52 protein-coding genes, 1 other RNA gene and 1 pseudogene (1 of these 54 running past the window's edge) are annotated in these 57,671 nt (G+C 45.9%); 22 read left to right on the top strand and 32 right to left on the bottom strand.

The features are described from left to right. Positions 1–1,369 carry the 5' portion of a coniferyl aldehyde dehydrogenase gene (locus tag L1D44_RS15455; RefSeq protein WP_239892034.1) on the bottom strand. It extends 59 nt beyond the left edge of the window, so the window shows 1,369 of its 1,428 coding nt (coding positions 1–1,369); its start codon is at positions 1,367–1,369; the stop codon falls past the left edge of the window. Positions 1,370–1,538: 169 nt separating this feature from the next. On the opposite strand from L1D44_RS15455, the gene L1D44_RS15450 reads away from it, so the two are divergent. The 3 genes from L1D44_RS15450 (at position 1,539) to L1D44_RS15440 (ending at position 2,960) form a co-directional block, all read left to right on the top strand. Continuing rightward, a complete protein-coding gene (locus L1D44_RS15450; RefSeq protein WP_220767416.1) occupies positions 1,539–1,919 on the top strand; it encodes an STAS/SEC14 domain-containing protein in 381 nt (126 codons plus the stop codon). 102 nt (positions 1,920–2,021) lie between these two features. Next, entirely contained in the window at positions 2,022–2,453 is a 432-nt protein-coding gene (locus L1D44_RS15445) for a universal stress protein (RefSeq protein ID WP_220767417.1), read from the top strand. 63 nt (positions 2,454–2,516) lie between these two features. Further along, the gene (locus tag L1D44_RS15440) at positions 2,517–2,960 is read left to right on the top strand and encodes a universal stress protein (RefSeq protein WP_239892032.1); all 444 of its coding nucleotides are present in this window, start codon (positions 2,517–2,519) and stop codon (positions 2,958–2,960) included. A 95-nt stretch (positions 2,961–3,055) separates the two neighbouring features. Here L1D44_RS15440 and L1D44_RS15435 read toward each other — a convergent pair whose 3' ends face one another. From L1D44_RS15435 to L1D44_RS15425, 3 genes are read right to left on the bottom strand one after another with little or no spacing between them, the layout of a single operon-like run. Beyond that, complete coding sequence (locus L1D44_RS15435) at positions 3,056–3,634, bottom strand: DUF924 family protein (protein WP_239892030.1); 579 nt, start codon at positions 3,632–3,634, stop codon at positions 3,056–3,058. Positions 3,635–3,636: 2 nt separating this feature from the next. Continuing rightward, complete coding sequence (locus L1D44_RS15430; RefSeq protein WP_239892028.1) at positions 3,637–5,133, bottom strand: PH domain-containing protein; 1,497 nt, start codon at positions 5,131–5,133, stop codon at positions 3,637–3,639. Beyond that, positions 5,123–5,725: a PH domain-containing protein gene (locus tag L1D44_RS15425; protein WP_239892026.1), complete on the bottom strand. Its 603-nt coding sequence runs from the start codon at positions 5,723–5,725 to the stop codon at positions 5,123–5,125. Before L1D44_RS15425 ends, L1D44_RS15430 begins: the two co-directional genes overlap by 11 nt. A gap of 175 nt (positions 5,726–5,900) precedes the next feature. Between L1D44_RS15425 and L1D44_RS15420 the strand changes: the two genes are divergently transcribed. From L1D44_RS15420 to torR, 3 genes are all read left to right on the top strand, one after another. Next, on the top strand, positions 5,901–6,197 hold the full coding sequence (locus tag L1D44_RS15420; RefSeq protein ID WP_239892024.1) for a helix-turn-helix domain-containing protein: 297 nt from the start codon (positions 5,901–5,903) through the stop codon (positions 6,195–6,197). Positions 6,198–6,445: 248 nt separating this feature from the next. Continuing rightward, entirely contained in the window at positions 6,446–7,192 is a 747-nt protein-coding gene (locus tag L1D44_RS15415; RefSeq protein WP_239892022.1) for a TorF family putative porin, read from the top strand. A 180-nt stretch (positions 7,193–7,372) separates the two neighbouring features. Beyond that, positions 7,373–8,083 carry a two-component system response regulator TorR gene (torR, locus tag L1D44_RS15410; protein WP_239892020.1) on the top strand — a complete coding sequence of 237 codons (711 nt, stop codon included), beginning with the start codon at positions 7,373–7,375 and terminating at the stop codon, positions 8,081–8,083. A gap of 33 nt (positions 8,084–8,116) precedes the next feature. Here the strand turns inward: torR and L1D44_RS15405 are convergent, their stop codons facing one another. From L1D44_RS15405 to torT, 3 genes are all read right to left on the bottom strand, one after another. Next, a complete protein-coding gene (locus L1D44_RS15405; protein ID WP_239892018.1) occupies positions 8,117–8,626 on the bottom strand; it encodes a YdcF family protein in 510 nt (169 codons plus the stop codon). 51 nt (positions 8,627–8,677) lie between these two features. Continuing rightward, positions 8,678–9,211, bottom strand: coding sequence for a dihydrofolate reductase family protein (locus L1D44_RS15400; protein WP_239892016.1), 534 nt, complete (start codon positions 9,209–9,211; stop codon positions 8,678–8,680). Positions 9,212–9,337: 126 nt separating this feature from the next. After that, complete coding sequence (gene torT / locus L1D44_RS15395; protein WP_239892014.1) at positions 9,338–10,402, bottom strand: TMAO reductase system periplasmic protein TorT; 1,065 nt, start codon at positions 10,400–10,402, stop codon at positions 9,338–9,340. Positions 10,403–10,484: 82 nt separating this feature from the next. On the opposite strand from torT, the gene torS reads away from it, so the two are divergent. Beyond that, complete coding sequence (gene torS, locus L1D44_RS15390; protein WP_275660503.1) at positions 10,485–13,631, top strand: TMAO reductase system sensor histidine kinase/response regulator TorS; 3,147 nt, start codon at positions 10,485–10,487, stop codon at positions 13,629–13,631. A 60-nt stretch (positions 13,632–13,691) separates the two neighbouring features. Here the strand turns inward: torS and torD are convergent, their stop codons facing one another. The 5 genes from torD to L1D44_RS15365 all read right to left on the bottom strand — a co-directional run bounded on the left by torD (position 13,692) and on the right by L1D44_RS15365 (position 18,902). Further along, on the bottom strand, positions 13,692–14,357 hold the full coding sequence (torD, locus tag L1D44_RS15385; protein WP_239892010.1) for a molecular chaperone TorD: 666 nt from the start codon (positions 14,355–14,357) through the stop codon (positions 13,692–13,694). After that, a complete protein-coding gene (torA, locus tag L1D44_RS15380; RefSeq protein ID WP_239892008.1) occupies positions 14,354–16,846 on the bottom strand; it encodes a trimethylamine-N-oxide reductase TorA in 2,493 nt (830 codons plus the stop codon). The genes torD and torA overlap by 4 nt, the downstream gene beginning before the upstream one ends. 14 nt (positions 16,847–16,860) lie before the next feature. Then, a complete protein-coding gene (torC, locus tag L1D44_RS15375) occupies positions 16,861–18,039 on the bottom strand; it encodes a pentaheme c-type cytochrome TorC (protein WP_239892006.1) in 1,179 nt (392 codons plus the stop codon). A gap of 39 nt (positions 18,040–18,078) precedes the next feature. After that, a complete protein-coding gene (locus L1D44_RS15370) occupies positions 18,079–18,249 on the bottom strand; it encodes a periplasmic nitrate reductase, NapE protein (protein WP_239892004.1) in 171 nt (56 codons plus the stop codon). A gap of 272 nt (positions 18,250–18,521) precedes the next feature. After that, entirely contained in the window at positions 18,522–18,902 is a 381-nt protein-coding gene (locus tag L1D44_RS15365; RefSeq protein WP_239892002.1) for a DUF2956 domain-containing protein, read from the bottom strand. Between the two features lie 232 nt (positions 18,903–19,134). On the opposite strand from L1D44_RS15365, the gene L1D44_RS15360 reads away from it, so the two are divergent. Together L1D44_RS15360 and L1D44_RS15355 are read left to right on the top strand one after the other, a co-directional pair. After that, the gene (locus tag L1D44_RS15360) at positions 19,135–21,075 is read left to right on the top strand and encodes an ABC transporter transmembrane domain-containing protein (RefSeq protein ID WP_239892000.1); all 1,941 of its coding nucleotides are present in this window, start codon (positions 19,135–19,137) and stop codon (positions 21,073–21,075) included. A 127-nt stretch (positions 21,076–21,202) separates the two neighbouring features. Further along, a complete protein-coding gene (locus tag L1D44_RS15355; RefSeq protein WP_239891999.1) occupies positions 21,203–21,715 on the top strand; it encodes a lipocalin family protein in 513 nt (170 codons plus the stop codon). A gap of 69 nt (positions 21,716–21,784) precedes the next feature. Here L1D44_RS15355 and L1D44_RS15350 read toward each other — a convergent pair whose 3' ends face one another. The 4 genes from L1D44_RS15350 to L1D44_RS15335 all read right to left on the bottom strand — a co-directional run bounded on the left by L1D44_RS15350 (position 21,785) and on the right by L1D44_RS15335 (position 27,890). Beyond that, complete coding sequence (locus L1D44_RS15350) at positions 21,785–23,383, bottom strand: AMP-binding protein (RefSeq protein WP_239891997.1); 1,599 nt, start codon at positions 23,381–23,383, stop codon at positions 21,785–21,787. A gap of 709 nt (positions 23,384–24,092) precedes the next feature. Continuing rightward, positions 24,093–25,550, bottom strand: coding sequence for a cytochrome c oxidase accessory protein CcoG (ccoG, locus tag L1D44_RS15345; protein WP_239891995.1), 1,458 nt, complete (start codon positions 25,548–25,550; stop codon positions 24,093–24,095). A 204-nt stretch (positions 25,551–25,754) separates the two neighbouring features. Further along, positions 25,755–27,215, bottom strand: coding sequence for a sigma 54-interacting transcriptional regulator (locus tag L1D44_RS15340; protein ID WP_239891993.1), 1,461 nt, complete (start codon positions 27,213–27,215; stop codon positions 25,755–25,757). A gap of 132 nt (positions 27,216–27,347) precedes the next feature. Then, positions 27,348–27,890: a thioredoxin family protein gene (locus L1D44_RS15335; protein WP_239891991.1), complete on the bottom strand. Its 543-nt coding sequence runs from the start codon at positions 27,888–27,890 to the stop codon at positions 27,348–27,350. Positions 27,891–28,149: 259 nt separating this feature from the next. Here L1D44_RS15335 and L1D44_RS15330 point away from each other — a divergent pair, with 259 nt between their 5' ends. After that, the gene (locus tag L1D44_RS15330; RefSeq protein WP_239891989.1) at positions 28,150–28,764 is read left to right on the top strand and encodes a LysE family translocator; all 615 of its coding nucleotides are present in this window, start codon (positions 28,150–28,152) and stop codon (positions 28,762–28,764) included. An 80-nt stretch (positions 28,765–28,844) separates the two neighbouring features. Here the strand turns inward: L1D44_RS15330 and L1D44_RS15325 are convergent, their stop codons facing one another. The 3 genes from L1D44_RS15325 to L1D44_RS15315 all read right to left on the bottom strand — a co-directional run bounded on the left by L1D44_RS15325 (position 28,845) and on the right by L1D44_RS15315 (position 30,395). Beyond that, a complete protein-coding gene (locus tag L1D44_RS15325; RefSeq protein ID WP_202722645.1) occupies positions 28,845–29,171 on the bottom strand; it encodes a DUF3144 domain-containing protein in 327 nt (108 codons plus the stop codon). 74 nt (positions 29,172–29,245) lie between these two features. Next, entirely contained in the window at positions 29,246–29,779 is a 534-nt protein-coding gene (locus L1D44_RS15320; protein WP_239891988.1) for a type II secretion system protein, read from the bottom strand. A gap of 58 nt (positions 29,780–29,837) precedes the next feature. Beyond that, the gene (locus tag L1D44_RS15315; protein WP_239891986.1) at positions 29,838–30,395 is read right to left on the bottom strand and encodes a prepilin-type N-terminal cleavage/methylation domain-containing protein; all 558 of its coding nucleotides are present in this window, start codon (positions 30,393–30,395) and stop codon (positions 29,838–29,840) included. Positions 30,396–30,648: 253 nt separating this feature from the next. Here L1D44_RS15315 and ung point away from each other — a divergent pair, with 253 nt between their 5' ends. Continuing rightward, positions 30,649–31,317 (top strand): uracil-DNA glycosylase, encoded by a 669-nt coding sequence (gene ung, locus L1D44_RS15310; protein WP_239891984.1) that lies wholly within the window; start codon positions 30,649–30,651, stop codon positions 31,315–31,317. A 101-nt stretch (positions 31,318–31,418) separates the two neighbouring features. Here the strand turns inward: ung and L1D44_RS15305 are convergent, their stop codons facing one another. The 4 genes from L1D44_RS15305 to L1D44_RS15290 all read right to left on the bottom strand — a co-directional run bounded on the left by L1D44_RS15305 (position 31,419) and on the right by L1D44_RS15290 (position 35,717). Further along, on the bottom strand, positions 31,419–33,347 hold the full coding sequence (locus L1D44_RS15305; protein WP_239891982.1) for an alpha/beta fold hydrolase: 1,929 nt from the start codon (positions 33,345–33,347) through the stop codon (positions 31,419–31,421). Between the two features lie 131 nt (positions 33,348–33,478). Beyond that, positions 33,479–34,216, bottom strand: coding sequence for a DUF2182 domain-containing protein (locus tag L1D44_RS15300; RefSeq protein WP_239891980.1), 738 nt, complete (start codon positions 34,214–34,216; stop codon positions 33,479–33,481). Between the two features lie 47 nt (positions 34,217–34,263). Beyond that, positions 34,264–34,887, bottom strand: a complete 624-nt coding sequence (locus L1D44_RS15295; RefSeq protein WP_239891978.1) for a DUF1326 domain-containing protein — start codon at positions 34,885–34,887, stop codon at positions 34,264–34,266. 203 nt (positions 34,888–35,090) lie between these two features. Further along, positions 35,091–35,717, bottom strand: coding sequence for a 5-formyltetrahydrofolate cyclo-ligase (locus L1D44_RS15290; RefSeq protein WP_239891976.1), 627 nt, complete (start codon positions 35,715–35,717; stop codon positions 35,091–35,093). A gap of 237 nt (positions 35,718–35,954) precedes the next feature. On the opposite strand from L1D44_RS15290, the gene L1D44_RS15285 reads away from it, so the two are divergent. The 4 genes from L1D44_RS15285 (at position 35,955) to L1D44_RS15270 (ending at position 37,490) form a co-directional block, all read left to right on the top strand. Continuing rightward, positions 35,955–36,341, top strand: coding sequence for a hypothetical protein (locus L1D44_RS15285; protein WP_239891974.1), 387 nt, complete (start codon positions 35,955–35,957; stop codon positions 36,339–36,341). Between the two features lie 31 nt (positions 36,342–36,372). Then, complete coding sequence (locus L1D44_RS15280) at positions 36,373–37,059, top strand: hypothetical protein (protein WP_239891972.1); 687 nt, start codon at positions 36,373–36,375, stop codon at positions 37,057–37,059. Next, on the top strand, positions 36,995–37,213 hold the full coding sequence (locus tag L1D44_RS15275) for a hypothetical protein (protein ID WP_239891971.1): 219 nt from the start codon (positions 36,995–36,997) through the stop codon (positions 37,211–37,213). Before L1D44_RS15280 ends, L1D44_RS15275 begins: the two co-directional genes overlap by 65 nt. A 106-nt stretch (positions 37,214–37,319) precedes the next feature. After that, positions 37,320–37,490, top strand: a complete 171-nt coding sequence (locus L1D44_RS15270) for a hypothetical protein (RefSeq protein ID WP_239891969.1) — start codon at positions 37,320–37,322, stop codon at positions 37,488–37,490. A gap of 100 nt (positions 37,491–37,590) precedes the next feature. Here L1D44_RS15270 and L1D44_RS15265 read toward each other — a convergent pair whose 3' ends face one another. The 5 genes from L1D44_RS15265 to zapA form a co-directional block, all read right to left on the bottom strand. Beyond that, on the bottom strand, positions 37,591–39,483 hold the full coding sequence (locus L1D44_RS15265) for a hypothetical protein (protein WP_239891967.1): 1,893 nt from the start codon (positions 39,481–39,483) through the stop codon (positions 37,591–37,593). Positions 39,484–39,508: 25 nt separating this feature from the next. Next, positions 39,509–41,971: a PEGA domain-containing protein gene (locus L1D44_RS15260; RefSeq protein WP_239891966.1), complete on the bottom strand. Its 2,463-nt coding sequence runs from the start codon at positions 41,969–41,971 to the stop codon at positions 39,509–39,511. After that, positions 41,964–43,424 carry a glycerophosphodiester phosphodiesterase family protein gene (locus L1D44_RS15255; protein WP_239891963.1) on the bottom strand — a complete coding sequence of 487 codons (1,461 nt, stop codon included), beginning with the start codon at positions 43,422–43,424 and terminating at the stop codon, positions 41,964–41,966. The genes L1D44_RS15260 and L1D44_RS15255 overlap by 8 nt, the downstream gene beginning before the upstream one ends. A gap of 565 nt (positions 43,425–43,989) precedes the next feature. Further along, a non-coding RNA gene (gene ssrS, locus L1D44_RS15250) (6S RNA) lies at positions 43,990–44,171 on the bottom strand. Between the two features lie 82 nt (positions 44,172–44,253). Continuing rightward, positions 44,254–44,574 carry a cell division protein ZapA gene (zapA, locus tag L1D44_RS15245; RefSeq protein ID WP_239891962.1) on the bottom strand — a complete coding sequence of 107 codons (321 nt, stop codon included), beginning with the start codon at positions 44,572–44,574 and terminating at the stop codon, positions 44,254–44,256. A 327-nt stretch (positions 44,575–44,901) separates the two neighbouring features. Here zapA and L1D44_RS15240 point away from each other — a divergent pair, with 327 nt between their 5' ends. From L1D44_RS15240 to L1D44_RS15210, 7 genes are all read left to right on the top strand, one after another. After that, complete coding sequence (locus L1D44_RS15240; RefSeq protein ID WP_239891959.1) at positions 44,902–45,477, top strand: UPF0149 family protein; 576 nt, start codon at positions 44,902–44,904, stop codon at positions 45,475–45,477. 95 nt (positions 45,478–45,572) lie between these two features. Next, the gene (gene ubiH / locus L1D44_RS15235) at positions 45,573–46,904 is read left to right on the top strand and encodes a 2-octaprenyl-6-methoxyphenyl hydroxylase (RefSeq protein WP_239891957.1); all 1,332 of its coding nucleotides are present in this window, start codon (positions 45,573–45,575) and stop codon (positions 46,902–46,904) included. A 68-nt stretch (positions 46,905–46,972) separates the two neighbouring features. Next, entirely contained in the window at positions 46,973–48,193 is a 1,221-nt protein-coding gene (locus L1D44_RS15230; protein ID WP_239891954.1) for an FAD-dependent oxidoreductase, read from the top strand. Between the two features lie 304 nt (positions 48,194–48,497). Then, positions 48,498–49,592: a glycine cleavage system aminomethyltransferase GcvT gene (gcvT, locus tag L1D44_RS15225; RefSeq protein ID WP_239891952.1), complete on the top strand. Its 1,095-nt coding sequence runs from the start codon at positions 48,498–48,500 to the stop codon at positions 49,590–49,592. Between the two features lie 453 nt (positions 49,593–50,045). Continuing rightward, the gene (gene gcvH, locus L1D44_RS15220; RefSeq protein ID WP_239891950.1) at positions 50,046–50,435 is read left to right on the top strand and encodes a glycine cleavage system protein GcvH; all 390 of its coding nucleotides are present in this window, start codon (positions 50,046–50,048) and stop codon (positions 50,433–50,435) included. Between the two features lie 240 nt (positions 50,436–50,675). Beyond that, positions 50,676–53,564: an aminomethyl-transferring glycine dehydrogenase gene (gene gcvP / locus L1D44_RS15215; protein WP_239891949.1), complete on the top strand. Its 2,889-nt coding sequence runs from the start codon at positions 50,676–50,678 to the stop codon at positions 53,562–53,564. A 597-nt stretch (positions 53,565–54,161) separates the two neighbouring features. Further along, positions 54,162–54,656 carry a hypothetical protein gene (locus L1D44_RS15210; RefSeq protein ID WP_239891947.1) on the top strand — a complete coding sequence of 165 codons (495 nt, stop codon included), beginning with the start codon at positions 54,162–54,164 and terminating at the stop codon, positions 54,654–54,656. A gap of 216 nt (positions 54,657–54,872) precedes the next feature. Here L1D44_RS15210 and L1D44_RS15205 read toward each other — a convergent pair whose 3' ends face one another. The 4 genes and pseudogenes from L1D44_RS15205 to L1D44_RS15190 form a co-directional block, all read right to left on the bottom strand. Then, a complete protein-coding gene (locus L1D44_RS15205) occupies positions 54,873–55,487 on the bottom strand; it encodes a HEPN domain-containing protein (RefSeq protein WP_239891945.1) in 615 nt (204 codons plus the stop codon). Next, the gene (locus L1D44_RS15200; RefSeq protein WP_239891943.1) at positions 55,480–56,511 is read right to left on the bottom strand and encodes a ParA family protein; all 1,032 of its coding nucleotides are present in this window, start codon (positions 56,509–56,511) and stop codon (positions 55,480–55,482) included. Before L1D44_RS15200 ends, L1D44_RS15205 begins: the two co-directional genes overlap by 8 nt. Before the next feature lie 468 nt (positions 56,512–56,979). Then, the gene (locus L1D44_RS15195; RefSeq protein ID WP_239891941.1) at positions 56,980–57,285 is read right to left on the bottom strand and encodes a transposase; all 306 of its coding nucleotides are present in this window, start codon (positions 57,283–57,285) and stop codon (positions 56,980–56,982) included. A 161-nt stretch (positions 57,286–57,446) separates the two neighbouring features. Further along, positions 57,447–57,671: pseudogene (locus L1D44_RS15190) on the bottom strand (transposase); the annotation flags it as partial.

The following is a 57,671-nucleotide window of genomic DNA, read 5'->3' as shown; positions in this document are numbered from 1 at the left end:
CCAGTTTGCCTGTATTGAGATACTTACCGCGGCTAAGCACGGTTTTTGCGTGACTGAAGGTTAGGAAGCCCTCTTTACCATGATAGTGTCCCATGCCCGACGGGCCGATACCACCAAAAGGCGCATCGTCAGCTGCAACGTGAAATACAGCCTCGTTAATACAGACGCCGCCAGAGTGAGTGTGGTTAAGCACATGCTGTTGAGTCTCTTTGTCGAAGCTCATTAGGTACAAGGCAAGTGGACGAGGGCGCTGGTTAACATAATTTATCGCCTCGTCGATATTGTCATAGGGGATGACAGGTAATAACGGGCCAAAAATCTCATCCTGCAACACTAACATGTCATCGTTGGCATTGCAGATAAGCTGGGTTGGCATCTTGCGCTTGTCGGCATTAATGGCTTCATCGTTGGCGCTAATAATGCCGGCTCCTTTACTCTTAGCGTCATCGAGTACTTGCATGATCCTATCGAACTGACGTTGGTTAATCACACTGCCATAGTCTTTGTTGTCACTGACTTGCCCATACATGCTGGTGAATTTTTTCTTATAGGCCTGAATAAAGCTGTCGAGCTTGGCGCGAGGAACTAGCACATAATCTGGGGCAACACAGATCTGTCCGGCATTTAAGCATTTACCGTAGATCATACGTTCGACTGCGATAGTCATGTCGATATCATCGGCCACAATAACGGGCGACTTACCGCCAAGTTCGAGCGTGACTGGGGTGAGGTTGTCGGCGGCGGCGCGCATCACATGGCGGCCAACCGTGGTTGAGCCAGTAAAGAGCAGGTGGTCGAACGGTAGTGATGAAAACTCGGCGGCAACTTCAGCCTCTCCCTCAACACAAACCACATGTTTGCTATCAAAGATGCTGCTTAACATCGCCTTGATCACTTGGTTGGTTTCCGGCGTGAACTCCGATAGCTTTATCATGGCGCGGTTACCCGCGGCTAGGGCGGTGATAAGTGGCCCAACTGACAGCATAACAGGGAAGTTCCACGGTACGATAATGCCAACCACGCCAAGTGGCTGGTAGTGGACCTTGATTTTGGCTGGTGACAGCAGCAGACCTGCGTGGCGGGAGCTTGGCTTCATCCACTTCTTAAGGTGTTTTAGGCTGTAATTGATGTTGTTAATACAGGGCATGATGTCGGAGATCATGCTGTCATCAATTGAACGGTTACCATAGTCGCGGCTCAGTGCGGCGACTAGCTGCTCTTGATGGCTGAGTATGGCGGCTTTCAAGCTCTTTAGGTGCTCAACTCTGGCGTCATAGCTAGGTGCTGGCTCATTTAAATAGCAGCTTCGCAGTTCGATTAAGATTTGCGAGAGGGGTTGTGATACCTGATTGTCTATGTGCATGTTCATTTACTTAGCTCCAGAGTTGGCTCTTAAATAACCGACTGATTAGTCGGTCAGATAATAATGAAGTTTTTATTAAAGATCAAATAACAGGCTTAAATGTGACCAAGATCAAATTCAATAATCGCCAGAGCTCTAAAATTAGAGTAGGTACTTAGTTAACTAAGGAATAAAAATGAGCAGCAATGTGCATGGAATATCTGTGGGAATAGAGCGCAGTGGTAGCAAGTTTTATATGACATTCGTTGCTGTCGGCAAGCTCACCCATGAGGACTATGAATATATGGTTCCTATGTTGGAGTCGGCGATTGCTGGGGTCGAGGAGCCTCAAATCAACGTATTGGCCGATATTAGCAAACTCGATGGCTGGGAGCTGCGTGCAGCATGGGACGATCTAAAGTTAGGGGTCGCCCATGGCAAGGCGTTTGAAAAGATTGCCATTGTTGGTGAAGGCAAGCTGCAAGAGTGGGTGACGAAAATGACCGACTGGTTTACCCCTTACGATGCGAAGTTTTTTGAGAGTAAAAAAGAGGCACGTGAGTGGCTTAATGACTAACCTTATTAGTAAGGAATAGTATTGAGTATAGTTTAAGTCATTGCCATAAAAGCGGTATTCACAATGGCGATAGCAAGTGAATAATGTTTGGAGGAAATCGTTATGCGTAGTCGTCAAATTTTATGTCCAACGGACTTTTCGGAGACTGCTTCTCATGCATTAAAGTATGCCATTGAAATGGCTAACTTATATCATGTGGGCCTACGTATTGTGCATGTTATTGAGCAGCCGATGGGCGTTGATAATTACCAAATTCTCACCATCACACCCGAAGAGCTAGCACAGAGTATGGAAGACTCTGCCGCAGAGAATATGAAGCAGTTATTAACCGAGCTTAAGAGTGAGCTCTCCGTAGAGTCTGTGATCCGCCACGGTAGCGCCGCAGAGCAGATCCTTAAAGAGGCTGAGGGGGCTGAGGCGGGAATGATAGTGATTGCCAGTCATGGCCGTACTGGAATATCGCATTTCTTGCATACGAACGTGGCTGAGGCCGTGGCTAACCGAGCAAAATGTCCGGTATTGGTCGTTAAGTAGTTGCTGTATTGATTACAGTATTAATGGCAGTCAAGCATAGATAGGCTTGATTGAGGAGAGGGTATGCGTACTCGACAAATTTTATGTCCAACAGATTTTTCATTAACGGCATCCCATGCCTTGAGCTACGCCATCGAGATGGCCAATCTATATGGTGTGAGCCTACGTTTAGTGCATGTGATGAGCGAGCCTTTTAGTGAGCATCATTACGGTATCGCGGTGGACTCGGTGGAGCAACTCGATAGGCAGATAGAGGCCGCGGCAACTGAAAACCTAGAGAAACTGGAGTTGAAGATCCAGCAAGGGTTAAATCATGGCTTGACGGTGAAAACCGTACTTCGTAAAGGAGACGTGTTAGATAAGATCCTTGAGGAGTCCGAGGTCGGACAGGTCGGCATGATAGTGATAGCAAGTCATGGACATAGAGGAATTTCGCACCTGTTAAACCCTAATATTGCCGAAAGCTTAGCCAATAAAGCAAAGTGCCCAGTGCTGGTGGTGAAGTAGGCATAGAATAGTGGTTTTAACTGCGTTATGAGTTTGGGTGAAAAACAGCAGCCACACATTTATTTGTGTGGCTGTTTTTATTTGCGCTCTAGCGGCTAAAAACTTGAGCCGGGTTGCTGCAAGAAGTCCATCTCTTCTGCGGTTGACTCACGACCTAGGATAGCGTTTCTGTGGGGATAGCGACCAAATTGATCGATAATCTTCTTATGTCTTAGCTCAAAGTCTAAATTGGCTTTGGCCGCATCGCGATTGAATAACCTCACCGCAATCTCATGTATTAATGACGACTCACTGTGCATGTAGGGCATAAACAGAAACGGCACCTGTTTCGCCTTTAATTCTGAGTCGCAATTGAGTGCAACTGCCTCTTGGGCAAGCACTAAGGCGAGGGGATCGGCTGCAAACGCTTGCGCCGTATCACGATAAATATTGCGGGAGAACTGATCGAGAACGATGATCTCAGCCAATCGTCCCTGTGGCGTTGCTCGCCAATGATAGAGTTCACCTTGCACTGCTTGGGTTAATAATCCTGCGTAACGTTGTTTAATGAGCTCATCAAACTCACTGTCTTTTATCCACCACTGCTTAGGTTCAATCTCTTCAAACCAGAAGTGAATAATCATATCTGGGGTAAATGCCTGCTGTAATTTGTGCTCTTTTGCTAGTGTGTTCATAGCTATATCCAGTTTCGGTGGTCGTTATGAATAAGCACGAGTGCTCGCTCAGCAATCGTTCGTGCCGCAATGATAGAGATATAAGGCAGTTTTACTGTACCACTGGCGAGACCAATTTCAAGATTAGCCAAGCCACTGCGCTTCTGATTAGGAGACTGAGTTATTGCCACATGCTGAACCTTGCTCAGTGCAATGAGCTGCCAGCTTCGCCCAAGCAACCCAGAATGAAACCAAAGATTATTGCCTTCGAGTCGATAGCCATATTGGCGATATTTTAAGTAAATGGCTATGCAAAATAGGCTTGCACCTATCCAAAGCAGATCGGTAAACAGGTTTAAGCCAATAGAGTAGGTATTAATTGCAGGCACTAAAAACGGCAGAAACCCACGACGCCAAAACCAACCCATATGAATGCGCTGATATTGATTTGGTAGCCGAGTTGAGCTGGCTTCGACCCCTTTAAGCCTAGGCAAAAGCTCGGCGATATCGGCTCGGCTCATGCTGGGAACCAGCATATTGGTGCTACCGCGCTGCTCGACTTCGTGACCCTGAACCTGTTTAAAGTACACAGTCCAAAGCTTGAGTAAACGACCTGCCAAAGGTTGATAGAACTTAATAACTTGAATCCGTCTTATAGCCAGCGCGTCATTTTGTTTGGCAATGATGCCACCGGTGCGATGTAGCGTGTTTCCGCTACGGCTTAATTTATAGGGAAAATATTTAAGCACTGCCGATGCGATGGAAATGACAGAAAAGAGTAAGTAAAACCCAGCTAAGGCCACAACCCCAAAAACAAGCTGCAGTGCAATACTGACGGCGATATGAGTATTGTACCAAGCCCAAAACGACTGTAATAATTGCAGATTTTCCATTGACTCCCAATCTAATTGACCAAAAATCGGGCCAGCTATGACTGCCAACCAAATGGCGTTATTTTGGTAGAGGCCAAACAGAATAAGTTGCTTTAGGCTCTTTTTAGAAAGGGGCTCAACTTGCTTGCTGTGAGTCTGTTCTGCAGTTGGGGTTAGACTTGCCTGTTCATGCTCAGCCATCAGTTGCTTCTTTAAACTGAGTGCATCTTTATAGGGGAGCGCCGACAGCTCCGCCTCATTACGCTTAGAGCCGGCGGTTTCAACGACGATGCGATAAAGCCCCATAGGCCGAAAATAAAGGGGCTGCTCTAGGCGAACATTTTGGATCTTACTAAAGGGGAGTTCATCGGCTTTCTTAAAGATGATCCCGTGTTTAATGTTGAGCTTATTTGGTTCAAGTTGAAAACGAAATTTTAGCCATTGCAGCACACTAAAAACAAAGATCAGGCCTATAACAGCGGCAATGGCTACAATCACCCATGGGCTGCTAAAGCCTTGCTGCCAACCAGTGTATACCACAGGAATAAGGGCATAACCACTACTTAATAACTGCTTAGTGGTAAGTAGGGTAAAGCTAATGATTGACCACGGAGAAAGTGAGCTCCATTGAGCGAATTTATGACTCATCGCTAAGCTCTTCTGATTGTATCTTGCTTTGTGGGTTTACTTGAGCTGCTTGGGCTAATAGGTGTTGGCGTAGGTGTTCTGCCGTTTGTTGTTCGATACCTGGAAGCTCTATCTCGGCTGAGCCGCTACCCGCGCTGAAACACTTGAGTGTCGATAGATTAAAATGACGCTCTAAGGGCCCATGGGAAAGACTGACATGTTGTAGCCGAGAATAGGGAAGCGAGGTGCGTTTTACCCACCAAAAGCCTTGCTGCATAATGAGTTCATGGCTGCAGGTGGCATAGAAGATTGACTTGGCATGGCGATACCTTAACAAACCAACCAGCGCTATCAGCAGCACAACTCCGGTGAGTATGGCTAGCAACAATGGTAGTTCAAGTTCTCTCGGCAGAATGACAATCAGTGAAACTGCAATAAATGAGAGGCTACCAAATATCAGGTTTTCACATAACACTTGGGTGTAATGGCGTTTATCAATAGGCTGCAGCGCCACTTGATCAAAGCCCTGCCACTGACTTGGCACAACGACATCTCGGCAAGCTTGTTCGTCAATAGAGTCCGCTTCGTTGCTGATATTTTCACTGCTATCCATTTCAACTCTCGTTTGCGGTTATCAACGGCTTTTGACTATATCAGTATGTACGGCGTTATCGCCATAGGGAGACATATTTGGCAACATTTTGTTCTGTAATAAGCGAACAGTTATTACTTGTTATTTATTGTAAATAAAGTAGTTTATTGAAAACACCCTCAATAATGATAATGCCATGAGTCTCAATTTTACCGAATCGAAACAGCAGAAGGCTTTTCTAAGAAAGCTCTATATTGCTTACCTTATCGACAGTGAACGCCATAACCTATTGTCACTTCATAAAACAACTGAGATGCCTCGCCGAACCCTACAAGATGCCATTGCCGCCTTAGCTGACTTAGCGATAGAGTGTGAGTTTGTGCAAGATGGTGAGCGTAATAACGCCGGGTTTTACCGGATTAATCATTGGGGCGCAGTAAATAGAGACTGGGTTGAGCAACACCTTGCTGAGATCCAAGTTCAACTTAGCTAATTCCCATATCTAAGGTTAGGGCTAGAGCCCTAACTTTTCGATTTAACCTTAAACTAAGCCTCGCCTCGAACCGCTATTTTAGCGCCAAACAGGCTTTCTGTTGCAGAAAGCCAGCTCAATACTTTTATTCATATTCATTCATAATGTTGGGTTTTTAGTTCATATCTACTCGCAAGGTCATTAATAACTTGCTTGTAATATTTGCTCTAGACTTAGGTTGATACATATAAATCGAAACAAATATTGGGATGATGATTATGAAATTTACACATGCGATTATGCTTGGCAGTTTAGCGATGGCGAGCATGGGCTCAGCAGTTGCTGCAGACGACAATGAGCTTTTCGGTGGCGAGATCAGCGGTAACGTTAAGTTTGCTACTGACTATGTATTCCGTGGTGAGTCAGAGACTATGGATGGCGACGTACCTGTTGTACAAGGCACCTTAGGCTGGGCAAATGACGACGGCTGGTACACAGGTGTATTTGCTTCAAACATCAAGTTTGCCGATCCTAATCTTGAGATCGTCACCGCGCCTTATATCGGTAAAGCTGGCGCCTTTGGTGACAGCGGTTTTACCTATGATGTGATGGTATTTTCATATCTTTATCCTGGCGCTTCATATTCAAACTACACCGAACTTTGGCTTCGTGTTGCTAAGCAGTTCGGTCAGGCTAATGTACAGTTAGAAGTGACGCCTACACTAGATGATTGGTTCGGTGTTGATGGTTGGCAGGGTGTTAACTATGCGATTCATCCAAGCTATGACTTCAACAATGGCGTTAAGCTATCGGGTTCATTCGGCTATCAAGATCTTGATGGTGAAGGCGCCGAGGGCTGGACTCACTGGAACCTAGGTGTTGAAGCAAACTACGTGGGCCTGACGTTTGATCTTCGTTACCACGGTAGCTCAGTCGATGACACTCACTTAGTTTATGGTACGCAAACCGAAATCTTCGATGATCGTGTCGTATTTGGGGTTAGCAAGAGCTTCTAAGTTAATAATCTCAAAGTTATTTTTTAAAGCCAGCTCAATTTGAGCTGGCTTTTTCAGTTCTGACAAACTTTTCAAATAGTCACCGCACTCCTCAACTGCTCGCTTTACGTGCTAACTTGTGTATATTATGTGGCGCGTTTTAGTCGAGGCTTTTAAAAGTAAAAGCGGTTGAGGTGGTATATGGGTTACCGAGTACTGGTTGTTGATGATGAAGCTGTCATCCGAGCTAGGTTAAAAGGTTATTTTGAGAAAGAGGGCTATGAAGTGCTCGAAGCTCAAGATGGTGATCAGATGTGGCAAGAGTTTGAGCGCCAGCATATTGATCTGGTTATGCTCGATATCAATCTACCCGGTGTCGATGGCTTAAGCCTGGCGCGCGAGCTACGAAGCAAGAGTCACGTGGGAATTATTCTCGTCACCGGCCGTGACGAAACCATAGACAAAATTGTTGGCCTAGAGATGGGCGCAGATGATTACGTCACTAAACCTTTTGAACTGCGCGAGTTATTGGTAAGAGTCAAGAATCTACTCTGGCGGATGTCACTGGTGAAAAAAGCGGTTGCCGATAGCGCCGAGCAGGTCGATGCCGACGATAACATTATTGCCTTCAATGATTATATTTTAGAGCTAAATAGCCGCCAACTAACCCATAATGGCGAGTCGATAAAGCTCACCAAAGCCGAATTTGAACTGCTTACTGCCTTTTCGTTACACCCTCAACAGGTGCTATCTCGCGAGCGTTTGATGATGCAAACCAGCCACAGAGATCAAGACGTCAACGATAGAACCATCGATGTAATTATCCGCCGTCTGCGTAATAAGTTATCTGCAGATCTGTTTGTTACCGTTCACGGTGAAGGCTACTTGTTTGCCGCAAAGGTGAAAGACTAATAGTAGAATGAACTGTGATTCGTTTGTTGGTTTTTACTGATTCATTGACAGCAACTTGGCCAAGTTTGTTCGCTCTCTACCCATTACTGACAACTCGTGCCGGATCAGTTGCTGCAGCTTAGCTTCACTAATAGCTGTCTTTGCTTCTATATAATGAAAGCTAAGTTCAGGAAGTAGCTGACTAAAGATTAGTTTCGCGCGAGGCATGTGAAATTCTGACGTAACCAGCCAAATTTCACTAAATCTATGTTGCTCTATGATTGGTACAGATAATGTACCATCTTCAAATGTGAAGCGGCTAAGCACTATATCTGTGAAAGCGCTTTCGGGGACACCTTGTTGCATCAAATAGCATTGGCAATGTCGCGCATGAGGGGTATCGCTCCGATTAAAGTGTTCACCAAACCCACCCGTGAGTAGCAGCCTGCTATGGGGATTTTTCTTGAACACGCTAAGAGCGGCTTGGCAGCGAGACAAGGCAATGTCCGATAGATTGCCTTGGTCATCGTTTGGCGAACCTAGCACGATTATCACGCTACTCATTGATAGCTCTACTCACTAGCATTCCTTGTTAGGCTTCAGCGTTAACAGCACTTATCTTTGTCTAATAAAGTGATTTTGTATTAGGTAGTCGACCAACCTCTCGGCTTTTACATGCTTAAATTTTAGTGGGGAGGCTAGCTCGCCAAATAGCGGTATACCACCGCCGAGTAGCACTGGGATGGTGGTAATGATTAGCTCATCAATTAAGTCTTCCTTTAAGAAGCCTTGAATCGTCTTGCCACCATCGATATAGAGCTCATGATAACCTTGATTATTTATCTGTGTTAGTACCTCTTTCAGCGGGCCTTTAACCAGAAATACCTTTCCCTCTAGCCCTTCAGGTACTTGTGTTAATGTATTACTCAAGACAAAAACAGGCTTGCTGTAGGGCCAGTCAATACCGAAACTCAGCACAATTTTCAGGGTATTACGCCCCATCACTAAAGCGTCGATGCGCGCCATAAAATCGGCAAAACCAAGGTCTGAGCCCTCAGGGTTGGGGATATCATGTAACCAATCAACTTTGTTATCTTTGTCTGCGATGAAACCATCGAGGCTGGTGGCAATATAAACAATATTCGTCATGGGACTTTCTCAATTAAAAACGAGGGTTTGATGGCAGTGCCACTTCACCCGCTTCTGTGGGTAGTGTAATTATATCTTCAATACTCATAAATGAATTTGATTATTGTCACTTGCTTCTACTGACTGTCAATATCCAGTATTGACCCGATAAATCGGATAATACTCTGCTGGTGGCAGGCTGGTTTTAAGCACATCTTTACTGATGTGCTGCGGGTATAGGGTTTGGATCTTGGGGCCGATATCGCCAAACGCCTTTGCGCCTTCAAGCTCTCTTACCGTAATGTCGATGGCGAGCTTGCCTTGCAATACCACCTGATCATCGTTACTAAACTCAATTTTTCCACGATAGATCCCTCGCAATACGGCAGGGGAGAGGTAGCTGCTAATCAACTTAACTTTATCTGTGAGTTGGTTTTGACGCAGTATGCTGACACCCGCCTCGATGGCAACGGCGCTACCGAGAATATAATCGGGCGTCTGCTCACTCAATAGTGCCTCGAGTTCGTCACGGTAGAGGTTGCGGTTATTGTCGGCGTGATGCACGGCGCTGATGGTGACTAAACTGTCTTTCAGTGCCGCAGAAAGGCCTTGCTCTACATAATCACTGCCACCTAGCTTATCGGGGCCGGTTAACAGCGCAAGGGTGACGGGCTCTTTGGCTTGACGCTTAATGTAGTCTCCCGCCATAAAACCCATCTGATACCAGTTAACTCCCACTCGGGTATTCACTTTGGGGTGCTTGAGTCGATTGACTAATGCTATTACCGGTTTAGTGATGGGCGCTTGATAGAAATCTAAGATGTCAGGACGTACGCCGCCAAGTAATATCGCATCAAAGTCGTGCTTCATGCAGTTATCGAGTTGGCTCAGCTGTTTTTCCTGACCGTAATAGCCACCCGCCTCGAAGAGTTCCAGCTTAAGGTTTAGCGCTTTGGCTTGCTGCACCAATCCGTAGTTAATGCCGGTCCAGTAAGTGTCTTTCAGATGCGGTACTAAGGCGCAAATTCGCCAAGACTTCTTTGCCGTTGAGAGTGGGGTTAGCTGCAGTGGTGTCGTGTGTTGCAGCACTTTTTCATAGGGGGTTCTCTGCTCTAATGACCAAGGCGATAGGGGATTGGCCGCGCTTGTCTGTATGGCTAATAAACTCAAGCCGACAAGGAGTAATAAACGCAGCTGTATAACTTTTACCATGATTAACGTCCCTATGAATTGATTAAATATTTAATGCAATTGGTATAATATTGTACCAGCTTAATAGATAACAGTGAGTGTATTGTTTTTGCCAAAACCTCCTTCGCCTAAATTATCTCTATCGAGAAAAAGCCTGATTGGCCGTCTTATGTTGGCTTTTGGTTTACTCGCCTTGCTGCTGCTTCTACTGGTTAGTCTGGGCAGCGTGAGCCTGCGCTGGGTTCAGCAGGCTGATAAATACCTGTATAACCGTGCATTACCCGCTTCTGAGGCCGCGAGTCAGTTGGCGCTTTCCAGTAGTGCCTTGGCCGAAAATGCCGGGCAATTAGGTCAGACACAAGATGAAGCTCAGCGGCAGTTTGTGGGGCGCAAACTGTCCATTGAAAGTGCAACTATGCTCAGTGCAATTAAAGTCTTAAAGGCTCTAGAGGTGAATTTCGATTTAAGCCTTGAGCAGAGTGCCTCGGAGATTATTGGCGATACCTCTGAGCTTGGAGAGCTGGTTGGTCAGCGTATTCAAGTGGCTTATAGCTTGAAGAAACAGGGGCAGGAGTTAGTTAACGCAGCCAATAAGAGTACCGAACTGCTACTTGCCGAGTTGGCGATTGTCGATTCTGGGATCTTATCTAAGCTGAGCCTGGCGTACCCTGATGCTGTCGGTGCAGAAAAGACCTCTCAACTGCTGGACACCCTGATAGAGCAAGACTTAGACACTCAGGAGCGCCTCAACCGAGCCCTCAAAATTGTTCACAATATCGCCTTGATGGGGCAGATGTTCCAGTCTCCTGAGTTAGAGGCGGGAGGTTATCCGTTGCTGGGCGATATCGGTAGCCAGGTCACTCAAGTCGGCGAGCCAACTATAGCCGCGCGGCCAAAGCCTGAATCGGCTGAGGTGGAGAATGGCATAACCCATTTAGATAAGAGCATAGGTAATACCCAGACCCGCTATCTGGCGTCTCTTACTAGCTTGACCCATATTATCCGCGATCCAGACCGCGCCAATACGTTAGCTGAGCAGTTTGCCATATTACAAACCTTGCCGAGCAGTCTCACCTTACAAAAAGAGTATGCCCAGTACCATAGGGCTCAGGAGCTACAGTTACAAACCATCACAGACAAGCTGGATGTGCTCAATAAGGTGGTCGCCAACGCGATGCAGTTGCAACGTATCGAGGCGGACAATGCCCGCAGCAATTACCTCAAACAGCTCAGTTGGGCGAAAGTCGGTTTATGGACGACGGGCTTATTGATGTTTCTGCTGATCTTCATCGTGGTCTACAAAGTGATTTATCGCGGTATTGCGCTTAAACTCGATGCGGCCACTAAGGCGCTTGCCCAACTGAGTCTAGGTAATACCGCGGTGACGATCGATACCCAAGGCGATGATGAGCTTGCAGCCATGGCCAGTGCCATAAAGGCCTTTAGGCAAAAAACCGACCATAACCAGAAGCTACAGGCAGAGCTGCGTGAGACCGCCGCTGAACTGTTTGAACATAAGCAGGCATTGGAAGCTAAGGTCGAAGAGCGAACCTTAGAGCTTGCCGAGGCGAATATTCAGCTAGATAGAGAGGCTAAAGGTCATGCGCTAGCAAGAGATATGGCCGAGCAGGCCAATCAGGCCAAGTCGCTCTTTCTCGCCACCATGAGTCATGAGATCCGTACGCCACTCAACGGCCTATTGGGCACCTTGACGCTACTTGGGCACGCTAAGCTACCTCCGGCGCAGCAGCAACTATTGGCTCTGTCGCAATATAGCGGCACGCTGCTGCAAACGGTATTGAATGATATTTTAGATTTCTCCCGCCTTGAGCAGAGAAAGCTTGCCAATGAGCCTCGCGCCATCGATATCAATGAGCTGTTGGAGCAGGTGGTGGCGATCATGTTAGCGGGGGCTGGGCTTGCTGGATTAACCCTGCGTGCTCACCATCGCGACCTGCCTAAGTGGATCTATATCGATGGGCCGAAACTGCGTCAGGTATTGTTAAACTTACTGGGCAACGCGATCAAGTTTACCCCTCAGGGGCGAGTCGATTTAATCGCCGAAGTGAAAGACGGCTTACTGCAATTTAAGGTGCAAGATACCGGCGTGGGGATCGATTCAAAGGCGATGAAAAAGCTCTTTAAGGCCTACAGTAATGATCCGAGTAAGGGACGAGACAGAGGTACCGGGCTCGGACTGGCGATCAGCAAGCAGTTAGTGCAGCTGATGAATAGCGATAGTGATATCGATAACCCGGGTGTATGGGTAACGAGTGAAGTGGGCAAGGGCAGCTGCTTTGGTTTTTCATTGCCGTTGGTCGTTTGTGACCGACCTGATTTTGAGCTGCAACAGCAAGTTGTTCATACCCAAAGCAAAAACCTGTTAGTTATCGAAGATAACAAGATTAATGCCATGGTGGCTCAAGGATTCCTCGCTCACCTTGGACACACCTCTGTGTTAGCCAAGAGTTGCGAAGCTGCGAGAAAAGCCTATACGGCTCAAAGTGCGAAGCGGTTCGATGCCATCATGCTCGATATTCAACTTGGCGATGGTTCAGGGATTGAGTTGCTGGCAGAGCTGCAAGAGGTGAATAGGCAAGCGGAACATCAAATCGAGATCGCCGCTTTTACCGCTCAGTTGCAAGCCGATGATATGGAGAACTATCAAGCCAAAGGCTTTGACTTAGTCTTGATGAAGCCGTTAGATATGCAGGCGTTATCCAGCTGGCTAGGCAGCGCCGCTCCGCTTTCTGATAATGACACTCATGCTGAAACAGCCTTGAGCGAGCAGGCAGTCTTGAACAACACAAAAGCCTTGAACAACACAAAAGCCTCAGGCCAGAAAGTAGCTGAAGATAACCTTCTCCTAGAGAAGCGCGATGCGTTAGCTAGCAATGACGCAGATGCCGAATTACTCGATGAAGCTCAGCTAACCCAAGACTTAACTTACCTCGGGTTAGAAACCGTGATAGAGCTAGCTAAGATCTATCAGCAAACCAGTCAGGTACATTTCGAAGGCCTGCTAAAGCCCGATGCCGATGTGAAACATATCCTCCATGCACTAAAAGGCAGTAGCGCCAATATGGGGTTGGGGACCTTGTCGGCTCGCTGTAAAGCGCTAGAAAAGTCAGCACTTACTCAGAGTGAGTATCAAGCTTGTGAGCATGAATCATTAGAGGCGCTGTGGCAGAGATCATTAGTCGTCTTACAGAAGTGGATTGCACAGAAGCAAGCATCAGAAAGTGATTGATAGGTATAAAAAAGGGTGATGAACGTAAGTTCATCACCCTTTTCATTAATCGATAAATACTTAGCTTAACTCTGACGCTAACCATTCGGCATCAGACTTCACCCAAGAGTGGGTTAATCTCGCCAAAGCCTGATAGAAGTTACCATTATCGACCTCGGTTACCTTAGCCACAAAGTTATGTAACCAGTTGGCTAGATTAGCTTGGATAAAGCCTAATTGCTCGGCTTCATCGCTATGGGTACAAAGGTGAGCCACATAGGCCAAGATCACCGCTAGGTGGTCGGCAGGCTCTGGAAACTCACTCTGTACCTGCAGCTGACTCTGCTTTAAAAACTGCGTCATCTGTTGATGCTGTTCACCAAAGAGTAGCGGCTCATCACCTTTCTCTGCAGACTTGTTATCAAGATACAAGCTGGCATAGGGTGAGGCACTGTATTTAGTGCCGACCAAGAACAGGCCGCAGTAATCGGCGGCAAGCTCCAATAATGCCTTATCGGTATTAAGCGTAGCTAGCTCAGCTACCAAGGTATCGACATCGGCTTTAAACTCACTTTCACTACCCAGCTGCGCCCAAAACTGCTGGGCTTGTTTGCTGGTTAAATCGTGCAGTATTTTATTATCAATTTCTTTGGCAAATAGTGACGAAAGTAATTGATAAATAGTGCTTCTAACCTGATTAACAGGGTTAACCTCTACAGACTCTGTGTCTACAGCATCTCTACTCATAGTGCTATCTCAACCGGGCCGCTAAATGAACTGACTGCAGGTACTTTACCCTGATACTTTTCATAGTCAACAAGGCAGGTATAGGCTGAACAAGCTTGTGCCAGCTTAGAAGTACCGATATCTAGCGTTAAGGTATTTGGATCACCATAACTACAGATAGCACCAATTTCTGCGCCGCCCTCTTTGCTGCCGTCTTTACCCACTGGGCCATACCAGGCACCCTCTTGGATACGGATAACCCCTCTAGGGAATTTATCCGAAACCACTGCGCCTGCAAGTAACTGGCCACGGTCGTTAAACACACGTACCACATCACCCGATTTAATACCGCGTTGCTTAGCATCTTCAGGGTTTAGGTACACTGGTTCACGGCCATTAACGGTATAAGTTTCACGGAACTCTTCTGACTCACACATTTGTGAATGCAAGCGCTTGTCTGGATGACAAGACTGCATCCAAATAGGGTGCTTCTTAGAGCCTGGTCCACCATGGCTACGCTCAGCTTTTTCCATCCAAGTTGGGTGGCCAGGGCAATCGTCATAGCCGTAGTGAGCAATCTTACGGCTGAAGATCTCAATCAAGCCAGATGGTGTACCTAGTGGGTTAATCTCAGGGTCATCTCTAAATGCCTGATGACGAACCCAAGGCTTACCTTCACCAAAGTAAACATAACCCTCTTTCCAGAACTCCTCGAACGATGGCATCTCGAACTTACCGGCGTTAGCCGCCTTACAATCGTTGTAAAGCTTCTCTAGCCATTCACGTTCGTTCATACCACGAGTGTACTCTTTTTCTTTGCCAAGCAGTGCAGCGAAGCGAGTAAAGATCTCGAAGTCAGATAAACTTTCATATAGTGGCTCAACCATCTTCTGCATCGCTAACAAACCACGGTTAGCATAAGCACCATAGATGTCGATATCATTACGCTCAAACGTAGTACACGCAGGCAACACGATATCAGAGAAGCGACAAGTCGCTGTCCAGTTCATATCAATCGACACGATGCACTCAAGCTTGTGGAACGCTTTCTTCATGCGGTTACGGTCTTGGTGATGGTTCCAAGGGTTATTGCCTGAGAACACCATCATCTTAATGTCTGGATAGGTGACCTTAGAACCGTTAGCATCGATGGTCTTACCTGGCTCTAGGATTGAGTCAATCCAACGGGCGACAGGAATCGTGCTGCTGGCACCATTGAAATCAGTGCTATCAAAAATAGGTTTCTGACCATCATCAAGGTTACGTGGGAACGCACCAGGGGCCGCGGCACCTGAAGATGGCACACCAATACTTGAGTAGTGGTGACCATAGCTAATACCACCGCCAGGTAGACCAATTTGACCAATCATGGTTGCTAGAACCGCCGCCATCCAGTATGGCTGCTCACCATGTTGTTGACGCTGAACACACCAGCCCATCAACATCTGGGTACGGCCTTTGGTCATGACCTTAGCAAGGTCGCGGATAATTTCTGGTGAAACACCGCAGATTTCAGATGCCCATTCCGGTGTTTTCTCAACACCGTCAGTTTGACCTTGTATATAAGGTAAGAACTTATCGAAGCCTAAGCTGTAACCTTCGATAAAGGCATTATCATGAAGGTTCTTGTCTACCATTTCATGGGCAATACCTAGCATTAACGCAACGTCGGTTTGCGGATTAATGTAAAGTTGCTCACAACCTAGGTATTGCTGAGTCTTGGTGACCACAGGGTCGATACTGATTACACGGATCTCGCCTTTAGCCACTTTCTCTTTCAATTGAGCAAGGTAGGCATAAGACTCGTGCGTTTCAGCATTCCAGCCGACCTGTAGGTTCTTATAGGGATCATTCGACCATAAGATGATGGTCTTAGAATGTTCCAGAATTAACGACCAAGAGGTACCTTGAGCGTAAACTTCGGTAGAACCTAGGATGTAAGGCAAAATTGTTTGCCCTGCACCAGTTGAGTAATCGCCAACTTTCTTAACGAAGTTACCGTGCATGCCTACAGCGCGCTGCATATGGCTGGTGCTTGAATGCAACTGACCCGTTGCACGCCAACCTGTTTGCCCTGCGTGTAATCCAGATGGGCCGTATTTGGTTTGAATAAGATCGAGTGAGTCTTTAAACAAACCAAGTGCCTTATCCCAAGTGACACGTACAAAGCGGAAGTCACCGCGTTGTGTGGTGTCACTCTGGTGACCTTTCAATAGAAAGTCCAAGCGTACCATTGGGTAACGTACACGTGATGGGTTGTAAACTAAGCCCTTAATACCGTTAATCATATCGGTTGGATACATATCGGTATCGAAAGGTTTAACTTCAGAGATAACCCCGTTTTTACGCTTCATCTTGAACGCACCGAAGTGCGAACCTGTGGTCAGCCAGCCGTCACTTGCGTCTGCACCTGATGCCGCTAGAGCATTAAGTGGCGCAAGTACTGATGATCCGCTAAGTACGACATAAGATGTTCCTACTAAGCCTTTTAGAAAGTCTCTTCTGTTCATTACGCTATGTCCTATTAGTGAGCTGACTTATCGAAAGTTGATGAATGCTCTTGTAAATACTTCTGTACCAATGCTTGGGTATCTTGGTCCATGTTGACGAATGCGAGCATGCCTTGGAACATACCTGGCCAGGTGTTGGCATCGAAATGCGCTTCGGCTGGCTGGGTGTGACAGACACTACAGCTAGTGTTGTAGGTACTGCGTGCGTAGTCCCATAGTGGCTGTAGATCTGTTAGTAAGTAATCTGTATCAGTCCAGATATCAGCTTCAACGCGTTGCCACTTAAGGCCTGTCATTGGATCTTCTTTCTCTTCGAATGTCTTGATTACACCCTCTTCAAGGGCTGCATCTTTAGTTAGCTGAGCTGATAGGATGTTTAAGCCAAAGTCGTAGTAGATCACGCGGCCTGCACCGATTTTCTTTCTCCAGCCGTCGATACCAATCTTGGCGCGCTTACCTTTCACTTCTAAGATTTTAACCTTAGTTGCAATGTTTAGCGTACCCGCTTCAACGTCAGTTTTATCGTTGAAGAATAATGGCTTAGTTAGTGCGGTAAAGTAAGTTTGACCCACTTGTAGCCCGCTTACACCGCTACCGACTTCAGCAATCAACTCAGGCGCGCGAGCGGTGCCCATATCTGGTAGTTTGTGAGCAATACCTTTGTGGCAATCGATACAGCTTTGGTCTGTTTCTGCTGCACGCTTCATCTGCTTTTGTGCAAGCTTAGACATGCTGTCCCACTTCATTGACTTGTAGTCATGACAGTTTTTACAAGCCAAAGATTTGTTTTGGTCGAAACGTTTCCACTCACGGCTTGCCATTTCAAGACGTTTGGCTTCGTACTTCTCAGGAGTGTTGATGGTATTAAATAACCAGCCATACACATCGTGAGATGCTTCTAGCTTACGTGCCATTTTAGGACCAAATGCGTGTGGAACGTGACAGTCTGGGCATGTCGCACGTACACCTGAGTGGTTAGAAAAATGCACTGTTTGTTGTAGCTCTTGATATGGCATGCTTTCCATACCATGACAGCTAATACAGAACTCTTCGGTATTGGTTGCTTCAAGGGCTGTATGGAAGCCTCCCCAGAAGATAATGCCCATTAAGAAAGCGGAAAGGCTAATTGCACCTAGAGTTAGGTATTTAGCGGGTTTAGTTAGTGTACGCCAGATGTTAAGTAACCATCTCATAACGGCATCCTCTTAATAAATTTGAATAAGTTGTTGATATTAGTGAGATGGAACGCCAGTAAGCGTTAGCGAGATCCAAGTAAACAATCCGTATGCGCTAAGGAAGGTGGCACTCAGCACTGGGAATAGAATGAAGATGATAAAGCACAGTGCTTTTACCTCATCTTTCTTATTAGTAACGTGTTTTTTTGGGGTAGATTGCTCAGTCATGACCGTGTGCTCCAGCTAATCCATATTTTTTGATAGGCTAAGTATAGATAGAGAATGTGAATAGTGATGGAGGGATCAATGAATAAGATAAGACAAGTTATGACAAATTATGAATAGATTTCCCAACGGGTTTATCTAGTAATACAGTTGAGTTTAGGAATAGCGAAACAATGACTTGTAAGGAGATGCTAAACAATCTTACTTAGAAAGGATTTGCACTAATAGTGAGCCATTAGTGCAGTTATTAGAGGCCGTGCAGAGTGGGAAAGCTATTAGCTCAATACTAGGTAGGTGATAAATCCGATCCAACTGAGGGTGAGTAGCCCCCAAGGTAAGTATGGGCTTGAGGCACGATCCTCTATATTGCTATGGTCCTGTTCACTGGTTTCACGAGCCTTAGCTTTAACTTCTTGTTTACGGGCTTTATCTCGCTCTCTTGCCTTACCTTTTTGAAGCTTCTTATATTCTGCAATGCCTTTTTCAATCCCTTGGGCAATCAGTTTTGTTTGCTCTTTGGTTTGTCCCGGCTTTTGGGTGGCCTTCGCCACTTTCATGGCTTCAGCTTTGGTTTCGTTAGAAATAGACTGTTTTGCTGCCGATGTTTTTGAGACTGATGCTTTTGATTGAGCCTGTTTTGAGCTTGGTGCTGCCATAGAAGAGTGAATGCTTAGCTAACGAATAGACGCACTATATCAGCTCTATAGCGAGATGTGCAGTGCACTAGCTGAGGTGAAGTTGGCACTTTTGCACAAGAGTGAGCAACTGGACGGGCTTTGAGGTTATTTGATGGTATAAAGTTTTGCTAAACACTATCAGCCTGAGGGTGGGGTTTGTTATTCTGCAGCTGTTTTCATATAAACCTGATTGAAGGCTAGGGATATTGCATTGAATCAAAACGCTGCTTCAGTTTCCAATGGCACAACGGCTAAGCCAACGGTGGCAAGTGCCAGTAAGGGCTCAGTACTGCCCTGGATTGGTGCTTTCTTAAAGCCCTATCGCGCAAAAGTGGTTGCAGCGATAATCTTCCTGTTTATTGGCTCACTGGCTTGGTTGTCCTTGGGGCAAGGTGTGCGCCTGATGGTTGATGAGGGCTTTTTAAAAGATAACGGCTCACGCTTAAATGAAATTATCTTGCTGGTGATAGCTATTACCGCACTCAGTAGCTCGGCGATCTTTTGTCGCTTTTACTTGATGACTTGGCTCGGTGAACGAGTGAGCGCCGATATCCGCTTAAAGGTGTATGACCACCTGCTTAAGCTTTCACCAGGCTTCTACGCCAAGCTTAGAACCGGCGAAGTGATCTCCCGTTTTACAGCTGACTCGACCTTGCTGCAGTCAGTGGTTGGTTCAAGCCTGTCGATGATGCTAAGAGCCAGTGTGACTGTGATTGGTGGCATCGTGATGATGACCATCACCAGTATTAAAATGACCGGCTTAGTCTTGCTGGCAGTGCCTATGGTGCTAGGTCCTATTTTCTTCTTTGGCCGTAAGGTGCGTGATCTATCGCGAAAAAGCCAAGATAAAGTGGGGGACCTAGGAGCCTATGTCGATGAGACTCTGCACGAGATCCACACAGTACAAGCCTACTCCCATGAAGATAAAGACAGAGAGCTGTTTAGTCATCGTGTCGAAGCGGTGATGGACGCCGCCAAAGGGCGAATTAAATATCGCTCGATATTGATCTCTTTGGTGATGTTTTTAAGCATTTTGGCTATTGCGTTAGTGACTTGGGTTGGCGCACACGATGTGATGAGCGGCGCAATATCTGCCGGTGAGCTATCAGCCTTTATGTTTTATGCGGTGATGGTAGCAGGCTCGGTGGCAACCATCAGTGAAGTGATTGGTGAGATCCAACGTGCTGCTGGGGCTAGTGAGCGTTTAATCGAGCTGATTGAAACACCCATCGACATTCCGGTAGTGGTTAACCCAGATACCTTACGGGCCCCAGTACGGGGTGAGCTTGAATTAAAACAAGTGCGTTTTAGCTATAGCAACATGAGTGATCATCGCACCGAGCCTGATGGCGCAGGTGCGAACAGCCTTGAGCTTGAAAACAGCTTTGAGCAAATAAACAGCCCTGAGCCCATAGATGACAGCCTTGAGCGTGTAGAGAGCCGCGATGAAGGTGAAGTCATTCGCGGCCTCAATATTCATATCACCCCAGGCGAACGTGTAGCCTTAGTGGGCGCCAGCGGTGCGGGCAAGAGCACCCTGTTCGAACTGTTGCAACGCTTCTACGTGCTCAATAGTGGCTCAATCGAACTCGATGGTGTCGATATTGCTAAACTCAGTCCGCAGACCTTACGTCAGCAATACGCGCTAGTACCGCAAGAGTCGGTGATATTTGCCACTAGCGTGCTTGAAAATGTGCGCTATGGCCGTATCGATGCTAGCGAAGAAGCGGTAAAGCAGGCTTGTATTGCCGCAAAAGCTGATGAGTTTATTCGTGAATTTCCCGATGGTTATCAGACCTACTTAGGCGAGCGCGGCGTGCGTCTATCGGGTGGACAGAAGCAACGAATTGCCATAGCACGGGCAATACTTGCCGACAGGCCGATTCTGCTGCTCGATGAGGCAACCAGCGCACTCGATGCGGTGAGTGAGCACAAGGTTAAGCAGGCATTGGATAGTTTAATGACAGGCAAAACCACGTTAATTATTGCCCACAGACTAGCAACGGTCATCAATGCTGACCGCATCTTAGTGCTAGATAAAGGCCAAATCGTTGGCAGTGGTACTCATGGTGAGTTAATGCAAAGCAGCGAGCTGTATCGTGAGTTTGCTAGCTTGCAGTTGTTAACGGATGAAGGGCAGCTTCAAGAGTGAACTAAAGCGCTTGTCTAAACGTATAGTTTCAATGAGTTGTTTTAAAGAAGGTTGCCAGTGTTTTTGTTATACGTTCTGCACTAGCATTATAGGTGGCCTAGATTGATAACGATAAAGAGGGACCCCTATGCGTTTTTTACTTGTGATGAGTCTACTGTTTTTATCGGCCTGCACCAGTTTGCCCACGGGCATTGAGCCAGTAAAACAATTTGAGCTGCCACGTTACCTTGGGACTTGGTATGAGATTGCTCGCCTCGATCATAGTTTTGAGCGCGGATTAAACCAAGTCACTGCCACTTATTCGATGCGAGATGATGGCGGCGTGAAGGTCATCAATCGTGGTTTCTCCGAAAGTGAACAAGCATGGGATGAAGCAGAAGGTAAGGCGTACTTTGTAGATAGCCCTGATATAGGTCATTTGAAAGTGTCATTCTTTGGGCCTTTTTATGGTGCCTATGTGGTGTATGAGCTTGATAAAGAGGGTTATCAATACGCCTTTATCACCAGCTATAACCGTGACTACTTGTGGTTCTTATCGCGCAGTCCAGAGGTTGACGATGCGCTTAAGCAGCAATTTATTGAGCAAGCTAAAAGCCTAGGTTTTGCCACTGAACAAATTATTTGGGTAAAGCAAAGCTAACATAAACAAATAAGGAGCCTTAGGCTCCTTATTTGTTTCGAGTTACGGGTGTAACTGTTATTTATTGAGTTACTTACGTAGCTCGCGCCTTAAAATCTTGCCTACGGTCGACTTAGGCAAGGCGTCAACAAACTCGATAAACTTTGGTACTTTATAAGCGGTCAGTTGTTTACGGCAGTAGTCTTTTATCTGGGTGTTAGCTTGTTCTTTGTCGGCATGGGGAGCATTGAGTACGATTACGGCTTTCACCGCTTCACCACTGTGGTCATCACTGATGCCAATCACGGCACACTCCAATATCGCTTCATGGTTAGACAGAATATCTTCCACTTCATTAGGGTAGACATTAAAGCCTGAGACGATAATCATATCTTTCTTACGATCGACAATCTTATGGAAACCATCTGCCGTCGCCACTGCAATATCGCCGGTTTTAAAGTAGCCCTCGCGGGTCATCACCTTGTCGGTTTCAGCTTGATTGTTCCAATACCCTAGCATCACCTGTGGACCAAATACCGCAAGCTCACCGGTTTCACCGATAGGCACTTCATTATCGTCCATATCTAAGATTTTTACTTGGGTCGCGATAACTGGCTTGCCTATGGTGCCAAGTTGTTCAAGTCCCGGAGAGTTAAGCGATACCACAGGTGAGGTTTCTGATAAACCATAGCCTTCAGAGATAGTACAACCTGTGGTTTGTTGCCATATCGATGCTGCAGCTTGTGTAAGTGCAGTGCCGCCAGAAATAGTCACTTTAAGGTGGCTAAAATCCAGCGCTTTAAATTCAGGTTGATGGCATAGGCCAACAAATAAGGTATTGAGCCCCGCAAAGCCAGTAAATGGATACTTTGATAGGGTCGAAATAAGTCCTGAAATATCTCTGGGATTCGGGATTAAAACCGAACAGCCGCCACGCTCATAGTAAAGTACCAAGTTCACCATAAAGGCATAGATATGGTAGACGGGTAAGGGCGCAACGAAAATCTCTTCCCCCTCGATAATGCGGCTACCTAAACGGGACTTAATCTGCATAGCATTGGCGATTAAATTACCGTGGGTGAGCATGGCGCCTTTTGAAAGACCCGTTGTGCCGCCTGTGTACTGTAATGCTGCAATTTGTCCAAGTACACTGATCACTGGCGCGTAGGTAAGCTGTTCACCCTTTGCCAGTACGTCACAAAAAGGTACGGTTGCGAACGGCACTTCAGGTTGTGGCTGCGGGGCAATTAAGTCCATCGCATGGGTGGATATCACGGTTTCAATTCCCGTACTCGCTACCACCTCAGTTAATGTTGGTAGCAGATCAGATAGCACCACCAAGGCTTTTGCACCAGAGTCGTTAAATTGATGAATAAGCTCACGTTGGGTATAGAGTGGATTGGTGTTGACCAACACCATTCCCGCTTTTATTGCACCGTAAGCAGCAATAACAAATTGAGTAATATTGGGTAGCTGAATGGCAATTCTATCGCCTTGCACCAGATTTGTTTCTTGTTGTAGGTAAGCTGCAAACTGACGCGAATAGCGATTGATTTCGTTGAAGCTGGTTTCTTTACCTAGGCACGAATATGCCGCTTTATCGCCATAGCGGGCGCTGGCAAGTTCGATCAGATCGATAAGAGAAGCGTAACGGGATAGGTCGAGCCTAGTGTCTGAGTCGTATGCCATTGAAATACCTTTTAGCTGATTTAGTTATTATTTGGATTGTCATGCTTACTTAATAATCAAACGGCTGTTTAGATTAGTGTGATCTATACCCCTAGGTCAATGGGGCAAGTTCAAATAAGGTGTTAGCTTTTATAGAAGGTACTAGGTTCTAGGAAGAGCTAGGGCTGTAAAAGCGAAGACGGTTTTAAAAGAGCCGAACGGCCTGTGGCCTAGCAAACGTGACTGCGTCACTACAGAACGCTGCGCTCACGGAAAGGCAAAGAAAGGTGCTAGGTGCTAGGAAGATCTAAGACGATAAAGCTCAGACGGAAAAGCGGTCTTGTTTCGTAGGTCGGGCTTTAGTCCGTCATGCTTTTGATTTTCCTAGCAGGGCGAAGCCCGTTCTCGAAGCGCAGCGCCCTAGAACCTTAAAGCTAAGACGGTACAAGCAAAGTCGAACGGCTTGTGGCCTAGCAAACGTGACTGCGTCACTACAGAACGCTGCGCTCACGGAAAGGCAAAGAAAGGTGCTAGGAAAGGCAAAGAAAGGTGCTAGGTGCTAGGAAGATCTAAGACGATAAAGCTCAGACGGTAAAGCTCAGAAGTAACAGCGGCTTCAATCTTACTTTGTAGGTCGGGCTTTAGTCCGTCATGCTTTTGATTTTCCTAGCAGGGCGAAGCCCGTTCTCGAAGCGCAGCGCCCTAGAACCTAGTACCTTCTTTTAACCCATTAAATCGGTGCAAAGAAGCTCGACTGCTGTGAGACTTGGCCGTAGTTATGTTGCTCAGCGATCGTAAAGGTGATCTCATTGTGGCTGTTAGCGAAAGACTCTGGCTCGGCAACGACGGTAACGGGGTAGTCGAGCTGCTCTCCAGGCTTAATTTTTAGGTTAACTCCACCCGCTAATCGGTAGCCGTTATTACCCGAAACATAGATACGGTAAAGCCGCGTTTGTTGGGTTTTATTACGGATCTTTAAGGTATAACTGTTCTCAATTTTGTTGTCATTGGTTTCTCTATATAAGCTTTGTCTATCTCTAAGTACATTAAGCTCAATATTACTGCGGGTGTGTATGTCAGCCACGATAACCGTCAACATAATTAAGGCTGCAATACCATAGCCAATAAATTTGTATGACTCATAAAAAGGTTCAGCCTTACCCGACAACGCATTTTCGCTGGTATAACTGATAAGGTTACGCTGATAGCCAAATTTGTCCATGGTCTGGTTACACGCATCCACACAGGCACCACAGTCGATACATTCATACTGTAGCCCGTTACGAATATCGATGCCTGTAGGGCAAACTTCTACGCACAAATTACAGTCAACACAATCACCCAATTTTAAAGCTGAATCGCCGCCGGAGTTGGTGACTTGATTACGTTTACGAGGGCCTCGGTTTTCACCGCGGACTGCATTATAAGTGACAGTTTTTGTATTGGCGTCGAACATGACTGATTGAAAGCGTGAATATGGACAGCAGTGCAGACACATCTGCTCACGCATCCAACCTGCATTTAAATAGGTACAGATGGCAAAGAACCACACCCAAGTCGTGACCCAAAAGCTGGCATTAAAGGTGAAAATATCGATATAGAGTTCTCGAGCAGGAATAAAATAAGCGATAAAGCCACAACCTGTGAGTAAGGCTATTACTCCCCAAGCACTGTGTTTCAAGAGACGTTTTTTGAGCTTTTCTCCACTCCAAGGCGCCTTATCTAAGGCTACTCGCTTATTACTGTTCCCCTCAATTTGGGTTTCAATCCATACATAGATAAAGGTCCATGCAGTCTGTGGACATAGATAACCGCACCAAATGCGCCCTAAAAATACCGTAACGAAAAATAACATAAAGGCCGCCGCAATAAAGACCCAGGCTAAAATGGTAAAATCTTGGGGCCAAAGCGTGGTGCCAAAAAAGATAAATTGCTGCTCGCTAAGGTCAAACAAAATGGCTTGCCGGCCTTGGTAGGAGATAAAGGGCAGTAAGAAAAATAGCGCGACCAGCAGGGTATTCATTCCGGTACGTATTTTTTGCAAGTCGCCCTTTTGCTGCCGAATATGGATCTTATTGTTTTGATGATGAGTACGATTCTGAACTGGCTGAACTTGAATTGGGATCCGTTGAGTTGTCGCAACGTTATTTGCGCAATTCAATTTTTGTTCGGTGTTGTTTTTAGACATTAGACTTCTCTACTTGACGCGTTCGTTATTCATTGCGCATTCTTGTGTCACAGCGCGTTGAGGTAGAGTTAGCAAAGCTTAGGCCAACATCTGTCCAGCATTAACCTTTGATTTTAAAGGTTTATTCTTGGTTATTAGCAAGAGTGGGGCACGATATATCGTGTCTTGGCGATATATCGTGAAAAAGTTCAGTTATAAGACCAGTCAAATTGGGCGAGAGATGGCCAGCTTGTTCATACGTGATCTTAAAGTGCTTGGTGGCAAGCCAAGTAATGCAGCAGCGCCGTTAGCTCCAGATATACGCCACTGGGTCTGTTTCAGTATGTGCAGAATATGCTGCCGCTCAACCTCTTGTAGGGTTTGATTTCCCGTAGTGTCTGATTCTGGCGCACTTTGCTCCATAAATTGTAATTGGTTAAATTCCAGTACAGGCCCTTGAGACAAGATTATTTCGCGCTCCAATACATTTTGCAGCTCCCGTACGTTACCCGGCCAACTATGCTGCATCAGTTTTGTCATGCCTCTTTGACTAACTTTGCTGATTTTCTTACCTAATTTACGGTTAAGATCTTCAATGAGATGGCTGACAATCTCTGGGATATCGCTCAGGCGTTGTTTTAATGGCGGCACAATAATTGGGAATACATTTAAGCGGTAGTAGAGATCCATTCTAAATAGTCCCTGTTCTACTCGCTTTTGCAGATCATGGTGAGTCGCGGTGATTAGGCGAATATCGACCTTGATGGTTTGGCTACTACCTACGCGCTCAAACTCCTTTTCTTGTAACACTCGCAATAACTTAGACTGGGCTTCGAGGCTAAGTTCTGCCACCTCATCTAAAAATAACGTGCCTTGGTGAGCCAGCTCAAAACGGCCTTTACGTCGGCTCGTAGCCCCAGTATAAGCGCCTTTCTCATGACCAAACAGTTCACTTTCTAGCAAGGCGCTTGAAAAGGCGGCGCAGTTAACGCTAATGAGGGGTTTATCGGCTCGATTACTTAACCTGTGTAGATTACGGGCAACTAGCTCTTTGCCTGTGCCATTTTCGCCACTGATTAATACCGTACTTTCGGTATTGGATACGAGTTTAATCTGTTGAATTAATTGGCTAATTGGTTTGCTTGAACCGGATATCTCGACATCGCCTGTACGATCTGCCAGTTCCAGCTGCAGGTACTGGTTTTCAAACGATAGCTTCTCTGATAGTGCTTGCACTTGCTCAAGCGCCTGACGCAGTGATTGCTCGGTTTGCTTTTGAATACTGATATCACGAAATATCGCGACTACACCAATTAACACGCCATCCTTGTACACTGGGGTTGAGGTGTAGTGTACCGGAAAGCTGCTACCGTCTTTACGCCAAAAGACCTCATGGGAGATCTCACGAGCGATGCCATCAATTAAGGTGTTATAAATCGGGCAATCATCTTTATGATAATGGCTGCCATCACTGTGGCTATGGTGGTGACAATCATGAATATTCTTGCCAAGTAACTCATGGGCTTGCCAACCTGTCATTCGCTCAGCTGCAGGGTTGATAAACACCGCATTACCGGCTAAATCGAAGCCGTAAATGCCTTCGCTGACCGCGTTCAGGATCAGTTGATTCTCGGGGAGAAAGCCGTCGTGATTGGTTTTATCTTCAAGGTTAATGGCAGACATCATCAGCCCAGTACAGAGGAGTTTATCTGCTGAGTATACGCAAAAATAGCGGCGAACAAAATGAGGTCACGCTATTTCGTGACCCCCTGTTTGACGTTGAGAACTAGGTCTAGTCAACGCATCAGTAAAGTGGGCTTAGCCTTTGGCCTTTTGTAGGGCATGGATAACCGAATCCATCGTCAGTTGGCTAGGTAACACAATGCCATTTGGTGCACCCGGGCCGTAGATTTTATTATAGGGCGTCCCACCTCTGCCCTGAGTTTGCATATAACTTTCTACCACGACATTGGGCTGACTCCAGTCACCCTGCATCAATATGATATTGCTCTGGGTTAGGGCGTTGACGATTTTCTCTCTGTGAGTCACTGAGGCTTTATTGGCGAGGCAGATATTGCACCAGTCTGCGGTAATATCAACAAATACCGTATAACCCTCGTCCACAAGTGGCTGGATTTGACTTGGAGTGAGCGTTTGCCAATGAAGCCGTTTATAGGCGTCATAATCTTCACCATAGTTGAGGAAGCCAAACACGGCGCCTACGCTCATCGCCATAAAGCCTAAAACTACAATCACGCCGTTAGGAATATATTTCCCCTTCACTTTAAGCCCGACTAGTGCGGCAATAAGGGTACAAATCAGTGCAAAGAAAACCAGAATCGATACTGAAATGGTGCTCATTAATACTCCATGATATTAGATAGATGATGACTCCAAACCTTAGGAGTTTAGCTTGTGTTCAACTGTTTTAATTACACTATTTTGTAGCCGTTCGCGACAAATTGCTCAATTAGGCGCGATATTGAACGTTGCAAGCTGAGTTTAACCAGATCTTTATCCCTTTGTCATTTCAGCTTATCGCAATTGATAGTATGAGCTCCTTGGTTCAATCATGTATATTGTGGCGATTAACGCAGTCACACGATAAGAAAGGAAATAGATGAGTATTAGCGCTTGGCTAGGTTTGCTAGCTATCTGCTGTTTAGGAGCGATGTCACCAGGCCCGAGTTTAGCTATGGTGGTAAGGCACACTTTAGGTGGCGGTCGAGGTAAAGGTATCATCTGCGCTTGGGCGCACTCTATCGGCATTGGAGTTTATGCCTTAGTGACCTTATTAGGCTTGGCGGTTTTGTTAAAACAAGCGCCTATGGTGTTTAACGGTATTGCAGTCATCGGTGCGCTTTACCTTGCCTATATGGGCATGCAAGCACTGCGTTCAAAAGGCGGTATGTCAGATAAACTCGCTGCTGGAGAGTCAACCGATTCCTTTACTGCTGCTCGAGATGGCTTAGCGATATCACTGTTTAACCCTAAGATCATGTTGTTTTTCTTAGCGTTATTCAGCCAGTTTGTGATGGTGGCCGATAGCTTAACTGGCAAAGCGTTAATTGTCTTAACCCCGCTAGTGGTAGATGGCTTGTGGTATACCTTAATCGCGCTGATTTTGTCTCATTCCGCCGTGTTGCCAAAGCTGCGAGAGAAGGCTGCTTTAATCGATAAATTATCGGGTGTGGTGTTAATTCTATTAGCGGTACGAGTCGTTGTGACGCTGTAAGCGATGCTGTTATAGGCATAAAAAACGCCATCAACATGATGGCGTTTTTATTGAGTGCTCAGCCGTTAATACCAACTGAATTAAGAGTTAAATACCTGTACGGCATCATCTTTAGCCGCTTCTGGCTCAGGCTCACGAGACTGAACAGGGTTTCTGATATGGTCATCCAAGTTATCATTTAACATGGCTTTATATTCATCAGTAAACCATTCAAGAGCGTTATCTTTCTCAGCAGCAAGATCGGATGACTTTAGCGCAGCTTCGAATGCATTGAAGCGAGAGGCTGCAAAACGCATCGCTGTGCCGACTTTACCGACATCTTGCTCTTTAGCAGCGAGTTCGTTCGCCAACGCAATGAATTGATCGGCTAGTTCAAAAATGGTGGTTTCTTTTTTAGCTTCTGACATCTTGCTTCTGCTCTTGTTTACGTATGGTAGTGACTCGATTCTATCTTAAATGAGCCATTAATGAACCATTGTTATTAACTATTGGGATCTGAATCGGTAATCACGTTGCCATTACGGGAGTCATAATAGATAGACATGGTCTGCTCTGGCAGGTAGAAATAGCGGCATTGATCAGGGCTAATGTAGGTCGCGAGGTACTCTGCACCTGCTGTATTGGCGTTATTCGATACCACAGGCGCATCTTGTAAAACTGTACGCCAAACAGACATGCAGTCAGCAACATTGTTGAGGCGTGGACTAGATTCAAATGGCGGATAGTTTTGAGCGGGGAAGCCCCACTGGTTGATATCCAGCTGGCCGCTGCTGCCATCGCCGAATACCTGTAGGTTATCGACAGGGCCGTTACCACCTTTAGACGCCCATTTGACGTTAGCTAAGGTGATACCACCTTTAAAGGCGCCGCCAGTGGCTTCTATGCTGGCAATTTCGGCATCTTGTTTTAGGTTAATAAACTTAGGGACGGCAATAACGGCTAAGATGGCTAAAACGATGATCACAACAACCATCTCGATGAGTGTAAAACCGCTCGCTGTTGTGCTTCTTGTCATGAATAGTTCCGTTATTTCACTTGAGTCAGTGCTTTATCCAAAGCTGATACTGTTTATATTAGCTGCTTGGATCTGAGTCCACTACCACACTGCCATTATTGGAGTTGTAAGTGATTGATAGATTAGTGTTATCAGTGTAGTCATAGCGGCAAACCGCGGGCACAGAACTATCATAATTTGCTTTATAGTCGGTTTCATCGGTGGTGCCAGACTTAGAAACCGTAGGCTCATTGTTTTGAAATAGCACTTGCCATACCGAGATACAGTCTTCGACGTTATCAAGTTTCGGCGCTTCTTCGCTATCAGTGAAATAGTGTTGTGCTGGCCAGCCATTAACATTGAAGTCGACATGGGTATCATCTGAGTCGCCAAACACAGGCAGGTTTTCAGCAGGGCCATCACCGACCTTCACCGCCCATACGGCTCTGGCTAAATCAACCCCGGACTTAAAGGCGCCGCCGGTGGCTTTAACGTGAGAAACCTGAGCGTCTTCTGATAGGCTTAGAAATTTTGGCGCAGCCACAACCGCAAGAATACCTAAAATGATAATGACGACAACCAGTTCAATCAGGGTGAAGCCTGAATGCCGTTTATAAGAGTGGGCTGGAGAGTACATCAATTGCTGTCCAAAGGTGAATGAGGCGCTATATTAACACTGACAATTTTTAATACCAATGATCAAAGGTTGGTTTTTGTCGTAGAAGATAGTGCCTAAGATGACAAAATTGTTAGCATTTCCAGCCTCTCAATGGGGAGTGCCCAACTTAAGCGCTGTTAAAGTTTGTTTTACTGGTTATCTTAGCGCTAACGATTGCAAGTGATACTGCGACCTTTTAAGCTTAGGCAAATTTTTATCTTGAGGTTAGATCATGACTGCGCACTCTAGCTGGTCATCATTTATAAATGAACAGCAGCAACAAGCCTATTTTCAGTCAATGCAGCAGTTTGTCCAAGCCGAACGTGCCGCAGGTAAGGTGATCTATCCGCCTGAGGCTGAGGTGCTAGCCGCGTTTGACTCAACGCCGCTGGACAAGGTGCGAGTGGTGCTTATTGGGCAAGATCCCTATCATGGTCAAGAGCAGGCACATGGTTTGTGCTTCTCGGTTAAACTGGGAGTCAAGACGCCGCCATCACTGGTAAATATGTACAAGGAGTTGGCTAGCGATATCGTTGGTTTTACTGTGCCAGACCATGGCAATTTGAGCCGCTGGGCCGAGCAGGGGATCTTGATGCTCAACACGGTATTAACCGTAGAGCAAGGTAAGGCGCATTCTCATGCAAAATCAGGCTGGGAAACCTTTACTGCTAACGCTTTAGCACTGCTAAATGAGCAACCTCAACCCATTATTTTTGTACTCTGGGGCGCCCACGCCATTAAGAAAGGCAAAGGGATTAATGCGCCGCAGCATCAGATCATCTCTGGGCCGCACCCTTCGCCTTTATCGGCCTATCGAGGCTTTTTTGGGTGTAAGCACTTCTCGAAAATTAATGAGCTATTACAAGCTAGAGGCGAAGCACCGATAGACTGGCAGGTATAGTCCGTATCTTATCCAATAAAAAAAAGAGCGCCTTGCGCTCTTTTTTATCTGTCGACTAAGTCTACCTCTTCTGCCGAAGCAATGTTGAGTTGTAAGCAGGATTAAAGATGTTTGTCCAGGAACTCGCTTAACTCACCAAAGGCGACCTTTCGGTTTTTAGGATCATCTAAGAAATGGGTACCGTTTTCAAACTCGATGTATTTAATATCCAGTTTACTTTTAGCTTGGTTATAAAAGTCTTTAGATTGACTGTAGTTAACTCGGGTATCTCTCGTGCCATGAATTAACAGAATGGGGGCTTTTATCTGATCGATATGCTTGATTGCCGATACCTGATCTAATGCTTTCAATGCATCACTGTCATTAGAGGCTACGATGTTATCGACATAGGTCGACTGTCTCTCTTCATCTTCAATCATCTCTTTTAGATCGCTTATACCTGCGATACTAACGACACAGTCAAAGCGTTCACTATCTTGAAAAGCTGCGGTTAGCGCGACGTATCCACCATAGCTGGCACCTACGATACAGGCATTTTTAGCAACGATATTTTGTTTATCTAACCAAACAACACCATCCATCACGTCTTGCTGCATACGCTTGCCCCACTGGTAATAACCTGCAGTTTCAAACTCAGTGCCATAACCTTCAGAGCCCCTGAAGTTCATCTGTAATACAGCGTATCCTTGGCTGGCGATGAGTTGTACTAGCGGGTCGAAGTAGCGCATATCTCGAGCATGGGGCCCCCCATGGGGTAACACCACAAATGCTGGCTTCTCTTCCGGCTTTAGGTTAGTTGGCATTGTGAGGTAGGCATGGATCATGATCCCATCGCTTGCTGGGTATTGAATTGGCTGAACAGTTGCAAGTGGCACGTTCTCAAGTTGTGGATATTGAGAGAACCAGATCCCTCCCTTATTAGCGGTAAGATCTAACCAGAAATACTTACCGGGAGAGTTATCCTTAATCGCATAGGCTAACACCTTGGTGTCATCGTCACTCTTGCTGGCAATCGAAACTTCATAACCGGGTAGTGCGGCTTGGACATTGTTGAGTAGCTGGCTATCCTTTTCGTCGAAATAATGACGTTCCATGAAGTCATCTTTCCAGATAACACCGACCAATTTACCACTGCTGCTCTCTAAGCCTCCACTTAAATCAAATTTGTCATGACCAAAGACTTTTTGGCTAAATAGGCCCGCTTCAATGTCGTATAACCAGAGGGCTTGTCGGCCGGTTTCTCGGTCACTTATCACGTAGGCTTTAGTACCATCATCCGATAACGAAAGAATGTCAAAAGTATGACCTTCGCCAAACTTGCGTTTATGCATTAGCTTAAAGTCTTCATCGGCACTCTTACGATACCAGGTGCTAATAAAATGCCCCTTATCGTCAAAAATCCCCTGCTGTTTTTCGCCTGCAATGCCTAAACGAATAGTGCCATTAATATCAGGGTACCAGCTAGATACATCGTATTTATTGGCGAACTCTTTTTCAAAGTCTCCATTTTCAAGATCAACAGTAAAGACACTGTACGCTTTATCGCGAGAGTCATAAGTACTTACAAGTACTTCGTTTTCTTTAGCTGGTAAGCTTGATAGTAACTGATAAGATTGGACTTTATGTCCTTGGCTTTTTCTTAGTCGCTTATGGGTGAGTTCGCGGACTTCTTTATTTTGAACATCAATGGAGTAGAGGCGAGAGACTCGATAGTAGATGCCACGATAGTAGCCAGGATAACTCGTTCCTATCACTACAAACTTGTTGCCAGACCATCGAACATAATCGACTCTGTCTTTTGCCTTCTTTAGTTGGGCTAATGGGGTGATCTTATTATTACCAAAAGCGGACAACACTACTTGTGGGCCATTCTTGGTATTGTAAATGGCCACAATCGATTTGCCGTTAGGTGAAACTTGAGCGGACTCGATCATTTTTAGCTTAGAGAACTGTTCTGGGGTAAGTGAGCTTGCTTTAGCTGGTACGCAGAGTAATGCAGCGAAGAACAAGGTCTTAACTAAGTTATACATAACTTCCTAATTCCGTTTAGTTATTAAGTTCGGGTTATTCTCGGTTGTTTGGAGTATATAGACTTATTTGGCAAATGTTAATGAAATGTGTATAGAATGATACGGCTTTAATTGAGCGATTGAGATAGATCTTACCCCACCAAAAAGTAGAGCCCAAATCCAAGGCAAGCTAAGCAAATACCAATATTGATCGCTTCGGGCCAGCTGACCACCTTCTCCAGCAAGATGAGAATCGATAGCGCTAAGATCCAACCTATATGCATTACCCCAACAATCAGCAACAGCGCCATTAATAGCCAGCAGCAACCTACACAGTATTGGCCGTGTTTTAGTCCCATCTTGATAGCGCCGAGCTTGCCCTCCTGCCACTGGGTCATAAGAAAGTTAAGTGGCGAGCGGCAGTGATTTAAACACTGTTGTTTTAAGGGAGAGATCTGATAGATGCCGACAACAATCAATAAAATACCACTGAAAATAGGGTTGCCGCTCTGCATCATCGGCGTCATTAGCGCCAGTTCATGGAGTTGCCACTGTACAAGGGTAATAATCAAGCTGTATAGGCTCCAGATCAGCAGATAACCGAGAATAAAGAGATTAGAGGAGACGAACTCCGCCGATCTCTGTCGGCGAGTGCGACTTATCTTAGCGAACAACATGATCATAGGTGTGGCTGAAGGCATCATCATGCCTACCATCATCACCGCCCACATAATAAAAACGAAGCTCAGCTCATACAGCCCCCAATGGGGTGACATGACCATGGTCATATCAAACAGCATGTAATACCAACTGAGCCCGGTAAGCAGCAGGATACTGACCCAAGTGATGGGCGAGTGGAGGCTGTGAGTAATTTGCGAGAGACTAGCCACTTGTAAACCTCACTGTCTGCATTCAGCACGTCTGCTATAGGTTAGGCTCACCCGTTTGGCCATTGAACATTGGCCTTTGCGGCAAACTTGCCCGGATGGTTAAAGCTTAGCGCATCGTGTTTAAGCCACATGCTCTCTGTGGTACCGATCCGGCCATCGTTCCAAATAAAACCACCGTCAGGAAAGCTAATGTGTACGTGCTGATTTTCGCCAGTCACAGGGTTGAGTAGCGGTTTTTGTTGGACTTTCATAATCCCGTCAACATCGAAAGAAGGGCTCTCTTCACTGGTGTCCATATTGATATCGACAATTACCGGACCCACAACTGTGGTAAATGTGCTGGCGAGGGCTTCTAATGGCATGCCGCCTGCTGCGCCTGAAAATATCGTTGCTAGGGCTGTGACCTGTTCCTCAGTGGCACTCGAGTCAATAAACAAGATGCAAGTGCCGTTTCCCTCATGGATAGCACCAGGCCATTTTAAGGCAAGCACAAGCTTTAAGCCGTCGAGCTTAATCTGATTTAAATGACCATGGTTGATCATAAAGCCGAGTAAGGCTTCGCATGAGCCAAAATCGGGAAAACCTGCAAACTGACAGCCACAACCATGGTTACAGTTACAGGTTTCAATTTGGTGCATATTCAGCGACCAGTTATTACTGTCTGCACTCATAACGCCTCTCCAAAAATGAAAAGATGTTGTTAAGTATAGTCTTGCCGTGTAGGGGTTATGAGTAACGAGAGGGGGCGGGACGAGGGGCGTTGGATTAAAGTTATCGAGATTTTTCAAGCCATTGTTTTAATTGATTCGCCTTGTTGAGCATATAGCTGAAAGGCTTAAACAACTTCCTTTCAGCAGCAATAATTCTAATAATCCTATTGAAAGCTATAGCACTGGCTAGGGGTGATAATAAAGGGTAATGGCACATCCCAATGCTCGCAGGGGAGACTATCAACTTGCTGACAATCATGAGCATAGCCTATGGGTAAAGGCTTGCCCTTGTGTTGCCAGTTAGCGAGTGTCCTATCATAGAAACCGCCGCCCATGCCCATGCGATTACCTTGCTTATCGAAGGCCACAAGCGGCGTGATCACTACATCGATCTGATGGGGGAGCAGCATCTGGGTGATATCGAGTTTTGGTTCCCAGATGCGCATATGGTTTTTTTGCATCTGGGTATCGGCTTGGTAGCGTAGAAAGATCAGGTTCCCAGGACTAAAAGGGTGCAAGCGTGGTAAATACACCTCAATACCAGCCTGCCAAAGCGCGTCGATAAGCGGCGTTGTGTCGAGTTCACCGTCATTGGTTAAGTAGAGGGCGACACGTTGCGCCTTGAGCTGCTTAAGTCTTGATAGGGTAAAGTCCGCCGCACTTTTCGCAAAGCTGCCTTGTTGCTCAGTCGTTAATGAACGACGCGCTTCTCTCACCTGGCTGCGGATCGCTTTACGGCATACTTTATCGCTCGCGCTGGATGAAAACTGAGGCGGTAACTGGGACGGCATAATCAAAGGGCTCCTATCGATGAGCTAAGCAGTCTAACTTGCTAAGAAAGGATAAGCAAAGCAGAAGGTTCTCGGATTAAAGGAGGATCCTAGGGAAGGCAAAGAAAGCTCCTAGCAGGACGAAGCCCGTCCTCGAAGCGAAGCGCCCTAGGTTCTACAACCTCCCCTCTCCACCTATTGAACATGAGTGTGCACAGCTGTGTACTTTAATGGTTAATTCAGAGTGTAGGGGGAAAAATGATTAATCTATCCAATCAGTTTGCGGGGCGCGTTGGCATGTTTGAAAATGGCGCTTTTGTTGGCAGTGGCATGGCTAACCCTTTAGGAAATAGCATCTCATTTTCTGATGCTCATGGGGCTTTTGCTGGACAAGATATCGATAACGTATTTGGTGGGGTCAATCATTACGACGCCCACGGACAATTTGATGGCTTTACTCGCCCAAACGCTTTTGGTGGCGTGGATAGATACAATGCTAACGGTCAGTTTTCCGGGCACACCGCTGATACCGCATTTGGTGCCAATAGCTATGACGCCCAAGGTGGCTTAGATACCTCTTATATCGGCGATATTGATGCTGGCGACAACTTGACTGATTCAATATTGAACTTCATTAATAGCTAGTTATTAATACCTAAGGCGAAAGAGACTAACTATGAACCGACTCCAGCAGCTGGAATCTGAAGCATTTACCATACTCGATCTGCATCTTAAGAATGCCCTTTCTTTGGCTCAATCTGACTGCATTACTCAAATTGTGATTGGACCGCAATGTTTATGTGAGGTGGTTTGTAATGAGCTGGGATCTGATATTCATCGATTTATTATGCTCAATGATGAGCAGTTTGAGCAGGGTTACGCCTTTGTTGAAGGAATTGTCGAAAAAGACCGTAGCTCATTGATTGGTGATGTAAGCGGTATCGTGGGCTCAGTCATTAACCCCATGGGTAAGTTTGTCCGTGACTCAGTCGGGGCACAACTGTCTGATGACCCTATCTACATAGATCTTCGTAACATGTACCAAAGTTTTGGAATGGATATCGTGCTTGGGATCTTTAGTGAATTACTTACTCGAGGTTATGAGCCGGAGCAACTGATTGCCGCCATGACTAATTGGCGTGAAGAATTAGGCTATGTCGATGGCTTTGATGCAGCAGTTGAACGCAACCTGGTTGAGGGTATCGTATCAGGAAAAAATAACAGCGCTGAGGCAAGAAAAGCCGAGGTGGCAGGTTCTGTGGGGGGGCGCATTGGTTGGTGCAAAAGTTGGCGCTGTAATGGGGTCAATTGTACCCGGTGCAGGCACTATTGTAGGCGCAGCAGCAGGAGCAAGCTTAGGTAAACACTTTGGCGGCAAGGAGCTCAATAAGTGCGGCCAAAATGAAGCCGTTAGCGATGCAATTAGTGAGGTTAGCAACGCCATTAGCGATGCGATTGATGTTGCTAGCGATGCTATGCACAGTATGAAGAACAAACTCAGTAAGCTTTGGGCTTAAAGGCTAGGGTGGGCCACAAGGTAGTACTTAAAGACAAAGGCATGCCAAGTGTGTCTAGCCCAATCAAATCGAAATATTTAAATATAAACATACTCAAAGGGTAAATATGCTTGCTGCAGCAATGTCTTCACTTATTCTCGTTTTCGTTCTCTGGTGTAATCTTGGTTATGAATTGCTTACTGGGCAAACAATTACCTGGTATGAGTGGGCCATAGTCATTGTAGCCACTGTAGGTTATGGTGGTTACTATCTTAAGTTATTTCTCGCTAAAGACTAATTCGCTGAAATGAAAAAGCAGGCTCAAGTTAACATTGTGCCTGCTTTTTTGTTTTTAGTGCGGGATTAGCACTGACTATATCTTCTTATGAATTTAGCGGTTAACGCTCCATATTCATCGACTTAAGCAGAACAGGGCTGTTGTAGTCAGCAACCAAGGTTTTAGCGTTAAGCCAAAAACGGCGGCGGGTTAAGAAATAACTAAATAGCACTGCTAGCATGCCAATCTCAATAAAATTGTACTGAATGTACATTAATGCTGAGCCGACAATTTGGCCAAGTCCTCGTGCATAGCTTTCATCTACAGGTACCACACCGAGTGCTCCATTAAGCATGGCGATAGCAAACTGAATACCAACATATAGTGCTGCTGCGGCAATCAGACCAACTGGCTTTAAGTACCATTTTTTCGGCCAAGTAACGCCTAAGACTAATAGATATAGGCCAACAAAAATCGCGCCGCCTGCTAAGCCCTCTGAAAAGGTAGGCCCAAAGTACATAGCGGACATCGTATTGTAATATATGCTTAGGCATACATGAGGTAGCAGCAGAGTAATGCCTAATGCCAAAGCATAGGTTTTCGCTTTACCAATATTCTTCCAGTAGCAACGTTTAACCAGTTGGTAGCTAGCAATAAATAAGCCTAACGCCATGGCATAGTTAGCTAAAGGATGTACGCCAAATAAGGCAAACTCAGCACTCAATACTGCAACAACCCATTGTGGATACTCCATAATCCCCATTCTGCCAGGCGCTTCTTTAGCAAACTCAGGGAAGAACAGTGCAATCAATATCGCCAAAGTAAAGAACAGGTAGCCGTATTTGGCTAATGACATCAGCATCTTAGGGATAATTCCTTTAATGCTTTGCTTTTTAAGTTGGCCTACTAAGCTATCGTAATTGGCGCCAATAGCGTCTTTGATATCGCTAGAAACCCAGTTTTCATCGAGTAAAGCAATCTTACTCTTGGTCTCTTTGGCTTCAATTATGTCTTTAACTGCAGGTGTTGCCAGTGCTTTAACATCATCGCTTTTGCTACCAGCTCCAAGTTTTTGAGCTATTTGCCACACAGCTGGGTCGTAAATACCACCGGCATCGTGTGTACGGTATTGCTTACCGGCAAAGCACATTTTTGTGTCGATTTTATCAATCGTCGCGGTAAATTGCAGGGTAGGTAATACTGCGGTAAAGCCATACACAAAGGTGCAGCCATCAAAATCGCCTTCGACATCAATTTCACTGATATCATTAAGACAATTCACAACGTTTAGACCTGTACGTTTAACGAAATCGCCAGTCCACTCATGATAATCAGAGCTGGTGTAGTACCACTTAGTGCTGCGCTTAGCTTCCCCATCAATGGTATAGCTATAGTATAAGGTGCCACTACCAGCACAAGTGCCGCAAGTGACGTCACCACTGCCGGAGCACGTAGTGCAGGTGTGACTACCACTACCCCAACAGCTAGAGCATGACTCAGTGGTGTAAATGGTACGCTCGCTATAGCTGTCGTACTTACTGACACTGATACGGCCTCTGCCACCACAAGAAAAGCAGTTTGTTTTACCGCTACCACGACAGCTACCACATCTCACACAGCCAGTGCCGCGACAGTTACTGCAAGTGTCTCCACCTACGTAGGCACTCGGGGCTGACTGTAAGCTGGTATTTTTGATCAAGAAGTTCTCGGAAACATCGGGTCCAAGGATCTTTAAAAAACGCTCATTAAACAGTGGGTCTCGGCCGCTGACAAATTCTTCAGCTGCCTTGTGCGCATCAGCGCTCGCTTCAGATGAAGTGCCGCAGTAAATCCCCGATGGACGTCTACCACCGTGTTTATGACTGCTTACGCCAATTTCGACTCGCCAACCAAAATGGAACTTTAATTGGGCATCTTTAGGCTGTTCATCACTGAGGACTACGGGGACATTAACCCCAGTGATTTCTTCACCATTGCTTCGAATGAAATCTTGAAACTGTTGTAACTTACTCACCTGATACTTCCTATAAAATCACTGGTTAAAGTTTGATAGTAAATTGGGTTTGATCGGCTTTTAAATACACCCATTGGCGCACCGCTTGGTAGCCAGGTGCGCTGACTTTGATGTCATAGCCGCCGGGAGGCAGTTGCATGCCGGCCTTGTATTTAGGCTTAATATTCATCACCGAAACTCTGGCATTATCCACATTGGTGTTAATGGTTAATGGCAGTTTTAAGCTTGGTTTAGCGGCTGTGGCTTTAGCACTAACCCCCTCATGGTGCTCAGGCAATACGGCTAAATCGAAGCGGTCAAGCGGCGCGCTAATTCCATGGAAGCCTTGAGTCATTTTTAGGGCGTTGTCGATGGATGAACCTATAGGTTGAACTAGCGGCTGAGTGACTAACAGCCACTTTAAGGCGTAAGAGATACTGGCCGAGTCATTCTTCTCCATCTGCTCGAAGAAGTAATTCATCGCCGAGTCCTCCATGGTGTATTTGTTACCACCAATAGACAGTGGCACCACAAAAATACAAGCCAATATGGTTAAGGTGATGGCTGGTTTGACATAGGGCTTAGTCGTTTTGTCACCTTTAGGTTTAGCCTGCTTAGCTTGCACTAATTCCACTAACTTCATTGGTAGCTTAAGCACAGTAAGTAGTACTAACGCTAAACTTATCGACATTGAAATCGGAGGAATAATCGTTGCTCGCAGCGCCGACTTACCCGTTGACTCAAATACACCACCATCAGCAAATTCGGCTTGCTGGGCTTCTAAAATACTTAGGTATTCAGTGGTTTTGCGTTGAATATTTGGCTCAATAATATGTTGTTTAAATTGGCGGTTATTCCAGTCAGCCAAAGTCGGACTCACGTATAATTCACCCATGCGCTTTTCAATGCGCTGCTGAATTTCGTGGTGACGCTGGAACTGCTTCCAACTAAGGTTTGCTGGCATATCCATATTTTTAGCGCGCATGTTCTTACGCCACTCAATGTCAGCTTGCTGGCGGACTTTACTTGCCACCGCTTTGTCAAATGTTAAGCGGTCGGTAATAGACCAAGCAGTAGGTAAACTTAAGCCCTTTTGTTTAAGCTTTTTATTTACTTTAACGCTGGTGAGTTCGTGCACTCTAAACGTATGCAAAGAGTTGATACCGAGCGGATAACCGCCAGACTCTTTGATAAAGTCAGGTTCCATTTTAACCATCAACACATTCTTATAATGGTTAACGTCATTGGTGTACACCATGCGGTGATCTTTAAAGCCAGCATCGCCCCCCGTTGCCGCATCAACTGCCTGCATCGCTGTGTATAGGCCTAGGGTCATCACACCGGCAATGATTGAGTTACCCACATTTTCTGTGGTTGTGACCTCTTCACGAATAAGCCAGTCGTCTGCTGGAATATAAGGAATACTTAATTTTTCGATTTCACGGTCATAGTTCTCTTGTAAACGCTCATAACAGCTATTACGACTGTTGCCTTTTCTCTCACGGCACTCGTTACGACGTTCGAAATAGTCATAAAGTTTAGGTGCGATTTTCTGTGCTCGAGACTCAACTCGAGCTTCATAGGCCGTAACGCCTTTTTGATATTTCTCCCAGCCTTGCTTCACTTGGTTTTGAGTGTCTAACCAATACTCATCTGCGCGCTCAGGTGCGCTGTCGATTGCGCGGTTGTATTTAGCAGAGCCGTCGGCGTACTCTTGGTATTTACTACGCAGGGTTTGGCGGAAGTCGTCGTAATCTTGATAGTGGCTATCAAAGTTAGACATGGCTCTATCACGGACAAATTTCTCCATGATAATGCGCTTTTTCTGCGATAGATCATCAACCAGTTTATCGTCGGCATACACTAAGCCACCAAACACAGATAAAAAGGTTTTTTCAGTGCCGCTGTGAGCGGTATCTGGGTCGTAGTTTATGCCTTCAAACTGAATCGACTTTTCGATTAATGCACTGCGTAATACCTGTGAGATATAAGCCTGTTGGCGCTCTGCTGCAGTAGATGCATCAATGATAAATTTATCCACTAACCACTTTTGGCCAAAGAATACTGTTGGCCACACAAGTACGGCGATTAAACTGAAATAACCGAGTGCGCGGCCAACTTTCGCAACCCGCTTACCGCTTAGCAGCATATCGGCTAGCAGTAAGGTCACGCCGATACCACTAATGGTGCGGCCAAATAGCTCAACGGCGCGAAGATCTTCATGGCTAGAGTTACGTCCGCCAGCGACTTCGGTTAAAGCGGCATTGAATACCGCTTCAGGAAAAAGATAAACCACAGAGCAGATGAACATGGTCATCAGCCACCAAAATGGTTTGCCAGTTGTGGCGATTTGTTGTTCGATTTTTTGTTGCTTTTGCTCTTTAGCCGCACTTGATTGCTGCTGTTTTTGCACCTTCAGCAACTCTTTTTCCGCGGCGGCCATTTTTGTTTGCGTCGGCGCCGTTTTTAATAAGCCGGTGGCAAATGGGCTGTGCTTTTTATCAGTCATTGTTACTACTTGGTAGGGTTAAAATAATAGTTTGGCTATTGGTGGTTTCTATCTCTTCATCGACAATGGTTGGGAAACCATGTGGATTACTGCCGTGAGTCAGCTTGCTTACCTTTTTAGGTTTTGCTTTAGCGCTGGCAATCGTTTTAAGGCCCGAATTTAACGAGATGTAATAGCCTTCTTGTTGGTAGCCTAGCATCTCATCGAAGCGGTCAAAGTCAGCATCGCTTGGTAGCGAGGCGATATACTTACCCGAAGCGGTTAGCGGCTGATAGCGCTTTTTAGGCACGGCAGGGTTAAATAGCTTTTGGCAGATCTTATAAGGTGTCGTATCGACAATGACGCCATCAGGTAGTTTTGATTTAGCCAAACGCTTTAGTTGCGACTGATGATAATCGGTGCCGTTGATCGTATAGGTATACACTTTCATGCCGTAACGGTGCGCACTGTTTAGAACGCTAGTGTTTTGCATAAAACTGCGAATATCTAAGTGCAAACCAGCGTTATTACCTAGCTTGTCATTGATCTTTTTAATACCTGCAAGTGAGGCGTAGTTTTTATAGCGAGAACGATAACGTTTAGTGCCATATTTACCGGCAAACTCGATACTATTTTGGTTATCTAAGTAGTAGTCATCGTTTTGCGCGCCACGGCGTAGATCTGCAGTGACTTTATCGACACTGGTTGGGTGCGCACCTTGAACAAAGCCTAGGTAGACGCGTGGGTTAATTCCACGAAGCTTCTCCAGCATTTCAAGATCGGATGCCGAGTAGTAAAAGCCGCCCTGACCAATGGTTTGGCGCAACATATTGTCGAGCTCAACTAACTCATGACCATTAGCTTCAGACTTAATCTCTACGTTTAGCAGTTGATCATAAGAGCGATAAGCTGCAAAGGTGGTAAAGGCCTCATAGGCAGTAATGGGTCGTCTATCCAGCAATTCATTGGAGCCTTTTTGACGTAGCTTTAGCTTGGCATATTGCTTACGGTTCATGCGCTCAAGTTTGTAGCGCTCACCGGTGTAATAAACCGTTGCGCGCCCTGTTTGGCTATCATGATGGTTGACCCAAGTGCCATCCCCTAATTGCATAACATCGATTTCGACACTGTTGTAGTTATCAAATAGTGCAGCTGCGATGGCAAGGTCGCTACTTTCTGGCAAGCGAAAGTCACCACGGTGCGCCGAGATATCCAGCGGACACTGAGCAATTGACACCATTTTGATATGGCCATTATCGCTGAGGTATAAGTTGCGATCGCCTAGTGCTAATTGAATATCGACAATATCTTCGCCATCAACTTTCACATCGAAAGGCAGGTGGCTTAATGCATGGGGGATAACCTTCGCTGGTGCAGGTGGTGCCTCGGGGGTAGATTGACAACCTGAAAGTGCGAAGAGTGTAATGAGCAGCAGCGCGTAACAACGACGGGCTTTCCGTAGGTAACTTGTCATAGTCCTTAAGTTGCAAGTTATTAATTATTCGCGCTTTATACTCGAAATGAAGGCCCAATACAACGATGGCTATATGACGTTGTTTTGCACAAGCTATTGAAAATATTCGCTTTACTTTGATTTTTGTTCTAATTTTGAGCTATGCGTATTTTACATAATGTGACATGTGAATAGTGGTTATCTGTCAAAATTGCTAGCATTGTCAGTATATTGGCGAAGAAAGGTCCTAGGTACTAGGAGGAGCAAAGATGGTTCTAGGTGCTAGGAAAAGCAAAGACGGTACAAGCAAAGACGAACGGCCTGCGGCCTTGCGAACGTGACTACGTCACTTAAAGAACGCTGAGCTTACGGAAAGGCAAAGAAAGGTTCTAGGAAATGCAAAAGCAAAGACGATTAAAGCTAAGACGGAAAAGCGGTCTTGTTTCGTAGGTCGGGCTTTAGTCCGTCATGCTTTTGATTTTCCTAGTAGGGCGAAGCCCGTCCTCGAAGCGAAGCGCCCTAGAACCTTCTTTTAAACAAAAAAGCCACTCTGTCATCAACAAAGTGGCTTATTGCAAAGATTTAGATGCTCCCCAGAATACCGACCGCTGGTGTAGCCCTTGAACCGTAGGTTCAAGGCGGGTAAATGAGTACCTCCTAAGGCTTCTCGGTACGAGCCGAGCCTGCACAATGTCAGTAAAACATTCACCCTGGGTTTGTAAGTATCGGCACAGGGACATTACCAGCTAGCGAATATCCCAGGGAGCAAAACTTGTGTTCGTAAACCAGTCGGGTGACCTAAATGGGCTTACGATAAATCTGTTAAAGGCTGCTGATTAAGCAAGCTCTATTATAACGAATTTTCGTCGGGTTTTGTAGCGCGTTCAACGAGCGCATCTTCAAGTGTCGACTGTAGCAAACCGATTTTATTATCCATCTGCCTAATATAATCTTGATTCTTTTGCTGTTCTTCTAACAGCTCATAGCCGATATTTAACGCTGCCATAATGGCGATTTCTTCACGGCTAATATTGTTAGTACGCGCTTTAAGCGAGCTTAACTGCTTTTCAAGGTTGCTGGCCACATGCCTAAGCGCAGCCTCTTGTCCTTGTGGACAAGCAATAGAGTAGGTACGACCCAAAAGGGTTATGTCAATCGCCTTGCTACTCATCCCGAGAAGAATCCTTAAACCGTGCACTTGAGCGGACTATATCGGTCTACATAGCAAAGTGCAACACGATCGGCGTGCAAACTGGCACTGTTTAGATTAATTGTTGTTTAGATCGCCATTGGCGTATAAACATAAACCACTTTGTACTAATAAAGTAATTAAGCGCTAACTAAACTGTTAACCTTTGGCTAATTGAGCGAGCTTAGGGATTGCTGCTTTTGTGGCTAAGCCCGCAAACTTTTACCGACTTTATCGAGTCGACTCTTGGTCGAAACCCCCACTTCTGCTAGCATGAAGCGAGTATATTTTGTGATTGGATAACACCTTATGGCTAGCCTACCTACATTGCGCATAGATAAGTTACTTGCAGCACTCAACGCCGCTGAGATTGGTCAGCACCCTGTCGAAGTTCATGGCGCACTCGTTGGGCTCATTTGTGGTGGGGTAGAGCAAAACGCCTCGGGTTGGACTCAACCGCTACTTGAGCTGATGAACGACGGTCAGGCACTACCTAAAGAGCTGCAAGCGCTGATTGAGGAGCTGTATCAAGATGCGGTTACCCGTCTATCAGATACTGACTTTGGCTTTAGCCCTATGCTACCGCAAGAGGAAGAATCACTGCCTAAGCGCGTTGAAGCGCTATCCTTATGGGTACAAAGCTTCCTTACGGGCATCGCGATTATTCAGCCTAAACTTAACGAAGCATCATTGGATGTGCGTGAGGTGATCCAAGACTTGTCTGAGATCGCTCAGGTGGAGTTTGACGTTGCCGAAGACGAAGAGTCAGAGGCGGCGCTGATTGAGTTGATGGAGTTCACTCGCATGGCGGCGCTGATGTGTTACGCCGAGTTCGGCCCAGCCGTCGATGACAACGAACCAATCGATGTGGGCGTGCTTCACTAACTCGTTGATAACTAAATACCGCCATCGCCTTTAGGCATGGCGGTTTTTGTATCAGTAATACCTAAATTTATTTTGTTGTTGAGTTCATAGATCCCATGGTTAATCCTAACGAATGCGCTGGCCTTGCAACTACCGCTGAGGTTAATGAAGTTGATATCGCCATTGTTGGTGGTGCGATGGCGGGGGCGACTTTAGCCCTAGGACTGGCCCAGCTTGTACAAAAGCAGGTCGAGGAGCTTAATTTAGCGACTAGCAAGAGCTCACTTCCCCTCAAGATCGCTCTTATCGAGACCCATAAGCCAAGCAATGAGCATCCAGGCTTCGATGCCCGCTCCATCGCTATCTCCCATGGCTCGATCTTTCAGCTACAGCAGCTAGGTCTTTGGCAACAGCTTGAGTCGTTAGCAACACCCATTAGCAATATCCATGTTTCTGACCGCGGCCACTTTGGCATGACTGAGCTTAACAGCGAGTCATTCCATCTACCGTATCTCGGCCAAGTGGTCGAGCTTGAAGCTGTGGGCAACAAGTTGTTTGGCCTGCTAGAAAAAAGTGATATTGCGCTTTATTGCCCCAATAAGTTGCAAAGCATCGAGGCGGGTAGGGACTCACAACTGTTGACCCTCGAAGATGGCCAGCAGATTGCCGCTAAGCTAGTGGTTGCCGCCGATGGGGTTAACTCTAAGGTGCGCCAAGCCTTTAAGCAGCCATTAGAGCAGGTTGATTTTGGCCAGAGCGCAATTATCGCCAACATTCACACCGAGCAGCCCCATGACGGTTGGGCCTATGAGCGCTTTACTCAAACGGGGCCACTGGCACTACTGCCAATGGCCGACAGTAACGGTGAGTCGCGCCTCTCTTTAGTGTGGGCACTACCGCCCGATGAAGCCGAGCAGCTACTAACGGCACCAAAGGGTGAATTTATCGACAAGCTGCAACAGGCCTTTGGCTACCGAGCCGGGCGCTTTATCGATATCGGTAACCGCTTTAGTTACCCGCTATTACTGTCGTATATGCCGCGGCCTATCTATCATCGCACCGTGTTTTTAGGCAATGCGGCGCAAACTCTGCACCCGATTGCAGGCCAAGGTTTTAACTTAGGTCTGCGTGATGTTATGTGCCTGATAGATGTGATCCAGCAACAGCTAGCAAAATCGCAACTAAGTGAGCAAGCGCTTACTAACGCTGGTAACGAACCACATTCGGCCGTTGACGTGGGGAGCGCAGCATTAACCCATGCCTATCTTGAGCGCCGTAAGGCCGATAGGCAAGGCACCATGAACAATATCGAATTCTTAGTTCGCGGGTTTTCCAATGACTATTGGCCGCTGGTGATTGGCCGAAATCTCGGGCTGCGGCTACTCTCTTGGTTCCCGCCGTTAAAGACGCCAGTGGCGCAAAAGGCGATGGGCTGGGTAAAAAGTTAGCATTCAGTAAGCTGCTAGCCACATAATTCAATTATAGAAATAAGCCGTTTTTTGAGTAAGGGTAGAAGATGTTAAGCACACAAACTTATGATGTCGCAATTGTTGGTGGGGGCATGGTTGGCCTCGCAACGGCTATTGGTTTAGCGATGGAAGGCATTAAAGTGGTGGTGATCGATGCGGGTCAAACCCAAGCGGTATCGGGTGCGCCAAAGCTCAGGGTCAGCGCCATCAACAAGGCCAGCCAACAGCTTATTACAAACTTAGGCGCTTGGCCGTACTTGGCTGCATCGAGAGTGAGTCCTTACCAAAAGATGCAGGTCTGGGATAAAGACAGCCTAGGCAAAATTGATTTCGACGCCCACTCATTGAGTGAAACTCACCTAGGTTCGATTATTGAGAACGACGCCATCGCCTTTGCACTGGCCGAACGCGCAGGTGAGTTTAGCGAGTTAACCTATATTGAAAATCAGCGCCTAGAGCGTATCGCCTTTGGCGAGCGTGAGGCTTGGTTAACCTTAGACAACGGCGATAGCTTAAGTGCTGCGCTGGTGGTCGCCGCCGACGGCGCTAACTCTTGGGTGCGCGAGCAGTGCAAAATTCCAATGACCTTTTGGGATTACAACCATCACGCCATCGTTGCGACCATTCGCACCGAGCTTCCCCATGGTAGCACCGCAAGGCAAGTGTTCGACAGCGAAGGACCACTGGCCTTCCTGCCGCTATATGAAAGAGATCTCTGCTCAATCGTCTGGTCGGTGTCACCAGAGAAAGCAGACGAGCTACTGGCATTAGATAAGATAGGCTTCGAGCGCGCATTAACCGCGGCTTTCGATGGTCGCCTCGGTATGTGTAGTCTTGAGAGTGAACGTCAGTCGTTCCCGCTACGCATGCGTTATGCCCGCCATTTTGCTCAGTCACGTTTAGTGCTAGCAGGCGATGCGGCGCACACCATTCACCCACTTGCAGGACAGGGGGTTAACCTAGGTTTTCTCGACGCCGCCAGCATAGTCGAAGTGGTTAGTGAGCTTAAACATCAGGGCAAAGATATTGGTGATTACCGTAATCTGCGCGACCTCGAACGCTGGCGTAAGGCCGAAGCGTTAGAGATGATCACCGCGATGGAAGGCTTTAAACGACTCTTCCAAGGCAGTAATCCACTTAAAAAGGCCATACGCGATCTGGGGTTAAATATCGTCGATAATTTTGCGCCATTGAAAACACTGTTTATTCAACAGGCGCTAGGTAACAAGAGCAACCTGCCTAAGTTGTGTCGGCGGAGTGAAAATTAACAATTAGTACTCATTAGTTAAGTCTAAATAAGCCTTTAATTTCATGCGTTTGTTAGCACGGCTAAGGTTTGCGATCTTTTTGTGTGAAAAATTTACAAATTGATAATGAGAAAAACTAATGACAAAACTGTTCGGATTAGAAAATTCTTTTGTATACAAAGTAGCGTCTCAAGGTATAATTTCGCCGCATTTTAATACCACGACATGAATCTGGTGCCAGTAGCTTACGTGAGTACCCTACACAGTACCTTTATAAAGTGCTGGGATCAGTCGAAGACTAGAAGACCCCAAAGAAGGGATAAAAATGGCTAACAAAACTGTACTTTTTAACAAGCATCTAGAATCGAACGGCAAGATGGTAGACTTCCATGGTTGGGATATGCCACTTAACTACGGTTCACAAATCGAAGAACATCACGCAGTGCGCCAAGACGCCGGTATGTTCGACGTGTCTCACATGACTGTTGTCGATGTGATTGGTGATGACGCTTGTGCCTTTTTACGCAAACTGCTAGCCAACGACGTCGCTAAGCTTAAAGTCCCAGGTAAGGCCCTATACGGCGGCATGCTTGACCATAACGGCGGCGTGATCGACGACCTTATCACCTATTACCTATCAGATACCGAATACCGCATTGTTGTTAACTCAGCAACCCGTGAAAAAGACCTAGCTTGGATCAACGAGCAAGTTAAAGGCTTCAGCGTTGAAGTAACCGAGCGTCCTGAGCTGGCGATGATCGCCGTTCAAGGTCCAAATGCCAAGGCAAAAGCGGCCACCGTATTTAACGCCGAGCAAAATGCTGCAGTAGAAGGCATGAAGCCATTCTTCGGCGTGCAATCAGGCTCGCTATTTATCGCAACTACAGGTTACACAGGTGAAACTGGCTATGAAGTTATCGTGCCAGAAGCAGAGGCCGAAGCATTGTGGCAAGCCTTCCTTGAAGCCGGTATCCGTCCATGTGGCCTAGGTGCACGCGACACCCTACGCCTAGAAGCGGGCATGAACCTTTACGGCCTAGATATGGACGAAAGCGTTAACCCATTGGCTGCGAACATGGGGTGGACGGTAGCATGGGAGCCAGCGGATCGTGACTTTAACGGTCGCCAAGCACTAGAGAAGATTAAAGCCGAAGGTACCGACAAGCTAGTTGGCCTTGTCATGGATGCAAAAGGCGTTATCCGTCACGGCATGTCAGTATTCTTTACCGACAGTGATGGCGTTGAGCAGCAAGGCACCATTACCAGTGGCACATTCTCGCCTACACTAGGTTACTCAATCGCTATGGCTCGCGTACCACGTAGCATTGGTGATGTGGCTGAAGTTGAGATGCGTAAGAAGCGTGTACCGGTTAAAGTCATCGCACCGTCATTTGTGCGCAATGGTAAACAAGCATTCTAATTTTTCTGGGTTAATGCTGGTGATTTGAATCTACTTTGTTGTCGCCAGTGCTCATTGATACTTATCAACTGCGCGCTGGCTCCTAAAACTAGAATCAAATTCCTGCGCCTTAACCTCAGAAAATGGTTTGTGATGTGCCGATTATTAAAGGCGAATATAAAACTTATTCGCTTTATCAAGATAGAGTTAACTATTGGTTGAGTTGAAGAACTCGACCAATAAATAGAGCAAAATTGACGATTTCATCTATTTTTAGCTAACGCTTAAATAAAGCGTAAAACAGATAGATTTGCGCGCTTGAACAAGATCAATGTGGCAAACGTCAAAAACTAGATGAAATCGCTGCACTTATGATGTAAAAATGGTGCAAAAATTGATATAAGCCTTAATAGGCAAGTCAGTGTAACGTCTTATTAAATACAGAATTAGAACATCGAATAAGGATTTAGACCAATGAGCAATATCCCAGCTGAACTTAAATATGCTTCTTCTCACGAGTGGATCCGTAAAGAAGAAGACGGTAGCTACACAGTCGGTATCAGTGAGCACGCTCAAGAGCTTTTGGGTGACATGGTGTTCGTTGAGTTGCCAGAAGTGGGCGACGACGTTAGCGCTGGTGAAGACTGCGCAGTTGCAGAGTCTGTAAAAGCAGCATCAGACATCTACGCACCACTTTCAGGCGAAGTGATTGCCGTTAACGAAGCACTGGAAGATTCTCCAGAGCTAGTCAACAGCGATGCATTCGGTGACGGTTGGTTCTTCCGCGTAATGCCTACAGACCTTGCTGAACTAGACAACTTGCTTGATGCCGAAGGTTATCAAGCAGTTATCGACGAAGAATAAGCGTCGATGATTGACAAAGCCCCAACTCATCGCTGATTGGGGCTTTGTTCGTTATATGGCTTATGTCCCTGTATTTTCTCGGGGCATTAAGGCAGTAATGACAGGAAAAGCTGGCTGAAAAAATGGCTGAAATAGACAAGCCAAGCCCAGTCCAAAAATAATAACCATTCTAAAACTAAAGAGACCCGTAGCACCGCCCCCCTACAGGCAGGATACAGGCACATAGGAACTAGGTTACTCATGACCAAAGAAACCCTGACACAATTAGAGCAGCACGAATCATTTATTCGTCGTCACATTGGCCCTGAAAGCACACAACAGCAAGAGATGCTGAACTTTGTTGGCGCTGAGTCGTTAGAAGATCTAACCCAGCAGATCGTGCCGGGTTCGATTCGCCTTAATCGTGACTTAGCCGTAGGCACTGCCTGTGGTGAAGCCGAAGGTACCGCTTATATTCGCGAAATTGCAGATAAAAATAAGGTGTTTAAAAGCTATATCGGTATGGGTTACTACGGTACTGACGTACCAAGCGTTATCCAGCGTAATGTATTTGAAAACCCTGGTTGGTACACGGCATACACGCCATACCAGCCTGAGATCGCTCAGGGCCGCCTAGAAGCTATCCTTAACTTCCAGCAAGTGTCTATGGACTTAACTGGGCTAGACCTAGCTTCTGCATCACTGCTCGATGAAGCCACCGCCGCAGCGGAAGCGATGGCACTGGCTAAGCGTGTTTCTAAAGCCAAAAAAGCCAACATCTTCTTTGTTGCAGACGACGTGTTCCCACAAACTATCGACGTAGTTAAAACCCGCGCCGAGTGTTTTGGTTTTGAGGTTATCGTTGGCCCTGCGGCAGATGCCGTAAACTACGAGCTATTTGGCGCATTATTCCAGTACACCAACCGCTTTGGTGAAATTAGCGATCACAGCGCACTGTTTGGCGAGCTAAAAGCCAAGAAAGCCGTCGTCAGTGTTGCCGCAGACATCATGTCACTTGTGCTACTTAAGTCGCCAGGTTCAATGGGTGCCGATGTGGTCTTTGGTAACTCACAACGCTTCGGTGTGCCAATGGGCTTTGGTGGTCCGCACGCCGCATTCTTTGTGACGCGTGACGAGTACAAGCGTTCGCTACCAGGCCGTATTATTGGTGTATCACAAGATACACGCGGTAACCGCGCACTGCGTATGGCAATGCAGACTCGTGAGCAGCATATCCGCCGCGAAAAAGCTAACTCAAACATCTGTACTGCACAGGTGCTACTGGCCAACATGGCATCGTTCTATGCGGTATTCCACGGCCCACAAGGTCTAAAGACGATTGCATCACGCATCAACCGTCTAACTGACATTCTAGCGGCAGGTCTTACAGCTAAAGGTCTTGAGCTAGTTAACAGCACTTGGTTTGACACCATTACCGTTAAAGGCGGTGATGTAGCAGCCATTAATGCACGTGCACTAGCTGCACAAATCAACCTGCGTATCGATACTGATGGTAGCTTTGGTATCAGCCTTGACGAAACCACGACTCGTAGCGACGTTGCCCAGCTATTTGACGTTATTTTAGGTGAAGGACACGGCCAAGATGTTGCCACGCTTGATGAGCAGATCATCAATGCTGGTAGTCAGTCTATTCCAGCAGACTTGGTACGTACTGATGCTATCTTGACTCATCCAACGTTCAACAACTATCACAGCGAAACTGAGATGATGCGCTATATCAAGCGCTTAGAGAAAAAAGATTTGGCGTTAAACCACTCTATGATCTCGCTTGGTTCGTGCACCATGAAGCTCAACGCGGCAACAGAGATGATGCCAGTGAGCTGGGCTGAGTTTGGCAACATGCACCCATTCTGCCCACTCGATCAAGCTGAAGGTTACACTCAGTTAATTGAAGAGCTGTCGGCATGGTTAGTTGAAATCACCGGTTACGACGCCGTTTGTATGCAACCAAACTCGGGCGCACAGGGTGAGTACGCAGGTCTATTAGCGATTAAGAAGTATCACGAGTCTCGCGGTGATGCTCACAGAAATATCTGTCTGATCCCACAATCGGCTCACGGTACTAACCCTGCTTCTGCCCAGCTTGCTGGTATGAAGATTGTTGTTACCGCTTGTGACAAGGCGGGTAACGTCGATATGGAAGATCTTAAGGCCAAAGCAGCTGAAGTTGCCGACAACCTATCTTGCATCATGATCACTTACCCATCGACTCACGGTGTGTATGAAGAAACCGTTAGCGAGATCTGTGACATCATTCATCAGCATGGTGGTCAGGTTTACCTCGATGGTGCCAACATGAACGCACAGGTAGGCTTAACAACTCCAGGCTCAATTGGTGCTGACGTATCGCACCTTAACCTACACAAGACCTTTGCCATTCCACATGGCGGCGGTGGTCCAGGTATGGGCCCAATCGGTGTTAAGTCACACCTAGCGCCATTTGTTGCGGGTCACTCTGTGGTTAAGCATGGTCGTGAGTCAGACAATAACGGTGCACTTTCTGCAGCGCCATATGGCAGCGCAAGCATCTTGCCAATCACTTGGATGTACATCAAGTTACTGGGCTTCCAAGGTCTTCGTCAGTCGACTCAGGTAGCACTGCTTAATGCCAACTACGTGATGAAGAAGCTGTCTACACACTACCCAGTGCTATACACAGGCCGTAATGACCGTGTGGCGCATGAGTGCATCATCGACCTACGTCCGCTTAAAGAAGCCTCTGGCGTTACTGAGATGGACATCGCTAAGCGTCTAAACGACTATGGTTTCCACGCGCCAACCATGAGCTTCCCTGTTGCGGGAACCTTAATGATTGAGCCAACGGAATCTGAGTCTAAGGTTGAGCTAGACAGATTCATCGAAGCTATGGTCTCTATTCGCGGTGAAATCGCCAAGGTAGAGTCAGGCGAGTGGCCAGCGGACAATAACCCGCTACACAATGCACCGCATACCATGGCCGACATTATGGACCCAGCGTTTGATTCACGTCCTTACAGCCGTGAAGTGGCCGTGTTCCCGACGGCAGCGGTTAAGGCGAATAAGTTCTGGCCAACGGTTAATCGTATTGATGATGTGTTTGGTGACCGTAATCTATTCTGCGCGTGTGTGCCAATGAGTGACTACGAGTAATTTGTAATGGCTACTTAGCCTCGATAATACGGCTTCAGCCTCAGGTTTTTACTGCTCATTGACTGGAGTCAACTCCGCGGCAAAAACCATCGGCTTCATTGTCTTATCATCGGCAGTAACGCCATTACGGAAAACGCACCCTTAGTGGTGCGTTTTTTATTGGGGTTTTTATGGCCTACGGCCACTAAAGTCGTGAAAGATTCCGAGAAGAAGTTGGTGTTTTATGTAAGTCTGTATTGATAGTTAGCTTTAGCGGTCTAATTAAAAACTCAAATGCTGATAGTTTGTGCTTTTCTTACCCTGTGTAGATGCGGCCGTGACCGTCCATGACATGGACGTCATGGCCGAGCCTCCACGGATGGACTTGTAGCGTGTCAAGGAAGTATCTGCACATACGCTTGCCGCAGGCAATTGGAACCAAAAAATGCTATAGGAGCGAAATATTCTTAAGATAAACTGGAATCACCTTTCGCTGGTTGCAACCAATAGCGTTAGCCAGCAGAATCAGCTTTATAGCGCTTGAATTAAACCACTTGAATTAAACCACTTGAATTAAACCACTTGATTTAAACCAAAGTAGAGTGACGGTAAATACCGATGACCAATATTGATATAGAAGAACAACTTCCTATTACGATTAGTGCCGATAGTGGCTTTTCTAGTTCGCTTAAGCCGTTATTGCTTGAGCTGGAAATGTGGATCAACTTTCAAGCCTTAAAGGCGGATTGGTATGGTGATGAAGCCTGTATCTTGGCTTTCGATTTTACCTTGGTTAGAACGTTAGAAGAGAAAGGGCTGGCTTTTAGTGAAGAGAGTGAAAAGGGCGCAGCGGCTGGTAAAACGAGAGTTGGGAGCGCTGCGGCCGTTAGTGATAAGAGAAGTGGAAGCGCTGCGGCCGCTAGTAGTAAAAAGTGGATAGTCGAAGAGGGTTATGCCTATTGCTATGACAGCACTAGCTTAAACACCAAGGCTTTTATTGCAGTTGCTGACTTGCTTGAGGCTGGTGTGGGGATTGAGCAGGCGATCAAGGGGCGGTTGGTGAGTGTGGTTAACTCTATAGGTAAGCAGCATGGATTGGTGTGTTTGGAGTGAGTGGTTTTGGTAGTTTGGAATTGAAAAAGCGAACTGGATAGTTCGCTTTTTTGTTGGGAAATAGAGAGTATTACTCGTACTCTATTTATTCCTACCCTACTAATTGATAGAGGTTGTTATCCCTAGCCCTAGAAGTACGATGATTAGAGCTGACTATAGACCCCCATGGTTAAAAGCAATCGTAGACATCAATGGTTAATACTAAAGGAGCCAATTTTATTTCACCAGTTGGTATATAGCATTTCCACAACTCTCTATGAAATCAATTATCTCAATTACTTCAGAGCTGGTAATATCTTGCTTTTGCATAGATGCTGGACTTAAATCGGCCTCATGCACAATCATATTTCGCCTGTCCGCAATAAGCTTAAGCTGAGTTTTAACTTCCTTGTGGTCTTTGGTACTACCCATTTGAGTAGTAATCTTTTGCCACTTCTGTTTCTCATCCCAAATATAACTCAGACCATCAGAAACCTTACTGGGGTCCTGATAAGAAAAGACCTTTAATTTTTGGAAAACAGCTTGTTCAAAGTAATGTACTGCAGGTGGAATGGATGCTGTACTCATTTGCTGAATCACACTCATTGGAAATACTTCATTTATGTATTTTGGCGTTTGAGTACGCAAACCTTCATAACTTTGAACTAAACCTACTCGAATTAAATCATGGATTAGCTTGTCGAATGCACTTACAGCATAAACGATTTGCGATCTAAGCAGATCATCGACTGAAAATGGGACTTTCACTTCACTGCTCAAATAGTTATAAATATCAGAGATGGCTCTTGCTTCTTTGATATTTTGCTCAAACGTATTCTTTGAATTAAGCATAATTGATCAATTCATCTACTTTTTCTGAAATATCTTCAAATTGAGCGTTAAAACGGTCACGTTTTGTTGTTAACTGCTCAAGAACTGTACCAACCTCTTTAATTTCACTATTCTCAAGCTCGAAAACAGGAACTCCTGCAGCGTAAGACTTTGGCAATAAACCTTGGAAATCGGGAATTTCACCTAAACAATAATGAGATTCGACAAAGTCTGCTCCATATTGGTCTGAAGTTAGTGTCATCCCAGACTTTTGAATCTTGCAAAATAACTTATCTGAAATGGTTTCTTTGATCTCTGTAATGTTATCTCTGAAAGGAGCTGCAGCTTTACCTTTTCGGATATTAAACCGTTGAATTAAACAACCTAAGAATTTAGGAGTCCCTTCTAGCATCGGGTACGCCGAATCTTCAAATAAAGGGCTGGAAGTATTCTTCCAAGCCATCCACCTAGGCAAAACATTCGTTAATGTGTCTAAAGCCATAATAGAGAACGGATCAGGGTTGGTTGGTAGAATGAATCCATGTGAGGATAGGAATAGATTTTGGTTGATAGAGCTTAAACTCGGGTTCAAATCAATAATGGTCACATCAATATCATACTTTTCTTCAGTGAGTTTTAATAGCTCTGAAAAAGCACCTGGCAAATTTTGGAGAGTTGAAAGTGCGTTGTTAGATGTTTGCGCAAATGTCAAAGCTGCATCATATTCTGACAAGTTTGCATGCCCTGCTAACAAGTAAAGGTTGCCGGCACGTTCTGGAGAATAGCAATCAATAGGTACAATAGGTGATGGCTTTGCATCGAATGCTGCTGAAACACCATCTTTAATATTTTGGTTTTTAGTACTGCCGTTGGTGTAATATGACTCGAAATCATCCCCCAAAATAAGGTTTGAAAGGTTACATTGAGGATCCGCATCTACAACTAAAACGCGCTTTTTTTTAGCAAGCATCCATCCGAGATTATAGACTGATGTTGTTTTGCTAACTCCACCTTTATGGTTAAACACTACTATTCTTTTACTCATTATCATTAATTCCCATATGACCTCAGAGTTGCATCATAATCTATTATTGATTTTCTTCCAACTATCTGAATTTATTTATTAACTTAAATAATAACTAAGAAAACTAACCAACCATAGACCCCCATTGTAAATGGCATGTTTGCTGGCCTCCTACCAGCGTAAGGATTGCTGAAGTAGGAGGGACATCTCTGCTGGGATAAGTGGGGTCAGAGTAAACTTTATTCTGGTTGCTTAGGAGGCCGCCCCATTTTCTGTGGTCTCATGTTTGTGTTTGTTAGTTTTTCAATTTCATCTTTAAATTTATCATTTCCGATTGCCATGCCTTTGTGGGTTGCTTGTCGAATATCCTCAATCATTTTTGTATCTAGGTGATGTTTAAACAGGGCTCGATAACATGTTTGTCGGGTTTTATCGTTAGGATGAATAGCAAGGTAAGCTGGGTGAGGATAAGTGGGGTCAGAGTAAACTTTATTCTGGTTGCTTAGGAGGCCGCCCCATTTTCTGTGGTCTCATGTTTGTGTTTGTTAGTTTTTCAATTTCATCTTTAAATTTATCATTTCCGATTGCCATGCCTTTGTGGGTTGCTTGTCGAATATCCTCAATCATTTTTGTATCTAGGTGATGTTTAAACAGGGCTCGATAACATGTTTGTCGGGTTTTATCGTTAGGATGAATAGCAAGGTAAGCTGGGTGAGGCGTACATAGTGCGGAAGCTTTGCCTAAGGCGTTGACTTGGTAACTAGACCATTGATATTTACAAGGATCATCAACCATATTTGCTCTAACTGGATTGAGCTCTATATAGCGATATAGTTGCAGTAGATAGTCTTCAGCTTGTACTAAGCAAGACTTATATCGCCCCTCCCATAGTGTTCCAGAGCGTTTATAAGTGTAATTAAAGTATCTTACGAGGATAAGTGGGGTCAGAGTAAACTTTATTCTGGTTGCTTAGGAGGCCGCCCCATTTTCTGTGGTCTCATGTTTGTGTTTGTTAGTTTTTCAATTTCATCTTTAAATTTATCATTTCCGATTGCCATGCCTTTGTGGGTTGCTTGTCGAATATCCTCAATCATTTTTGTATCTAGGTGATGTTTAAACAGGGCTCGATAACATGTTTGTCGGGTTTTATCGTTAGGATGAATAGCAAGGTAAGCTGGGTG

This window comes from Shewanella sp. Isolate13, assembly GCF_022398325.1.
GTDB lineage: Bacteria > Pseudomonadota > Gammaproteobacteria > Enterobacterales > Shewanellaceae > Shewanella.
Note: the sequence above shows the minus strand (reverse complement) of the source record. Positions and strands in the feature narration are given on the sequence as shown.

Excerpts from the sequence above, each read along its gene's own strand:
- L1D44_RS15450 (WP_220767416.1), top strand. The coding sequence starts at position 1,539 with ATGAGCAGCAATGTGCATGGAATATCTGTGGGAATAGAGCGCAGTGGT.
- L1D44_RS15445 (WP_220767417.1), top strand. The coding sequence starts at position 2,022 with ATGCGTAGTCGTCAAATTTTATGTCCAACGGACTTTTCGGAGACTGCT.
- L1D44_RS15440 (WP_239892032.1), top strand. The coding sequence starts at position 2,517 with ATGCGTACTCGACAAATTTTATGTCCAACAGATTTTTCATTAACGGCA.
- L1D44_RS15435 (WP_239892030.1), bottom strand. The coding sequence starts at position 3,634 with ATGAACACACTAGCAAAAGAGCACAAATTACAGCAGGCATTTACCCCA.
- L1D44_RS15430 (WP_239892028.1), bottom strand. The coding sequence starts at position 5,133 with ATGAGTCATAAATTCGCTCAATGGAGCTCACTTTCTCCGTGGTCAATC.
- L1D44_RS15425 (WP_239892026.1), bottom strand. The coding sequence starts at position 5,725 with ATGGATAGCAGTGAAAATATCAGCAACGAAGCGGACTCTATTGACGAA.
- L1D44_RS15420 (WP_239892024.1), top strand. The coding sequence starts at position 5,901 with ATGAGTCTCAATTTTACCGAATCGAAACAGCAGAAGGCTTTTCTAAGA.
- L1D44_RS15415 (WP_239892022.1), top strand. The coding sequence starts at position 6,446 with ATGATGATTATGAAATTTACACATGCGATTATGCTTGGCAGTTTAGCG.
- torR (WP_239892020.1), top strand. The coding sequence starts at position 7,373 with ATGGGTTACCGAGTACTGGTTGTTGATGATGAAGCTGTCATCCGAGCT.
- L1D44_RS15405 (WP_239892018.1), bottom strand. The coding sequence starts at position 8,626 with ATGAGTAGCGTGATAATCGTGCTAGGTTCGCCAAACGATGACCAAGGC.
- L1D44_RS15400 (WP_239892016.1), bottom strand. The coding sequence starts at position 9,211 with ATGACGAATATTGTTTATATTGCCACCAGCCTCGATGGTTTCATCGCA.
- torT (WP_239892014.1), bottom strand. The coding sequence starts at position 10,402 with ATGGTAAAAGTTATACAGCTGCGTTTATTACTCCTTGTCGGCTTGAGT.
- torD (WP_239892010.1), bottom strand. The coding sequence starts at position 14,357 with ATGAGTAGAGATGCTGTAGACACAGAGTCTGTAGAGGTTAACCCTGTT.
- torA (WP_239892008.1), bottom strand. The coding sequence starts at position 16,846 with ATGAACAGAAGAGACTTTCTAAAAGGCTTAGTAGGAACATCTTATGTC.
- torC (WP_239892006.1), bottom strand. The coding sequence starts at position 18,039 with ATGAGATGGTTACTTAACATCTGGCGTACACTAACTAAACCCGCTAAA.
- L1D44_RS15370 (WP_239892004.1), bottom strand. The coding sequence starts at position 18,249 with ATGACTGAGCAATCTACCCCAAAAAAACACGTTACTAATAAGAAAGAT.
- L1D44_RS15365 (WP_239892002.1), bottom strand. The coding sequence starts at position 18,902 with ATGGCAGCACCAAGCTCAAAACAGGCTCAATCAAAAGCATCAGTCTCA.
- L1D44_RS15355 (WP_239891999.1), top strand. The coding sequence starts at position 21,203 with ATGCGTTTTTTACTTGTGATGAGTCTACTGTTTTTATCGGCCTGCACC.
- L1D44_RS15350 (WP_239891997.1), bottom strand. The coding sequence starts at position 23,383 with ATGGCATACGACTCAGACACTAGGCTCGACCTATCCCGTTACGCTTCT.
- ccoG (WP_239891995.1), bottom strand. The coding sequence starts at position 25,550 with ATGTCTAAAAACAACACCGAACAAAAATTGAATTGCGCAAATAACGTT.
- L1D44_RS15340 (WP_239891993.1), bottom strand. The coding sequence starts at position 27,215 with ATGATGTCTGCCATTAACCTTGAAGATAAAACCAATCACGACGGCTTT.
- L1D44_RS15335 (WP_239891991.1), bottom strand. The coding sequence starts at position 27,890 with ATGAGCACCATTTCAGTATCGATTCTGGTTTTCTTTGCACTGATTTGT.
- L1D44_RS15330 (WP_239891989.1), top strand. The coding sequence starts at position 28,150 with ATGAGTATTAGCGCTTGGCTAGGTTTGCTAGCTATCTGCTGTTTAGGA.
- L1D44_RS15325 (WP_202722645.1), bottom strand. The coding sequence starts at position 29,171 with ATGTCAGAAGCTAAAAAAGAAACCACCATTTTTGAACTAGCCGATCAA.
- L1D44_RS15320 (WP_239891988.1), bottom strand. The coding sequence starts at position 29,779 with ATGACAAGAAGCACAACAGCGAGCGGTTTTACACTCATCGAGATGGTT.
- L1D44_RS15315 (WP_239891986.1), bottom strand. The coding sequence starts at position 30,395 with ATGTACTCTCCAGCCCACTCTTATAAACGGCATTCAGGCTTCACCCTG.
- ung (WP_239891984.1), top strand. The coding sequence starts at position 30,649 with ATGACTGCGCACTCTAGCTGGTCATCATTTATAAATGAACAGCAGCAA.
- L1D44_RS15305 (WP_239891982.1), bottom strand. The coding sequence starts at position 33,347 with ATGTATAACTTAGTTAAGACCTTGTTCTTCGCTGCATTACTCTGCGTA.
- L1D44_RS15295 (WP_239891978.1), bottom strand. The coding sequence starts at position 34,887 with ATGAGTGCAGACAGTAATAACTGGTCGCTGAATATGCACCAAATTGAA.
- L1D44_RS15290 (WP_239891976.1), bottom strand. The coding sequence starts at position 35,717 with ATGCCGTCCCAGTTACCGCCTCAGTTTTCATCCAGCGCGAGCGATAAA.
- L1D44_RS15285 (WP_239891974.1), top strand. The coding sequence starts at position 35,955 with ATGATTAATCTATCCAATCAGTTTGCGGGGCGCGTTGGCATGTTTGAA.
- L1D44_RS15280 (WP_239891972.1), top strand. The coding sequence starts at position 36,373 with ATGAACCGACTCCAGCAGCTGGAATCTGAAGCATTTACCATACTCGAT.
- L1D44_RS15275 (WP_239891971.1), top strand. The coding sequence starts at position 36,995 with ATGGGGTCAATTGTACCCGGTGCAGGCACTATTGTAGGCGCAGCAGCA.
- L1D44_RS15270 (WP_239891969.1), top strand. The coding sequence starts at position 37,320 with ATGCTTGCTGCAGCAATGTCTTCACTTATTCTCGTTTTCGTTCTCTGG.
- L1D44_RS15260 (WP_239891966.1), bottom strand. The coding sequence starts at position 41,971 with ATGACTGATAAAAAGCACAGCCCATTTGCCACCGGCTTATTAAAAACG.
- L1D44_RS15255 (WP_239891963.1), bottom strand. The coding sequence starts at position 43,424 with ATGACAAGTTACCTACGGAAAGCCCGTCGTTGTTACGCGCTGCTGCTC.
- zapA (WP_239891962.1), bottom strand. The coding sequence starts at position 44,574 with ATGAGTAGCAAGGCGATTGACATAACCCTTTTGGGTCGTACCTACTCT.
- L1D44_RS15240 (WP_239891959.1), top strand. The coding sequence starts at position 44,902 with ATGGCTAGCCTACCTACATTGCGCATAGATAAGTTACTTGCAGCACTC.
- ubiH (WP_239891957.1), top strand. The coding sequence starts at position 45,573 with ATGGTTAATCCTAACGAATGCGCTGGCCTTGCAACTACCGCTGAGGTT.
- L1D44_RS15230 (WP_239891954.1), top strand. The coding sequence starts at position 46,973 with ATGTTAAGCACACAAACTTATGATGTCGCAATTGTTGGTGGGGGCATG.
- gcvT (WP_239891952.1), top strand. The coding sequence starts at position 48,498 with ATGGCTAACAAAACTGTACTTTTTAACAAGCATCTAGAATCGAACGGC.
- gcvH (WP_239891950.1), top strand. The coding sequence starts at position 50,046 with ATGAGCAATATCCCAGCTGAACTTAAATATGCTTCTTCTCACGAGTGG.
- gcvP (WP_239891949.1), top strand. The coding sequence starts at position 50,676 with ATGACCAAAGAAACCCTGACACAATTAGAGCAGCACGAATCATTTATT.
- L1D44_RS15210 (WP_239891947.1), top strand. The coding sequence starts at position 54,162 with ATGACCAATATTGATATAGAAGAACAACTTCCTATTACGATTAGTGCC.
- L1D44_RS15205 (WP_239891945.1), bottom strand. The coding sequence starts at position 55,487 with ATGCTTAATTCAAAGAATACGTTTGAGCAAAATATCAAAGAAGCAAGA.
- L1D44_RS15200 (WP_239891943.1), bottom strand. The coding sequence starts at position 56,511 with ATGAGTAAAAGAATAGTAGTGTTTAACCATAAAGGTGGAGTTAGCAAA.
- L1D44_RS15195 (WP_239891941.1), bottom strand. The coding sequence starts at position 57,285 with ATGGTTGATGATCCTTGTAAATATCAATGGTCTAGTTACCAAGTCAAC.